Source organism: Kurthia populi (genome assembly GCF_042686175.1).
Lineage (GTDB): Bacteria > Bacillota > Bacilli > Bacillales_A > Planococcaceae > Kurthia > Kurthia populi.
Map to the genome: position 1 here is coordinate 1 of NZ_JBHUOR010000143.1, position 57,671 is coordinate 57,671.

58 protein-coding genes and 2 riboswitches (1 of these 60 running past the window's edge) are annotated in these 57,671 nt (G+C 40.9%); of the genes, 11 read left to right on the plus strand and 47 right to left on the minus strand.

Annotated elements, in window-relative coordinates; translation table 11 throughout:
* Nucleotides 1-138 precede the first annotated feature (138 nt).
* Nucleotides 139-915 carry an alpha/beta hydrolase gene (locus ACFSY7_RS19655; RefSeq protein WP_126990150.1) on the minus strand — a complete coding sequence of 259 codons (777 nt, stop codon included), beginning with the start codon at nucleotides 913-915 and terminating at the stop codon, nucleotides 139-141.
* A 421-nt stretch (nucleotides 916-1,336) separates the two neighbouring features.
* Between ACFSY7_RS19655 and ACFSY7_RS19660 the strand changes: the two genes are divergently transcribed.
* Nucleotides 1,337-1,534: a hypothetical protein gene (locus tag ACFSY7_RS19660; protein ID WP_380149333.1), complete on the plus strand. Its 198-nt coding sequence runs from the start codon at nucleotides 1,337-1,339 to the stop codon at nucleotides 1,532-1,534.
* 50 nt (nucleotides 1,535-1,584) lie between these two features.
* Here the strand turns inward: ACFSY7_RS19660 and trhA are convergent, their stop codons facing one another.
* Both trhA and ACFSY7_RS19670 read right to left on the minus strand, forming a co-directional pair.
* Nucleotides 1,585-2,232, minus strand: coding sequence for a PAQR family membrane homeostasis protein TrhA (gene trhA / locus ACFSY7_RS19665; protein ID WP_158620977.1), 648 nt, complete (start codon nucleotides 2,230-2,232; stop codon nucleotides 1,585-1,587).
* Between the two features lie 11 nt (nucleotides 2,233-2,243).
* The gene (locus ACFSY7_RS19670; protein WP_380149334.1) at nucleotides 2,244-2,801 is read right to left on the minus strand and encodes a hypothetical protein; all 558 of its coding nucleotides are present in this window, start codon (nucleotides 2,799-2,801) and stop codon (nucleotides 2,244-2,246) included.
* A 194-nt stretch (nucleotides 2,802-2,995) separates the two neighbouring features.
* On the opposite strand from ACFSY7_RS19670, the gene ACFSY7_RS19675 reads away from it, so the two are divergent.
* Nucleotides 2,996-3,787 carry an enoyl-CoA hydratase/isomerase family protein gene (locus ACFSY7_RS19675; protein WP_380149335.1) on the plus strand — a complete coding sequence of 264 codons (792 nt, stop codon included), beginning with the start codon at nucleotides 2,996-2,998 and terminating at the stop codon, nucleotides 3,785-3,787.
* 644 nt (nucleotides 3,788-4,431) lie between these two features.
* Here ACFSY7_RS19675 and ACFSY7_RS19680 read toward each other — a convergent pair.
* From ACFSY7_RS19680 to ACFSY7_RS19720, 9 genes are all read right to left on the minus strand, one after another.
* Nucleotides 4,432-4,668 carry a DUF896 domain-containing protein gene (locus ACFSY7_RS19680; protein ID WP_126990155.1) on the minus strand — a complete coding sequence of 79 codons (237 nt, stop codon included), beginning with the start codon at nucleotides 4,666-4,668 and terminating at the stop codon, nucleotides 4,432-4,434.
* A gap of 269 nt (nucleotides 4,669-4,937) precedes the next feature.
* A complete protein-coding gene (locus tag ACFSY7_RS19685) occupies nucleotides 4,938-5,420 on the minus strand; it encodes a GNAT family N-acetyltransferase (protein WP_380149336.1) in 483 nt (160 codons plus the stop codon).
* A 26-nt stretch (nucleotides 5,421-5,446) separates the two neighbouring features.
* Entirely contained in the window at nucleotides 5,447-6,262 is an 816-nt protein-coding gene (locus ACFSY7_RS19690) for a hypothetical protein (RefSeq protein WP_380149337.1), read from the minus strand.
* Complete coding sequence (locus ACFSY7_RS19695; protein ID WP_139992217.1) at nucleotides 6,259-7,089, minus strand: Cof-type HAD-IIB family hydrolase; 831 nt, start codon at nucleotides 7,087-7,089, stop codon at nucleotides 6,259-6,261. Before ACFSY7_RS19695 ends, ACFSY7_RS19690 begins: the two co-directional genes overlap by 4 nt.
* Before the next feature lie 91 nt (nucleotides 7,090-7,180).
* The gene (locus ACFSY7_RS19700) at nucleotides 7,181-8,191 is read right to left on the minus strand and encodes a YdcF family protein (RefSeq protein ID WP_380149338.1); all 1,011 of its coding nucleotides are present in this window, start codon (nucleotides 8,189-8,191) and stop codon (nucleotides 7,181-7,183) included.
* A 13-nt stretch (nucleotides 8,192-8,204) separates the two neighbouring features.
* Nucleotides 8,205-8,435: a hypothetical protein gene (locus ACFSY7_RS19705; protein ID WP_126990160.1), complete on the minus strand. Its 231-nt coding sequence runs from the start codon at nucleotides 8,433-8,435 to the stop codon at nucleotides 8,205-8,207.
* A gap of 40 nt (nucleotides 8,436-8,475) precedes the next feature.
* Entirely contained in the window at nucleotides 8,476-8,880 is a 405-nt protein-coding gene (locus ACFSY7_RS19710; RefSeq protein WP_380149340.1) for a hypothetical protein, read from the minus strand.
* Nucleotides 8,881-8,989: 109 nt separating this feature from the next.
* Nucleotides 8,990-10,045 (minus strand): LCP family protein, encoded by a 1,056-nt coding sequence (locus tag ACFSY7_RS19715; protein ID WP_126990162.1) that lies wholly within the window; start codon nucleotides 10,043-10,045, stop codon nucleotides 8,990-8,992.
* A 197-nt stretch (nucleotides 10,046-10,242) separates the two neighbouring features.
* Complete coding sequence (locus ACFSY7_RS19720) at nucleotides 10,243-12,141, minus strand: LTA synthase family protein (RefSeq protein ID WP_380149341.1); 1,899 nt, start codon at nucleotides 12,139-12,141, stop codon at nucleotides 10,243-10,245.
* A gap of 1,055 nt (nucleotides 12,142-13,196) precedes the next feature.
* Between ACFSY7_RS19720 and ACFSY7_RS19725 the strand changes: the two genes are divergently transcribed.
* The gene (locus tag ACFSY7_RS19725) at nucleotides 13,197-13,598 is read left to right on the plus strand and encodes a hypothetical protein (RefSeq protein WP_126990164.1); all 402 of its coding nucleotides are present in this window, start codon (nucleotides 13,197-13,199) and stop codon (nucleotides 13,596-13,598) included.
* 67 nt (nucleotides 13,599-13,665) lie between these two features.
* Here the strand turns inward: ACFSY7_RS19725 and ACFSY7_RS19730 are convergent, their stop codons facing one another.
* The 9 genes from ACFSY7_RS19730 to ACFSY7_RS19770 all read right to left on the minus strand — a co-directional run bounded on the left by ACFSY7_RS19730 (nucleotide 13,666) and on the right by ACFSY7_RS19770 (nucleotide 20,814).
* Nucleotides 13,666-14,190 (minus strand): tubby C-terminal domain-like protein, encoded by a 525-nt coding sequence (locus ACFSY7_RS19730; RefSeq protein ID WP_126990165.1) that lies wholly within the window; start codon nucleotides 14,188-14,190, stop codon nucleotides 13,666-13,668.
* A 72-nt stretch (nucleotides 14,191-14,262) separates the two neighbouring features.
* A complete protein-coding gene (locus tag ACFSY7_RS19735; RefSeq protein ID WP_139992231.1) occupies nucleotides 14,263-14,703 on the minus strand; it encodes a CoxG family protein in 441 nt (146 codons plus the stop codon).
* 65 nt (nucleotides 14,704-14,768) lie between these two features.
* A complete protein-coding gene (locus ACFSY7_RS19740) occupies nucleotides 14,769-16,019 on the minus strand; it encodes a glutamate-5-semialdehyde dehydrogenase (protein WP_380149342.1) in 1,251 nt (416 codons plus the stop codon).
* 1 nt (nucleotide 16,020) lies between these two features.
* Entirely contained in the window at nucleotides 16,021-17,121 is a 1,101-nt protein-coding gene (gene proB / locus ACFSY7_RS19745) for a glutamate 5-kinase (protein ID WP_126990168.1), read from the minus strand.
* Nucleotides 17,122-17,483: 362 nt separating this feature from the next.
* Nucleotides 17,484-17,702, minus strand: coding sequence for a hypothetical protein (locus ACFSY7_RS19750; RefSeq protein ID WP_380149343.1), 219 nt, complete (start codon nucleotides 17,700-17,702; stop codon nucleotides 17,484-17,486).
* 137 nt (nucleotides 17,703-17,839) lie between these two features.
* Nucleotides 17,840-18,658 (minus strand): hypothetical protein, encoded by an 819-nt coding sequence (locus ACFSY7_RS19755; RefSeq protein WP_380149344.1) that lies wholly within the window; start codon nucleotides 18,656-18,658, stop codon nucleotides 17,840-17,842.
* 84 nt (nucleotides 18,659-18,742) lie between these two features.
* Complete coding sequence (locus ACFSY7_RS19760; RefSeq protein WP_380149345.1) at nucleotides 18,743-19,561, minus strand: YitT family protein; 819 nt, start codon at nucleotides 19,559-19,561, stop codon at nucleotides 18,743-18,745.
* A gap of 99 nt (nucleotides 19,562-19,660) precedes the next feature.
* Nucleotides 19,661-20,641, minus strand: a complete 981-nt coding sequence (locus tag ACFSY7_RS19765) for an MFS transporter (RefSeq protein ID WP_380149346.1) — start codon at nucleotides 20,639-20,641, stop codon at nucleotides 19,661-19,663.
* Nucleotides 20,638-20,814 (minus strand): hypothetical protein, encoded by a 177-nt coding sequence (locus tag ACFSY7_RS19770; protein WP_380149348.1) that lies wholly within the window; start codon nucleotides 20,812-20,814, stop codon nucleotides 20,638-20,640. Before ACFSY7_RS19770 ends, ACFSY7_RS19765 begins: the two co-directional genes overlap by 4 nt.
* A 79-nt stretch (nucleotides 20,815-20,893) precedes the next feature.
* Between ACFSY7_RS19770 and yeiL the strand changes: the two genes are divergently transcribed.
* Complete coding sequence (gene yeiL, locus ACFSY7_RS19775) at nucleotides 20,894-21,577, plus strand: transcriptional regulator YeiL (RefSeq protein WP_380149349.1); 684 nt, start codon at nucleotides 20,894-20,896, stop codon at nucleotides 21,575-21,577.
* A gap of 192 nt (nucleotides 21,578-21,769) precedes the next feature.
* Entirely contained in the window at nucleotides 21,770-22,945 is a 1,176-nt protein-coding gene (locus tag ACFSY7_RS19780; RefSeq protein WP_126990174.1) for an aminotransferase-like domain-containing protein, read from the plus strand.
* A gap of 137 nt (nucleotides 22,946-23,082) precedes the next feature.
* On the opposite strand, the gene ACFSY7_RS19785 is transcribed toward ACFSY7_RS19780, so the two are convergent.
* The 3 genes from ACFSY7_RS19785 to ACFSY7_RS19795 are packed head-to-tail and all read right to left on the minus strand — an operon-like array spanning nucleotide 23,083 to nucleotide 26,423.
* Complete coding sequence (locus ACFSY7_RS19785; protein WP_380149350.1) at nucleotides 23,083-23,682, minus strand: NUDIX hydrolase; 600 nt, start codon at nucleotides 23,680-23,682, stop codon at nucleotides 23,083-23,085.
* A 3-nt stretch (nucleotides 23,683-23,685) separates the two neighbouring features.
* Nucleotides 23,686-25,821, minus strand: coding sequence for a type IA DNA topoisomerase (locus tag ACFSY7_RS19790; RefSeq protein ID WP_380149351.1), 2,136 nt, complete (start codon nucleotides 25,819-25,821; stop codon nucleotides 23,686-23,688).
* Entirely contained in the window at nucleotides 25,818-26,423 is a 606-nt protein-coding gene (locus ACFSY7_RS19795) for a Maf family protein (protein ID WP_380149352.1), read from the minus strand. Before ACFSY7_RS19795 ends, ACFSY7_RS19790 begins: the two co-directional genes overlap by 4 nt.
* A 75-nt stretch (nucleotides 26,424-26,498) precedes the next feature.
* Between ACFSY7_RS19795 and cdd the strand changes: the two genes are divergently transcribed.
* Nucleotides 26,499-26,936, plus strand: coding sequence for a cytidine deaminase (gene cdd / locus ACFSY7_RS19800; protein ID WP_380149418.1), 438 nt, complete (start codon nucleotides 26,499-26,501; stop codon nucleotides 26,934-26,936).
* A gap of 39 nt (nucleotides 26,937-26,975) precedes the next feature.
* Here cdd and ACFSY7_RS19805 read toward each other — a convergent pair whose 3' ends face one another.
* The 9 genes from ACFSY7_RS19805 to ACFSY7_RS19845 form a co-directional block, all read right to left on the minus strand.
* Nucleotides 26,976-27,152, minus strand: a complete 177-nt coding sequence (locus ACFSY7_RS19805) for a hypothetical protein (protein WP_186439509.1) — start codon at nucleotides 27,150-27,152, stop codon at nucleotides 26,976-26,978.
* Between the two features lies 1 nt (nucleotide 27,153).
* Entirely contained in the window at nucleotides 27,154-27,690 is a 537-nt protein-coding gene (locus tag ACFSY7_RS19810; protein ID WP_380149353.1) for a GNAT family N-acetyltransferase, read from the minus strand.
* Nucleotides 27,691-27,719: 29 nt separating this feature from the next.
* Nucleotides 27,720-29,171, minus strand: a complete 1,452-nt coding sequence (locus tag ACFSY7_RS19815; protein WP_380149354.1) for an MFS transporter — start codon at nucleotides 29,169-29,171, stop codon at nucleotides 27,720-27,722.
* 105 nt (nucleotides 29,172-29,276) lie between these two features.
* Nucleotides 29,277-29,756 carry an energy coupling factor transporter S component ThiW gene (gene thiW, locus ACFSY7_RS19820; RefSeq protein WP_126990180.1) on the minus strand — a complete coding sequence of 160 codons (480 nt, stop codon included), beginning with the start codon at nucleotides 29,754-29,756 and terminating at the stop codon, nucleotides 29,277-29,279.
* 58 nt (nucleotides 29,757-29,814) lie between these two features.
* Nucleotides 29,815-29,923: riboswitch (TPP riboswitch) on the minus strand.
* Between the two features lie 20 nt (nucleotides 29,924-29,943).
* Entirely contained in the window at nucleotides 29,944-31,653 is a 1,710-nt protein-coding gene (gene cydC / locus ACFSY7_RS19825; RefSeq protein ID WP_186439510.1) for a thiol reductant ABC exporter subunit CydC, read from the minus strand.
* Nucleotides 31,637-33,346 (minus strand): thiol reductant ABC exporter subunit CydD, encoded by a 1,710-nt coding sequence (cydD, locus tag ACFSY7_RS19830; RefSeq protein WP_380149419.1) that lies wholly within the window; start codon nucleotides 33,344-33,346, stop codon nucleotides 31,637-31,639. Before cydD ends, cydC begins: the two co-directional genes overlap by 17 nt.
* A gap of 15 nt (nucleotides 33,347-33,361) precedes the next feature.
* Nucleotides 33,362-34,366 carry a cytochrome d ubiquinol oxidase subunit II gene (gene cydB / locus ACFSY7_RS19835; RefSeq protein WP_029499025.1) on the minus strand — a complete coding sequence of 335 codons (1,005 nt, stop codon included), beginning with the start codon at nucleotides 34,364-34,366 and terminating at the stop codon, nucleotides 33,362-33,364.
* Entirely contained in the window at nucleotides 34,366-35,769 is a 1,404-nt protein-coding gene (locus tag ACFSY7_RS19840; protein ID WP_380149355.1) for a cytochrome ubiquinol oxidase subunit I, read from the minus strand. The genes cydB and ACFSY7_RS19840 overlap by 1 nt, the downstream gene beginning before the upstream one ends.
* 273 nt (nucleotides 35,770-36,042) lie before the next feature.
* Nucleotides 36,043-37,578, minus strand: coding sequence for an NAD(P)H-hydrate dehydratase (locus ACFSY7_RS19845; protein WP_380149356.1), 1,536 nt, complete (start codon nucleotides 37,576-37,578; stop codon nucleotides 36,043-36,045).
* Nucleotides 37,579-37,663: 85 nt separating this feature from the next.
* On the opposite strand from ACFSY7_RS19845, the gene ACFSY7_RS19850 reads away from it, so the two are divergent.
* The gene (locus tag ACFSY7_RS19850) at nucleotides 37,664-37,900 is read left to right on the plus strand and encodes a hypothetical protein (protein ID WP_380149357.1); all 237 of its coding nucleotides are present in this window, start codon (nucleotides 37,664-37,666) and stop codon (nucleotides 37,898-37,900) included.
* A 112-nt stretch (nucleotides 37,901-38,012) separates the two neighbouring features.
* On the plus strand, nucleotides 38,013-39,440 hold the full coding sequence (locus tag ACFSY7_RS19855; RefSeq protein ID WP_380149359.1) for an alanine/glycine:cation symporter family protein: 1,428 nt from the start codon (nucleotides 38,013-38,015) through the stop codon (nucleotides 39,438-39,440).
* 136 nt (nucleotides 39,441-39,576) lie between these two features.
* Here ACFSY7_RS19855 and ACFSY7_RS19860 read toward each other — a convergent pair whose 3' ends face one another.
* Together ACFSY7_RS19860 and ACFSY7_RS19865 are read right to left on the minus strand one after the other, a co-directional pair.
* Complete coding sequence (locus tag ACFSY7_RS19860) at nucleotides 39,577-40,452, minus strand: C39 family peptidase (protein WP_380149360.1); 876 nt, start codon at nucleotides 40,450-40,452, stop codon at nucleotides 39,577-39,579.
* A 74-nt stretch (nucleotides 40,453-40,526) separates the two neighbouring features.
* Complete coding sequence (locus ACFSY7_RS19865) at nucleotides 40,527-42,473, minus strand: GTP-binding protein (protein ID WP_380149361.1); 1,947 nt, start codon at nucleotides 42,471-42,473, stop codon at nucleotides 40,527-40,529.
* A 129-nt stretch (nucleotides 42,474-42,602) separates the two neighbouring features.
* Between ACFSY7_RS19865 and ACFSY7_RS19870 the strand changes: the two genes are divergently transcribed.
* A complete protein-coding gene (locus ACFSY7_RS19870; protein ID WP_380149362.1) occupies nucleotides 42,603-42,983 on the plus strand; it encodes a hypothetical protein in 381 nt (126 codons plus the stop codon).
* Between the two features lie 40 nt (nucleotides 42,984-43,023).
* Here ACFSY7_RS19870 and ACFSY7_RS19875 read toward each other — a convergent pair whose 3' ends face one another.
* The 4 genes from ACFSY7_RS19875 to ACFSY7_RS19890 all read right to left on the minus strand — a co-directional run bounded on the left by ACFSY7_RS19875 (nucleotide 43,024) and on the right by ACFSY7_RS19890 (nucleotide 48,357).
* A complete protein-coding gene (locus ACFSY7_RS19875) occupies nucleotides 43,024-43,872 on the minus strand; it encodes a patatin-like phospholipase family protein (protein ID WP_380149363.1) in 849 nt (282 codons plus the stop codon).
* A 168-nt stretch (nucleotides 43,873-44,040) separates the two neighbouring features.
* Nucleotides 44,041-44,988 (minus strand): homoserine O-acetyltransferase MetA, encoded by a 948-nt coding sequence (gene metA, locus ACFSY7_RS19880; protein WP_126990190.1) that lies wholly within the window; start codon nucleotides 44,986-44,988, stop codon nucleotides 44,041-44,043.
* 69 nt (nucleotides 44,989-45,057) lie between these two features.
* Nucleotides 45,058-45,163, minus strand: a riboswitch (SAM riboswitch).
* Nucleotides 45,164-45,229: 66 nt separating this feature from the next.
* Complete coding sequence (locus ACFSY7_RS19885) at nucleotides 45,230-46,849, minus strand: sigma-54 interaction domain-containing protein (RefSeq protein WP_380149364.1); 1,620 nt, start codon at nucleotides 46,847-46,849, stop codon at nucleotides 45,230-45,232.
* Between the two features lie 110 nt (nucleotides 46,850-46,959).
* Nucleotides 46,960-48,357 carry an amino acid permease gene (locus tag ACFSY7_RS19890; RefSeq protein WP_380149366.1) on the minus strand — a complete coding sequence of 466 codons (1,398 nt, stop codon included), beginning with the start codon at nucleotides 48,355-48,357 and terminating at the stop codon, nucleotides 46,960-46,962.
* Nucleotides 48,358-48,764: 407 nt separating this feature from the next.
* On the opposite strand from ACFSY7_RS19890, the gene ACFSY7_RS19895 reads away from it, so the two are divergent.
* Entirely contained in the window at nucleotides 48,765-49,925 is a 1,161-nt protein-coding gene (locus ACFSY7_RS19895) for an aminotransferase class I/II-fold pyridoxal phosphate-dependent enzyme (protein ID WP_139992271.1), read from the plus strand.
* Nucleotides 49,926-49,948: 23 nt separating this feature from the next.
* Nucleotides 49,949-50,161 carry a hypothetical protein gene (locus ACFSY7_RS19900; RefSeq protein ID WP_139992273.1) on the plus strand — a complete coding sequence of 71 codons (213 nt, stop codon included), beginning with the start codon at nucleotides 49,949-49,951 and terminating at the stop codon, nucleotides 50,159-50,161.
* Here ACFSY7_RS19900 and ACFSY7_RS19905 read toward each other — a convergent pair whose 3' ends face one another.
* From ACFSY7_RS19905 to ACFSY7_RS19940, 8 genes are all read right to left on the minus strand, one after another.
* Nucleotides 50,162-50,551 carry a hypothetical protein gene (locus ACFSY7_RS19905; RefSeq protein ID WP_126990193.1) on the minus strand — a complete coding sequence of 130 codons (390 nt, stop codon included), beginning with the start codon at nucleotides 50,549-50,551 and terminating at the stop codon, nucleotides 50,162-50,164. It lies immediately after the preceding gene.
* A gap of 208 nt (nucleotides 50,552-50,759) precedes the next feature.
* Nucleotides 50,760-51,887, minus strand: a complete 1,128-nt coding sequence (locus ACFSY7_RS19910; RefSeq protein ID WP_380149367.1) for an acetylornithine transaminase — start codon at nucleotides 51,885-51,887, stop codon at nucleotides 50,760-50,762.
* Nucleotides 51,884-52,663, minus strand: coding sequence for an acetylglutamate kinase (gene argB, locus ACFSY7_RS19915; RefSeq protein WP_380149368.1), 780 nt, complete (start codon nucleotides 52,661-52,663; stop codon nucleotides 51,884-51,886). The genes ACFSY7_RS19910 and argB overlap by 4 nt, the downstream gene beginning before the upstream one ends.
* On the minus strand, nucleotides 52,626-53,846 hold the full coding sequence (gene argJ / locus ACFSY7_RS19920) for a bifunctional glutamate N-acetyltransferase/amino-acid acetyltransferase ArgJ (RefSeq protein ID WP_380149369.1): 1,221 nt from the start codon (nucleotides 53,844-53,846) through the stop codon (nucleotides 52,626-52,628). Before argJ ends, argB begins: the two co-directional genes overlap by 38 nt.
* A gap of 15 nt (nucleotides 53,847-53,861) precedes the next feature.
* A complete protein-coding gene (gene argC / locus ACFSY7_RS19925; RefSeq protein WP_126990197.1) occupies nucleotides 53,862-54,890 on the minus strand; it encodes an N-acetyl-gamma-glutamyl-phosphate reductase in 1,029 nt (342 codons plus the stop codon).
* Between the two features lie 243 nt (nucleotides 54,891-55,133).
* Nucleotides 55,134-55,514: a sporulation protein gene (locus ACFSY7_RS19930; protein ID WP_126990198.1), complete on the minus strand. Its 381-nt coding sequence runs from the start codon at nucleotides 55,512-55,514 to the stop codon at nucleotides 55,134-55,136.
* A gap of 106 nt (nucleotides 55,515-55,620) precedes the next feature.
* The gene (locus tag ACFSY7_RS19935) at nucleotides 55,621-56,859 is read right to left on the minus strand and encodes an AI-2E family transporter (RefSeq protein WP_126990199.1); all 1,239 of its coding nucleotides are present in this window, start codon (nucleotides 56,857-56,859) and stop codon (nucleotides 55,621-55,623) included.
* A gap of 23 nt (nucleotides 56,860-56,882) precedes the next feature.
* On the minus strand, nucleotides 56,883-57,671 hold the 3' portion of the coding sequence (locus ACFSY7_RS19940) for an LCP family protein (RefSeq protein ID WP_380149371.1). It continues 210 nt past the right edge of the window; the window shows 789 of its 999 coding nt (coding positions 211-999); the start codon falls outside the window, past its right edge — the gene reads right to left on this strand; it ends in the stop codon at nucleotides 56,883-56,885.

Consider the following 57,671-nt stretch of genomic DNA (forward strand, 5'->3'; position numbering starts at 1 on the left):
TTGATCAACAATCGACCAAGAAAGTGCCTCAACTGGAATACCACACAGGATGCATTTGAATGTGAAGTGGTGCAGTTAATTTGACAATCTATCATATAAAAAAACACGCTCCAATTGGAACGTGTTTCATCGTTATTATTATAGTGCTGCTACTTGTTTTTGTGCTACAGGTACGCTCCAGTCCAATGTATCAAGGAATTCAACCGTATCTTGGAATACTTTTTCGCGCTCTTTTCCTAGTGTAATAATGTGACCTGAATTTTGGTACCAGATTAATTCTTTGTCATCTGTTTCAACGGTATCGTAAATAAATGGTGCACTTTGTTGGTATAAGTCATCATCTAATTTACCTTGTAATACAAGTGTTGGTGTATGAATATCTTCAATTTCATCACTTGTATGAGCAATCATTTTTTGTACTTCCGTTAAGGCATGACGATCCATCATTTCTAAATCATCTAATTCCATTTGAACTTGTGCTTCTGGTTTACCTTCTAAGCGTTTGTAAACTTCCGCATATTTATAAAGACGTTCAAATAGTCCTTCTTTTGAACGACGTTTGATAGGAGCACACATTGCGACAACACCCTTTACCGGGAATTCTGCTCCGACTTTCAATGTAAATACGCCACCAAGAGAAATTCCTGCTACAGCAATTTCATCATAGCCTAAGTCTTTAAGGTGCATGTAACCGCGTGTTACGTCTTCCCACCAATACTTAGCGCCATAGTTTAAAATTTCCTCTGGATCGACACCGTGACCACGATACATTGGTGCATGGCATGTATAGCCGCGTTTATTTAAAAATTGGCCAAGTTTTTTCACGTCTTTTGTACTTCCAGTAAAGCCATGTAATAATAGTACGGCGCGTTTGCCACCTTCTAATGTAAATGGTTGAGGTGCTAGTAGTTTCATGTAAAACGTCTCCTTTATATTAATCCATTTAATATGTCAATTGTTTATAGTTATAAATAAGTTTTTTTATGAATAAGTTGCACAAATTTTGTACACAACTTGAAGCTACATACACTCTAACACCTTTCTTCAATAATGTACACTATATAAACCTTAAATTACTTATGCGTTTTTGTAATGATTATGATACCTTCAAGCATAAGCAAAATCCCGTCATATCAAGGGTTCGTGAAGTTCTTCACAACCTTTCTCCGTTGTCTATATTTTCTGTAAATTCATCTATATCATTTTGAGATGAAACCCTTCTAATATGTTAATTCGGCGTTTTTTATCGCTAATTACGACGTATTTTCCTATTTACTACAAGACTTTTTGCGTTCTTATAGGAGGGAGTTTATGATTAGAGGAGGGGGCTTGTCGTATGCAAAAAGAAAAGAAACAACTATTATTCGCGATTGGTGGCATCGTTGCTACAGGTGCTATTACGACCATCGCTTTATCCAAGTCAGATAAATTATATGAAGCGCAATTTAAAAAACAAGCGGATGCAAACGTTCGTCATAATATCGATGAAATCCGCGCACGCTTAAACCAGCTTGAACAAGAATTTGATAATTAATCATTCATAGAAAAAGCCGAAATTGCAGGACGCAATTTCGGCTTTTTTCCTTATACATATAAATAAATGCACACATACATCGCAAAACTCCCAAATAATACGAGCACATGCCATACCGTATGACTAAATAGTAATTTTGTTTCCTTGAAGAAATATACACCACTCATGAAAAATGCCGCGCTCAGAAGAAGCCAAAACATCCCTGGCCAGCCGATATGATGGAAAATCGGAATAATCGCAAGCATCATCAACCATCCAAGTGCTACGTATAACTGGATAGAAATACGCTGAATCTTTTTATAATAAAATAATTTTAAGATAATCCCAGCTGTGCCTAACACACATACGATGCTAAAGATGACAATTCCTAGCGTTCCGCCAACTGCAATCAGCATCATCGGCGCATATGTTCCGATGATCAGCATATAGATGGCGGAGTGGTCAAGTTTACGATACAGTTCGCGCCATTTTGAATACGATGCATGAAAAATCGTTGATGTAGCAAATGATAGCATCATCGATAGCATAAAAATACTATAGCTAATCCATTCTATCTTTGTATTCGCTTGTTTTAATAAGAAATACGCCATCGGTAGCGTAATGATAAGTGCGACCGCGTGGGAATAAGCATTCCATAGTTTTTCAGCTACCTGCTGTTCACGGGTTTTCTTTTTGACTCGTTCTAAAAACGTCGTCACCACATCCTTTGTTATTGTTGAAACCGATTTTCTACTTTTAATTTTTTTGCACGTTGATTAATGTGCGCAGCAAACACCTCATATGCAGCGGTTTGCTGGTTTCGTGCATGACGATACAGTTGCGTCGCTAAAAGAGCATCTTCTTGCTGCTTTAATAACGCGCGCGTATAGCCCCACTCCTTATTTAAAAATGTATTACGTGCTTGTAAATATGTGATAAAATAACGCACTAGCTCCTGATTCGCTGGCTCTTCTATCGATGCATAATACGTCTCCATTTCCATAAGTTCTTTGCCTAACTGTTCATGAAATTCACGAATTGCCAAAACAAGTTCATTCGGTAGCTCATTTGTTTCCACTACCCGCGCCCTGCTTTCTTCATCTAGATAACGCGCATATAGCTCATTTTGCTTTGTAATGGAAAAATCCACATAGCTTCTCCATAACCTTCCTTCTAGTTGTTTAAACGATTCTTTTATATCATCTGTTTTTTTTAGTGGCAAAGATGATTGCATGGCAAAAAAAAGAACAACTGCAACGACAATCACTCCGATTACTATACCGACCATATGCCTCAACTCCACTACGATATCATACTCTTTAACACTCTTTCTTATTTTACCGTTGAATTCGCATTTCGACTACCTTTCGATGCATTAATTTTCGCAAATATGCCATTTATCAGTCAATTTATCGCTTTCAATACTATAACAGCTAAAACTGTTATACAATAGTATTATTATTCGTCTAGGGGGACTTACATATGAAAGTATCAACAACACGTTTAGAAAAAGAAGATGCCAAAATTATTTACCAAGAGACGGCTGGTTTAGCGATTATTACGATTCGTCGTCCACAAGCTAAAAATGCATTAACAGCAAATATGTGGCAGCAGCTTCGCAGTATTGCACTGCAAACGTTAGAAAATCCAAAAAATAAAGTATTAATTATTCGTGGCTATGGCGAAAGCTTTACTGCGGGTTCAGATATTAAAGAATTTAATGCGATTTCCCTTGAAAAAGCGGAAGCGGCATTTGTCGATATGGAACGTACGATTTCAACAATCGAGCGTTTACCAATCCCAACGATTGCCGTTATTAATGGCCCTGCCATGGGTGCTGGCTTAGAACTTGCACTTGCTTGCGACTTGCGCATTGGCTCTGATAAGGCGAAGCTTGGCATTCCTGTCGGTAAATTAGGCATTACATTAAATAATCAATTCGCACAGCGTCTCGTAAGTCTTGTTGGCCCAAGTATGGCAAAGGACCTTGTATATACAGGGCGTATGTTAAAAGCCGATGATGCTTACCGCGTTGGTATGCTGAACTATATTGCGAGTGATGATCAGTTGGATCGTTATGCGATTCGCATGGGGAAATTAGTGGCATCAATGTCACCAGCCTCACTACTTGCTGTTAAAACATCGGTACAAGAATGTATCGATTCTGTACCGAATTTATGGAATGGCTCGACACCATTTGTTGGTTCGGATTTTACCGAGGGCGTGCAAGCCTTCGTTGAAAAACGTCCTGCCCAGTTTAAACGTCGCATTTAATTACACCAAAAAGAAGAACACTTTCAAGGAGTATAAATCTTTGGAGGTGTTTTTTAGTGGGCAAAAACACGCGTATTTATACGAAACAAAATTAAAAGTCCTTAATTTGGAGTCGTAAAAAATAGCGTTGAAGGACATGATGATTAAAATTTACCAATAGATGCAGTGGTACGAAGACGGGGAAATATCATCTAAAGAGCGGTTAGATGAAGTGACAACGCATAAGTAGTAGCAGTTAAACAAAAAAGGCGTTATCATGAGCATGGCCAGTAAAGGTACGCTCGCTGATAACGCCAGTATAAAGTGTGAAACGTTCTATCGTAACTAGTTACAATAATAATACGCGCTTTTTGGCAAAGTGGAACGCCAGTTGACTACAAAAAAAGATGTGAAACAAGAATTTGACGGCGACTCCTAGGGGAATAGCATGAGCGGAAGACCCCGCAGTGAGCTTGCGAGCGAGGCGGCTTCCGCCATGCCCCAGGAAAGCGTCCGTCAAATTCTATTGAAGAATATTGGCCTTTTCTTTGTCTCACTTTTGAGGCTCAGTTCCGGGCGCAATGCCTTCTTTTCTTATGCTGTTCTTTTCAGCTAGATCAATTTTATTGTCTTAGCCGTTTATTTGTATCACACACTTGCGTGATTTAATCGTTATTGTTATCTAGACGCGCTTTTTTCGCATCAATTACTTGTTGTGGTGTTACATCGTCCCCGTTTGGGTCAATAACTTTTACATTCGTAATAATGCCATGCGCTTGTGCACGAAACTGTTCTAAATATTGTTTACGAAGGATGATTTGTTCAGCGCTTTCTGCGGCTGTTAACATGCCTTCTTTTTGTTTTTTTGCTAATTCATTAATACGTGGTAAGATTTGAATCATGTTGCCACCTCTTCCAATTAAACTAACATCTAACACACTTGAATTTTATCTGTAATTCAAGATACTTGATGTTGATATAAATATACCTCATAGGGGTTTAAAAGACAAGTATTTTGTTTCAACAAAAAAGAGGCTGGGACAAAACACGTCATGTTTCTTTTTTAGCGTTCGCAACGAAAAACCGAAACCACGCTACAGCGCGATTCCGGTTTTTCTTATGCTCATATGAACGGTTGTTTTTATACATATGTCAAAGCCTCTTTCACTTATTATGACAATGGCTTCACTAAATTAAACCACTGCTCACCACCATGTGTTGACGATGAAGCACCTTCATTCACATAGCCTTGTTTTTCATAATAACCAATTAAACGTGCTAAACATGTAAGCGATACACTTTCACGCGCTGCCTCACGCGCAACCGCTTCGATATGCGTCAGTAGCTGGGATCCATAACCTCTACTACGATACGCAGGGTCCACCGCAATACTTAACACACTTTGATGCCCACCTATTGGCTGATTGGCTTGTAATGTTTCAAATTGATCATCTGTTATGTAGCGCTTTGTCATGACATTGCCAACGACAAAGGCACGCACATCCCCCTGCTCCTCTACTACAAAAAAGGTATCGCTGATTTTTTCAATACGCTCCTTCATCGCTGCTTCTGTTGCAGCCTCCGCTTCAGAAAATCCCGCACGTTCGATGTCCATAATACGCGCTAAATCATCTATATTTGCTTTTCGAATCATTTGACGCTCCCCTTTCCTCTACAAATTCATTCCTCTACAAATTCAATGTCGACCACTTTCATCGCTAATGTTCCAAACTGTAAATCATATAGCTGACTAAAGCATTCAATTAATGTTTTTTGTGCTTCTTCAATCGCATTCGGTGTCGTCATTAGTTCCATTTGTGACGACATTTTCAAGACAACTTGTACTTCGAGCGCTGGTAGTGGTAATAATTTAAATTGCATCTTTTTCACCGTTAAGCGTTTCTTTTGCTCAATAACTTCCTTAAAGGCTTCCATCATATCCTTTGTTGAGATTTGTGTGAAGTCGTCGTGGAAATCTGGATGCACAATCGTTGTTTCCCCAATTTTTTCACGTTTCGGTGAAAAGATTTCTGCACCTCGACGCATTAAACGTTTAAAAAAGTTTTGTTCAATTTGTTGCATTGGTAATGGCATCGTATGCTGGCCTTCATTTTTACGCATAAAACGCGCCAGCTTGATTTCCGCTTCCGAATTAATATCTTCTATATAAATTCGCTGCTGAATCGTTAGGTGTAAGCGCTCAGCAATTTTTGATGTCATATTATCCGATGTGCCAATAATCATTAAAGATTCGATATGTTCCTCATCAATAGCCTCGCATAATTCATCGCGGTGGGCATCATCTGAAATAATCGCACGGCGTACAGCCTTTAGGGCACTTTTTTCAAATTTAGCCGACGTACCCGCACGTTTTTTGCCATTCATAATGAGCAGACCATCATCAATAATAGCATCAATACGATGACTATAAGCATACGCTAATGCGGCCGTACTTTTCCCCGTACCACTCGCACCGCTTAGTGAAATAATGTTCATGCCTGTCCTCCTAAAACGTAACGCTCAAGTGCATAAGCCACACCATTTTCAGCATTTGATTTTGTAATAAAGACCGCTAATTCCTTCACCTCAGACACCGCATTTCCCATTGCGACCGGCACGCCAGCATACGTTAGCATCGACACATCATTCAATTGATCCCCAACGGCCATGACAGCCTGCGCCGGAATATGTAATGATTGTGCTAAATGTTTTAAGGCATTGCCTTTATTCGCCGTTTTCGAATTCACTTCCATGTTTTGCAAAAACGAGCTTGTGACATTATAGCCTGCTGCAACACATGCATCCCAAGCTGCTTGACGCTCTGTACTTGATTTGAAAAATAAATTAAATTTATCAATCGGTTGCTGTAGCTTTTCCATAAAGGCATAAATATCCTCAACCGCTGTACGTGTTTCTAAAATAAATTCCGGAAACTCCGTCGCGCCATACGCCACAATATGATCGAGTACATGCTGATTCACAAACACTTTGCCATCATAATATACCTCAATCCGCATATCATATGGACGTAAAATCTCCATAATATGCATGGCGTCGTCGTAGCTTACTGTATCCTCGTATAGCTTAGTACCATCGCGAAGACACCATGCCGCAGAACCATTTCCGGTAATGACATACGGTACATCGCCTAGCTCCTCTAATTCCCATTTCAATTCTGCAAGTGTACGCCCTGTACAAATCGTAACCGCCGTTCCTTTTGCGATACAGGCTGAAATTTTTTCTTTTGTTTGTTGTGCAATTGTTAAATCAGGTAACAACGTTGTGCCATCCATATCAAGTGCGACTAATTGAACATCTTCCATGTAAATCCCTCTTTTCCTGTCTTTCATTCTATCAAAAAAATAACATCAAAAAACGACAATCACGTCTTTCTCTGATTGCCGTTTCTATTTACTAGGAATAGGCTCGATAAAGTACGGCCATACATAATGTCCAAAGTATAAAGAATACGATATGAATTTTCTTTGTCATGACAAGTAAGCCGATGTATTCACGCGTAAAGGCATTCGCTAAATAGTAGGTAGCTGTTTTAGAACCAACACCTTGCCCGGCTAATTTGAGCTTACGTGCGTATAAACTTGCGCGAAAAACATGGAAGTTATTCGTCACGAAAACAATACGATATGTGTCCTTTAAATCATCCATCATACGTTTTGAAAACAAGAAATTTTCATACGTTGTCGTGGATTTATTTTCAATAAGAACTTTCCCTTCGTCTAAATCCTCGTGATGCCCCAAAGCATAATCACGCATCGCTTCTGCTTCGGATACAAGCTCATCTGCCCCTTGTCCCCCCGACATAATAATCGTTGCCGAAGGATTTTTACGCCATTCTTCTACTGCTTGGTTAATACGACTTGCTAGTAGCGGCGGCACTTTTTTACCAATCAATCCTGAGCCCAATACAATAATAAAATCCGGCTTATATAAAATCGGACGATAATGATACAAAATGGCATACAACGTCGTACTCGTAAATAAATACAGCCCATATCCGACTAAGCCAGCGACATATAAAAAGACGATTTCATCGGTAGGCGTTAAATCACGAATAATAGAATTGTATAAAAACCAAATGACCATCCCGACAATAATAACGCCGATCGAGCTAAACAATAAATTGCGTGGGCGACGCTCTTCTTTTTCTAATAAAATTTTGCCATTGAAAAATGTTAAAAAGCTAATGACCAATAAAGATAGTGGAATAATTGCAAAGAGCAATACATAATAAAATTGCACGACAATCGGGGATTCACTTAAAATATCTGGCAGTACCCACACAAGGCCAATCAGTGAGCACCATCCAAAGACAATGCCAAACACATACACATTCACAAAACGGCGTGGTTCAAGCCAATAAACGATGATAAAAATTGCTAGTAAAATAGCTGTTGCCCACCACATTAATCATCCCCCCTTAATCAAATGCATGTTGTTGAATTTTTGCCGTCAATGTTTCAACGACAAACGCGCGGCATGACGGGGATAATTCACTGCGTCGCTCATGAATAATATCGCCGTATGGTATGTCGCCAACAACGCGTACCATGCCGTTAAAGCGTGCATTGCGCTCGCCATCAAAACCTGTAAATTCAATAAATAATGTCGTGCCATTCCATGCAAAATCAATAATCGTTACATCATGCATGTGGTTCCCTCCTAAAAAAGACAAAGTCCCAAGACTCTGCCTACTTTACTTGATGCTGTTTCTTTAGTTCTTCTTCAATTTCTTTTTCACGCGCTACTTGTTGCTTCGCACGCTTGTACTGCATCGATAATTGAAACAAGCTAAGCACGATAATCATAAAGAAAATCGGCTGACGCACATCTAGACCAATTGCTGAATGCCCACCTAGCAGCGGCATGATAACGATGGCTGCTAAAATAAGGACAATCACGCGCAGCTGCATCCAAAAGTTTTGCATAAGCGATACTTTCTTTGTTGGGTAAAATAATACGAGCAATAACACGATAACGACGATATAAAATGGTTTCGTCGGTAAGCTTTCCCAAATCGCCCACTCACTAAAGCTATCGCGTAATAAAATTGCCAGCACCAATATGTAAATAAAAAGCTCTTTTATGTACAACATAGTACACCTCCACTATAGAGCATATCAAAGACCGCTTTTGAATGCTACTTCTGACATTGCTCATTTAAAAAAGAGGATAGAAGCACAGGCTCTATCCTCGGAACGACCGTTATTTATTACTACTAGCGCTATCTTTTTTCGTTACATGATCAACTAAATAGCTATTCTCTAATGTAATTTCTTTATCTTCTGGTAATGCTAATTGCTTTTGTAATGTTTGACGAACACTTAAAACATTATCTTGGCGTAATTTATAATAATACACCCCTGTAGACATGTCATCATCACCTTCTAGAGATAAACTTTTAATGGACGGCGAGCCAGATTGCATATACACAAATAGAGACTTCATCGTATCAAAGGACATGTTTGTCGTCATATTATCGCCTAGCGCTGTAATTAAACTACTATATTTCGTTAATGATGATGTTGACATCGCTTTATCGGTAATCGCCTCTAAAATCATTTGCTGCCGCTTACCACGTTCAATATCACTATCTTGGTGACGCGTACGCGCAAGTGCTAAGGCTTCACGACCATCAACGACTTGTGTACCTTTTTTCAAGTTCACCGTACGTTTGTCATTTTCGTCTAGTTCATGTAAATCATACGGTACATCCACTTCAATACCATCTAGTGCATTAACGACATCAATAAAGGCATTAAAGTTTACTTCCACATAATAATCAACTGGCACATTTAATAGATTTTGCACGGTTTCAATCGTGCTATCAATGCCACCAAATGCATGGGCATGATTGATTTTTGTCGCATAATTAACGCTTGGGATAAAGGTATACGAATCACGTGGAATACTCACTAAATCAATTGTTTTATCCGCATTATTTAATGTTGCAAGCATTAAAGCATCTGAACGCGCATGATTCGAGCCTTGTGCACGCTCTGTGCTATCATCAATCCCAACAATTAAAATCGACAAATTATCCTCTAGCGGCTCTACTTCCTCTTCACGCAACGAAGATTTCACATCGCGGCCCGCATCGTATGACTCAGCGACAGCCTTTTCACCCTTTTCATATAAATAATAGGCATAGCCTCCTACTGTAAAGGCAGCGAAAATAAATATACCTACAAGTGTAAAAATAAGCCATCGTAGCACGCGGCGTTTTTTCTTCGGTTGTTTCTCAGGTTGTTTTTCTTCCATGCAGTCTTCTCCTTCTGGATGTAGTTAGTCCGTCCACCTATTCTAGCGTTATGACGCCGGCTATTCGATAAAAGTTTCCATTCGTCTACATATTGTATCTCTTATTTTATCGGAATTGGTATTTACTGTACAATAAATCTATGTGAATAGATGTGAAAACACAAAAAAACCGCGAAAATACGCGGTTTTTGAGTTCATTATTGTTTCACCGTACCTGTTTTTTCATCATAAAAGCGGAATAAATCTCCGTTAATGATTTTATCCGATAACGTTGTTTTGGCATTTGCGCGCTCAATAAGCTCATGATTTTCTGCCGTTTCCCCTAATGGCTCGCCTGTTTTACGGTCATAGAACAATTCCTGTGTATACACGACATCATTCGTGACGAAACGGCCATCACGGAACGCAATTAAATCATCATGCTTCTTCGCTAATAAATCCGTTCCGATTTGAATGTCGTTTGACGTATCTACACCTAATAAATGCAATACTGTTGGACGAATATCTACTTGCCCACCTACTTCATGCACTTTTTTATCAGCTTTTGCTTTAATGTCAGTATTTGGCACATGAATAATAAATGGTACTTCTTGTAGCATGACCGTATCATACGGTGTAATTTCTTCTTTATTTAAAAATTTCGCCATCGCTTTATTATGATTTTCAGAAATACCATAGTGGTCACCGTACATCACAACAACTGTATTGTCATACAGCCCGGCATTTTTCAGCTTTTTAAATAATACTTTCACCGCTTCATCTGTATAACGGACTGTTTGGAAATAACGGTCCACTGTTTTATCGCCTGAATCATAAGCATCAATATATTGATCCTTCTTATCCGATGTAAACGGGAAGTGATTTGTGAGCGTCAGCATACGTGTCGCAAATGGTTGTTTCATGTCTTTCATAATCTCTACTGACTGTTTCATAAATGGAATATCTTTCAAGCCCCAGTTGACCGAATTCTTTTCATTGACATCATATGACTCAATATCATAAAACGTGTCGATATTCATTGCCTGATACATTAAATCACGATTCCAAAACGATTTATTATTAGCATGCAGTACACTTGTCGCATAGCCATTATCGCCTAGCTTTTCAGACATTGAATTTAGTGAGTTGCTCGCATTCGTAAAGAATACTGCCCCCCCACCAATGCCATACAATGAATTTTCCATCACAAATTCACTATCGGATGTTTTACCTAGCCCTGTTTGATGATAGAAGTTATCAAAATACAAGGTGTCATCGCTTTTAATTAACTTATTCAAAAATGGTGTAATTGTTTGACCATTCATTTTTTCATTAATAACAAAATTTTGTGTAGACTCTAGTGAAATAAAGATGACGTTTTTTCCTTTGGCAATACCATAGAAATCCTTATCCGGCTTTACTTCATTTGATTTAGCATCGTTAACAATCGTCGTCAACTCGCCACCATCAGCAAATGCTTTTTGTGCGTGTGTTTTTGATTGCACGTAAATATCATATAAATGATAATTATATGTTCCAATGTTTTTCACTAATAATTCACGGTCAAAGCTACGTGTTAGTAACTGAGGTCGTTCTTTTTCAGCTAAGCCTAAATTTAAAAATAATAAGGCAAAGCTAAGCGCAAAATACGTGTTGCGACGGTTGCTTGCCATGCGGTTAAATTCTTTTGCTGCTGGTAAAAATAATACAGCTAAAATAATGAGCACTAAATCGACAAAATAAAAAACATCTGCCCACCCAACAAGTCCTGCAACCGAGCTACCTAAATCACCAAAATTATTCGTTTGGAACAACACAGGCAGCGTAATAAAATCATTGTAAAAACGATAAAATACGACATTACCGTATAAAACAATCGATAAAATAACTTTTACGGTAATGATATACGCATTTCGACCTTTTGCGCTTTTAAAAAATAGTGAAATACCATACACACAAAGAAGCGCGGCAAGTGGGTTAATGAATAAAATAAACGCCTGCATGCCATTTTCAATGTCTAAATCAAAGGCCGTACGATACGTATAATACGTTTGTAACCAAGTCGCAAGCACTGCAATGAGTAACAATGTATGCCGCGGCCATTTAGTATGTTTCATGTGTTTGAATTCCTGCTTTCTTCAATTTCAAAAGTTTTTCCCTTCTATCTTATCAGAAAAAACGATCACTCGCGCTTTTAACATCACATTTTTTTAACAAATCCTTTACAAGCTGTGTCAATTTAAAGACAGCTTGCACCTATACACTTTTGCGATGACGCATGTCTATTTGCCATTTTTCCGATGTCTCTTCCTTCTAATTAAGACGTCATTATTTTTATTAAGTTCGGTCATTGATTATTGTTTTTAACAAGCGATTAACACCGCCGAAAAATTTCGTAGCAGCATACTACGCATCGCACGAAACATCTGGACAAATGCTTTGTTTTAATTTTTTCGTTAGCAATGATTTTCACCTAGCCAAGCGCAACTAATTTAGATGAAATCACGCATTTCCCTAAGGAGCGGCTTTTGACTACGACTTACTTAAAAATATGTGTCAGATGCGCAAATGATTACGCTATTATTTATCAATAAGCAGGAAACGTAGTAAAAGCATGTCATTTATTAAAAAAACATAACCGTAAACAGGGGCTTAATATCACAAAAAAGGCTAAAAAAGAGCCTTTAGGGATGCTCTAAGGGGTGTTTTCAACACAATAATCCCCTAAAAAAAGACCTAGTGGCATAAAAAGCGTGTCATTTATTCACAGGCATGAAGTTGGCGATAATAACGGCTTTTCCGAACCTAAAACAAGCCATTTCAGGACAAAAATAGCCCGATTTTATCCTTTTCCAGCAAACTTTTGTTAAAAAACAACTTGTCAATGCGCAAAAAAATAGGCGCTAGCATACTATTTTTTTATCATCTCGATGATTTTAAGCAAATTCATAGCATATTACTAATTCATTAGCCCCGTGGCTGTCACTTATCGAAAAATATGTCGTATCCAAAACACGCTCCATGAGGTAATGAGCAATTTTTACTTAGCCAGGCTAAAAAATAGGCTTTGCTCATAACGATAATCGCTCATCATAATATATTGATTTAAATAGGTAAAAATTCCATTCTCTTTAACCGATATAAAATGCAGAATGATTAAAGGAGGAATTGGATGCATTTATTTAAAATGAAACATACAGACGGCATACATATTATTGATGACGTGAAAAAGCATAAAAATAATTTACAACTTCAAACGATTACAGGTGAGGAATTATTTATTATCGCGGTGACTGATGAAAATTATACGGTCTATGATGATCGCTTCGCTGGCGCATCAAAGCAATTAAATTCAATTGAAGCATTTGATATTAATGGTAGCTTTCGTAGCTTAGATTTTGATAATATGCGTGATTTATTCACAAAAGCATTTGATCATTTACTTGAACATATCGCGGCATTAATTACGAATGAAGAACTTATAAATTTAGATGTTTTAAAAGAAAAAATTGCTACGGAAGTTCCTGGCATTCACTTTAAAATCATCTCAAATGATAAACCCGTATTATTTTAAAAAATCCTTATAATAATAAAAAAACCGTTCAAGAGTCAAAATCTTGAACGGTTTTTACTTTGGTCAACTAGCCACCAATAAATAAGGTTGTTTGAGCAATCGCTATATAAAAGGCTGGATTTTGAATCGGTGCAATCGTTTCAATTTGCAACTCTATATCAAAATGATTCGTTTCTTCATTAAATATTGCTTGCCAGCGGGCATAGTCAGTATCCTGCCACTCAAAATTAGACCAGCCCTCATGCTCCTTATGCAAAATCATTGTCGTGTCGCCATTTGTAATTTGTAAATCTGGAATTAAATCACGCCAGCCAATATAGCCGATTTCAAAAGGTTTTTCGCCTTCGATTTCCGCACGATAAAAGACGCGACCTTTGCGTGAAATTTTACGGCACATTGCGCGGTCATAGTCTTGAATATGTGCCTCGTATTTTACGAAATATTTGTAATCCATCATGCGATCAAAAAAGCGGCTCACGCCATTGCCATACATTCGTTGAACCGTACCAACATTTTGTGTAGCCTCATTTTTCACAAAAATTTCAGGTGTTTCTACAATTGTATTCGGGTGTGTATAAAAGTATTGTTTCATTGCCTTCCTCCTACAATTTACTATACAAAAAAGGAGCCCTTTCCGACAATGGAAAAGGCTCTTTTTTATCAATTATGCTTTTGTAATTTTATTCACAACACGGTTTGCTAATTTTTCTGCAGCCATTGGCAATGCTAATTTAAAGATTGGGTTTAGTGCAACACCTGCAACACCGCCCGCTTTCACTTCAAGATGCATAACCATTTCTGTATCAGTTGGGCTTACTTCATTCGCTTGGAAATAACCAGCACCCGTAAATTTATCGCTTAGGCCTTCTAATGAAAAGCCAATTTTTGATGGCTCTTGCCATTCTGTAATCGTGATTTTTGCATCTACTTTTTTCGTAATACCCGCTACTGTACCACCGAATGTCCAAGTAGATTCTTTATCATTTAACATTTCGTGCTGACGATATCCTGGTACTAATTTTGCCCATTTTTCGATATCAGATACGAAAGACCATACTTTTTGTTGTTCTACTGCGATATTTGTTTTATACGTTGTTTCTGCCACGTCACATCACTACTTTCTGTCTATTGTTCTTTTATTATATCAAGAAAACGTTTGATTGGCGATGATCAGCCTCGAATCTGGCCGGTGCCTTCGATATACACTTTTGTGGACGTTAATGCTGGTAAGCCCATTGGTCCGCGTGCATGTAACTTTTGTGTACTAATACCGATTTCCGCACCGTAGCCAAATTCAAAGCCATCGGTAAAGCGCGTTGATGCATTATGATACACCGCTGCAGCATCGACGCCTTGCTGGAAACGGCGTGCACGTTCTGGATGTGGTGTAATAATGGCCTCTGAGTGCTTTGTGCCATACGCATTAATATGACGAATGGCTTCGTCAAGAGTTCCCACTACTTTAACAGAAAGTTCCTCATTTAAATATTCCGTGCTCCAGTCATCTTCTGTCGCAAGCTTAATATTTTCTGGATTTAACTCATATACCGCTTCATCACCATGCACGATAATGTTTTCGCCTAATAGCATATCGACAAGCTCTTGCCCATGTGCATCAAACCATGTACGCTCTACTAATAAGCTTTCCGCCGCATTACAAACAGATGGGCGCTGTAGCTTCGCATTTTTCACAATATTAAAGGTCATCGCAACATCGGCATCCTCGTCGATGAAAATATGACAGTTGCCCGCACCCGTTTCAAGGACCGGCACACTTGCCTCGCGGATGACCATATCAATAAAGGCTTTACCGCCGCGTGGAATCAGGACATCTAAGTATTCTGTTAAGTTAAATAAATCGCTCGCTGTCTCACGGCTCGTGTCCTCAATGAGTTGTACGGCATCGATTGGCAGCGTTGATTTTTCAAGTGCTTTATGAATGGTATTCATAATGGCAATATTTGAAAACTTTGCTGATGAAGAGCCTCGTAAAATAACGGCATTTCCTGTTTTAATCGCCAGTGTCGCGGCGTCAACTGTAACATTTGGACGTGCCTCATAAATCATCGCAATGACACCAAGTGGCACGCGACGCTTTTCAATATGCAGACCGTTTTCTTTATCTATCGTTTCCAATACTTCACCGACTGGGTCTGGTAAATCGATCAGTTGCATAATGGCATCATGCATGTCGCCAATGCGCTCCTCTGTTAATAAAATACGATCCATCACCGATTGTGATAAACCAACTTCTTGGCCTACCTCTAAATCTTTATTATTTTCATCAACGATATAGACAGCATCCTCAACGAGCTGCTGTGCAATTAAGCGTAATGCTTCGTTTTTTTCATCGGTTGTACGTTCATTCATTAAGTAACTTGCTTGCTTTGCTAATAACCCTTTGTCATGTACTTCTGACATTTTAATCCACCCTCTCTGTTTGTACGAAACGATCACGGTGAATGACGACATCGAGTGCGCCGTCGATTTCATCTGTGCGTTTACCCATCGCTTCTTTTAATGTTTGTGCGTCGTACAGTACTTCGCCGCGTCCAATTAATTGACGTTCGCGGTATACCTCAACGACTTCTCCCGCTTCAAATGCCCCTTGTACGATGTAAACACCTGCAGGTAATAAACTTTTCCCCTTATAAAGCAGTGCTTCTGCAGCACCCTCATCAATGTAAATACGACCTGCTGCATCGGAAAATAAAGAAATCCATTGTTTTTTACTTGGTACAACGATAGCATGTTCTTTTTCGATATACGTACCATCGCCGTGACCTGCTAACACATCGATTAATTTATTTTTCCCTTCACCTCGACCAATAAACACGCTAACTCCTAGGTCATACGCGGTTTTTGCGGCTTGTAGCTTCGACTGCATGCCACCTGTACCTACCTTCGAACCTTCCGATGTCGCAAAACCAAGCAGTTCATCGGTAATTTTCGTCAAATGCTTAAAATGGATAGCATCCGGATTTTTCTTTGGATTGTCTGAATACAAGCCGTTAATATCGGTTAAAATAATGAGCTGATCGGCATGAACTAAGCCACTTACAAGGGCAGATAGCATATCATTATCACCAAATGTTAATTCCTGTACCGATACGGTATCATTTTCATTAATAATTGGAATAATACCGCGTTCAAGTAGTTCCTCAAATGTTTCATAGGCATTTTGATAGCGGTCTTTCTTTGAAAAATCGGTACGTGTTAATAAAACTTGCGCCGGTGTGATGTTATAGTTGGCTAATACTTCTGTATACTTTTGTACGAGTAAGCCTTGCCCAACGGCAGCTGCTGCCTGCTTACCCTTTAATGTCACTGGGCGCGACGGATAGCCTAATTTTTTAAAGCCACACGCAACAGCTCCAGATGACACAAGAATCACCTCATGACCATTTTGCTTTAATTGTGCAATGGCTGCTAGATGGTCTTGCACTTTGGCGTCATCAATCTCTCCTTTTGCATTTGTTAAACTACTACTCCCAATTTTTACGACAATTCGTTTCTGTTCCATGCGATTCACTCCATTAAAATAGCCCATTTCATCCTATAGTTTAAGGACGAAATGGGCTTGTTCGCGGTACCACCTTAATTGAATATAGTACATGACTATATTCCGCTCTTCTCATAACGCTTGAGGCTGCGCCTATGTTTGCATAGGAGCTAGAAAGTAGGTTCGATGTAGTGCTGCGTCGCTCTCTTTCAGCCGATGGAGAGCGTTCTCTACCCGTGCATGCTACATGTACTAATCTTTCTTACGCTTATATTTGTTGTCTATCATGCACTACAAAGTCTGTTCTGTCAATATATTCTGTTAATTTGACACGAATTCGCAAAAAATCGAGCAATCCGCAAATAGTGTGATTGCTCGATTTTTTAATGAGGCTTAACTGTACGTGATGTCGCAAATGCCACAAGGGCCATGCCTAAAAATAATAGTGATTTTCCGACATAGCTGTAGTTCAATGCACCATATACGGCGCATACACCCCCAAGCACCATGAGTACAATGCTTGGTCCACTTACTACCGCAAAGGATTTCCGTTTCGCTCGAAAGCGCATCGTCAGTTTTAATGCGATAAATCCGACAAGCATGCCGATAAAAAATGGGCCATAAAATCATATCGAACACCTCCATTAGCGCTTCATATATGGTTTATTCCCTTTATTACCGGCGATTGAACGATACTTCTAGTTGATTTTAACGAATGAAAATTCACATACCTTACTACCTAGTCCTCGTACATCTCACCAAAATACATGCTTTCAAAGTCATTTAAATCATCATTATCCGTTGTTTCTTTCGTCTCTTCTAACTGTGCTTGCTGTGCAGCAATAAATGCATGTGGGTCGACATAAGGTGATGCCTGTTGCTGTGGTGGCATCACTGGTGGCTGAATCGCTTGTTCTGGTGCGAGCAGTGGCGTCTCTACTAGTGGTCGTTCCTCTTTTTGTGCGATGACAGGCTCTGTCGCTGCTGCTACTACAATTTTCGGCTTTACTGTCGTGCGCTTTGGTTCTTCAATCAGTGGCACATTGTCAGACTGCGCTAATTCGTCATCATTTAAACGTATGACGGATTCAAGCCAGCCATCAAAGCTTCCTGGATGGTCAATCATTTGACGGGCCTGCTCAAAAACCGCTTCTTGCACTGCCATGTCATGTAATGCCGCGAGTGATTTGTAGGCATTTAATTTATGTGCCATCATCGTATAGTAGGCACTATCTTCTCGTTGACCGGCTTGTTCATACAATGCTGCGAGTTGTAAATAGGCTTCGGCTGTCGGCTCCATTTGAAAAGACTCCAAATAACGCGTAATCGCCGCGTCCTTTTTTTGTTGCGCAAAAAGAGCTTGTGCCTCGATTTGACGTGCCTCGGCTGTCGGAATGACTGCAGCCATACGCTGCGCCTTTTGTGGCTCATCTAGTATGGTATAAATTTCCGCGAGCTTCATTGTCATCTGCTGTTTTGCCTCGCTTGATAAGCTGTCGAACGCTTGACTATAATCCTGTGCGATACTGTCGACTAAAAATTGTTTGAATTCATTCATCTAAAAAAACTCCTTACGCTTTAAGTATGTTTAGTATACCAAATATCTAAAAAAGGAACCGTGCAACTGCACGATTCCCTCGTATTAGCCTCGGTCAAAATTACCTGCCACTTCAACCGTTTGTGTAATGTTCATAAATGCTTGTGGATCGACTTGTTTGACAATTTCTTTCACTTCATTTAATTGATAACGTGTAATAACCGTCATTAAAATGTCGCGTTTTTCGCCCGTGTAGCCACCCTTACCTTCTGTCATCGTAATACCACGATACAATCCTGAAAGCAGTGCATCTTTTGTTTCTTCCCCTTTGGCGGTAATAATCGTCACCGTTAGCTTAATATGATTCGTGTGAATTAAGTCGATTACCTTACCTGTCGCATAAATGCTGACAAGTGTATTTAATGCCGCATCCCAACCAAATACAAAGCCAGATGCAATGACAACAACTGCATTTAAACCAGAAATAATCGTTCCAAGTGGGAAATTACTACGCTTGCTAAGAAGCATCGCAATAATATCAAAGCCACCTGATGACCCCGATGCCTTAAAGACAATCGCAATCCCAAGCCCCGCAATCACCCCGCCAAAAATACCCGCTAAAATGGAGTCCTCTGTAAAGCCAACGACTGGAATAACCGATAAACTTACTGAAATGGTCACAACTGATAAAATCGTATACGTAATAAATTTCTTACCTAATTTCCAGACGCCTAAAATCAATAATGGTAAATTTAATAAAAAGTTAAGTACTCCGGTATCAAATGGTGTAATAATCCCAAGCATCATCGCAATCCCGCTTAAACCACTACTTAAAATTTCATGTGGAATTAATAAAAAATTGTAAGCTAGTGCAATAATAATCGAGCCAATTAAAATCATGCTAATGTCGCGTACATGATGCATTTCTCTATCCCCTTTTACGTTCAAATGCTTTAATCAACGTAATTATAGTGCAAAATATCGCGAAATAACTGTTAAAAGTTTTTTCTGAAAATAGCTGTTCTATGCGTGTTTTTCTGTACTGGACAACTGTTTTCTACCAATGTAAAAAGCGATGAAAAATGCGGGAATTGTAAAGACAATCATGCCGAGGAAAGCCGCCTGCATCGACATTGTGTACAAGTACGTCGCAAAAAAGGTCATGAGCGCGGTCGCAAAACTTTGTGCAAATGTCGCATACAGTCCTTGTGCACTCGGTAAATAATTCGTTGGTACATTCGCGGTAATAAAGCGCATAAACGCATAATGTGCAAGCGCAAACGATAAACTATGGAACAGCTGACTAACGATAAACAGCTCGACGTTTGGGAAGAAATAAATGATGCACCAGCGCGCAGTTGAACCTGCCGCCGCAAGTGCAAACATCATGCCAGGCGTCCATTTTTTAAACAATCGATCGGCGTATGTGAACAGCATAATTTCAAATAACACCGACACATTAATAATCATACCGATGTAATACTTCGACACGCCAAGCTCCTGTAAATATAAATAGCCATAGTTGTAATAGGCAGCATGTGCACCTTGTAGTAAAATCGCCAGCAGTAAAATAAGCGGGAAATGGCGCACTTGAAATAATTTTTTAAAGGATGGGCGTTCTGCGGTCGCTGCGGGTGCTAATCGTACACTATCCGGCGCCTTCGTCCATGTCAGCGCAGTAAAAATTGCCAAAATGACAATCATGCCACCGAGGAATAATTGGTCCCCAAATGCACCTGATAGCATACTAATAATGAGTACCATACAAATAAAGCCGATGGAGCCAAATGAGCGCGCCTTCGCATAGCGTAGCTGACTATGCTGCGTGAGTGAGCCAGCCGTCGCATCAAGCGCAGGCATTAGCATTGGGAAAAAGAAATTAAATAAAGCGGTAATTATAAGCAGCGGCATATAGCCCTGTGCTGGGATATAGCTACAAGCAAGCAAAAAGGCCGCCGCACTGACCCACTGTAAGACACGTAAATCACTCGCGGTTTTTTTCATAGCGTAATCGTCGATAACCCGCGCATAAGTAAGCCGATGCTCATAATGACGCTTGCCTGCTCAATCGAGAGGTTTTTGCCATCAACTAAATAGCCCGTCCAATACGGTAAAAAGATGCCCCAGCCCATAAAAAATAAGAAAAAACGGACGGACATCCAGCGTTGTACGTTCATGTCATTCACTCCTTCTTCGCATCGTATCATGAAAACTTTTTAGTATAATAGGAGATATCTCATATTTTGGAGGCATTTGATGAAAAAAATAATGACTGAAACGAGACAACACTTCGTTAAAGAGGCCGCACTGCAAGCGATTTTCCCAAAGGGCATTGAACAATTTGCAGAGATTCATGACTTTGAAGCCGGTGAATTTATTAATGTCGAGGGCGATGAGCCAGCGTATTTGTATTATATTTTATCCGGTAAAGTGAAAGTTTATTTTACCCAATCCAACGGCAAAGTCGCGCTATTGCATTTCCTCGGCACGCATTCTTTTATCGGTGATATGGAGTTGCTTGAGGCACGGTATTATTCAAAGGGCATTCAAGCATCTCAAAAAACACGCTGCCTCGCATTCCCGACCGTGCATGTACGTGAGCTTTTATTAAATGATGTCACCTTTTTACGTCATTTAGCGTTGTATATGAGTAAAAAAATCATGCATAACTCCGCCAAAATGTCGCAAAGTTTAGCCTATCCGCTTGAAAATCGTTTGGCTGAATTTATTTTGATGTCTGAAAATAATGGCATTTATAAAGAAAAACATACCGAAGCCGCAGAATTTTTAGGCGTTTCGTATCGTCATTTATTGCATGTTTTAGCGCAGTTTGTAGAGCGCGGTCTTCTCCAAAAAGACGGAAGATGCTATATATTACGCGAGAAATCGATTCTAGAAGAAATGGCGACATCTATATTCGCTACGGCGATTCACGACTGATTCATTCGCAAAATATTTCCTATGCGCTTTTTTGCTATTTTGTGATAATATTTTCGGCATTCACCCATTTAATTCATTTAATTTTAAAAATTGTCTGAAAATAGATGTCTGTGATATATTGTGTTCACTATTTGTTTAGTGATACAATTTAGAAAATTATAAAAAATTATTTAAGTAAAGGAAGTTAGGCATATGGAATTTTCTCAACGAATCTTAGACACCCCTTCATCATTTATTCGTAATATTTTAAAAGTAACAGATTCACCAAATGTTATCTCTTTTGCGGGTGGACTACCAAATCCAATCTCATTCCCGGTTGAAAAACTACGTGAATCTGTCAACCGCGCCATCGATGAAGACGGTAGTAAGCTTTTCCAATACTCAACAACAACAGGCTATGCACCACTTCGTCAATACATTGCAGACAAGTACAATCATAACTTCGACTTAGGCATTACAGCGGATGATATTATTATTACAACCGGCTCACAGCAAGCACTGACATTACTTGGTCAAGTTTTAGTGAATGAGGGCGATGGCATTATTATCGAAGAGCCAGGCTATCTCGGTGCGATTCAAGCCTTTATGCTTGCGCAGCCAACTTTCTACCCTGTGACACTTGAGCAGGATGGTTTAAACCTTGATGAATTAAAAGAAGCGCTTGAAAAACCAAATGCAAAATTCATTTACACTGTACCAAATTTCCAAAACCCAACCGGTTTAACGTATACACAAGAAAAACGTGACGCGGTGTATGACATTTTAAAAGATTACCCAGATATCGTATTAATCGAGGATGATCCATACGGCGAGCTACGCTTTGAAGGCACAGCACTACCATATATTGGTGGTGGACGCCTTCCAAATAGCGTTATTTTAGGCTCATTCTCAAAAACAGTCGCACCGGGTATGCGTATCGGCTTTATCATTTCAAAAAACAAAGAATTAATGACACATGTCGAAACAGCGAAGCAAGCGGCTGATTTACACACTAATATTTTCTCGCAATATGTGCTGCATGATTATTTAACACATAATGAATATAAAGAGCATGTTGAGAAAATCATTGATTTATACGGTAAACAAGCAAACGCGATGCTTGACGCACTTGAAAAATACATGCCAGAAGGTGTGACATGGACAAAACCTGAGGGCGGGATGTTTATTTGGGCGACATTACCGGATAATAAATCTGCACTTGATATGTTTTCAAAAGCAATGGAAGCGGATATTGCCTTCGTACCGGGTGACCCCTTCTACACAGGCTCACAACATGTGCCAACCCTGCGCCTAAACTATACGGCCTCGACACCAGAAGTTATTGATGAGGGCATCAAACGTTTAGCAGAACTTTTCAAAAAATATTAACGAAAAAGAGGCTTTGACATACGTCTAAAAATAACCTCTCTTATGAGCATAAGAAAAACCGGAATCGTGCTGTAGCACGGTTCCGGTTTTTCGTTGTGAACGCTAAAAGGAAAATGACGTGTTTCGTCTAGTCTTTTTTATGGTGTTTTTATGAGTGCCTCAACAATCGCCTCATAATAACTTTGCGGATGTGGCACGAGCTGGGCACGTGTCGTTGTCTCGACTTCCCCGCTTTGAACATCACACAATGATATAGTTGGTGCATCTCCGTAAATCAATGCCGCAAAATCGGCTAGCCGACACGTTAAAAGAGCTGCTACCTCCTCTTGTTGCAACGTGAACGTTTGAGGTGTCGTCACCTTATAGACGTAACAACGCGCCCATTCGCGGTCTGAAATCGCTGGTGTTAGCACGATATTTTGTAATGTGCCAATGGACTGTAGCTCAGAAAACTTCACGTCAATCCCTAATTCCTCCGCCACTTCACGAATGCCATCTTCTGGCGTTTCCGTTGCGAGTAAATGCCCCGCTGCCGTAATATCGTAGCGCAGTGCATAATCCTTTTTATTGGCGCTTCGCAGCTGCAAATAAACGAAGCGCTCGCCTTCCCTCTCTTCAATCAACCAACAATGAAACGTTTCATGCCATAAACCAGACGCATGAATATGGTCGCGTGTGGCGATACCTACTCGCTGATCGTGCTCATTAAAAACTGCTAACTCCTCGATGATGCTCATCTCCTATTTGTCCGCAAAAGCGAATGTTACTTTATTATTTTCTAACATTAGTTTCGCGCTAAATGGATTGCCTTTTTTCGATTTAAAGCCTTTTAATTCAGCTGTTTCACCGTTCGTTACTAAATCGGTTAATTGCTTCGGTGAAATTTTCTTCTGTGCGATAATTTTAGATACCGTAAATTTGCAACCGCCCTTATAGTTCGTACAGCCGTAAAAGGATTTATGCTCAATAAGTTGCCCTTCCTTACATGCTGGACAGGTAACGATTGGCTTCGTCGATGACACCGGTGTCGCTGCTTCCTTCGCCTCCGATAAATCCGTTTGCGCGACCATAGCTGGTGTCGTGTCGATTAAATGACGTAAAAACTTCTCGACACTCGCAAAAAAGGCCTCCTGTGTCCCCGTTCCTTCGCCAATTTTCCGCAAATACGTTTCCCACTTAGCGGTCATCGTTGGACTCGCAAGGAGTGAGCCGGTAATGACCTGGCATAATACGCGACCCTTTGGCGTTAATGACACAATGTTTTTCGTCACTTGAATATACTCATGGCGTTTTATCGTTTCAATAATGCCCGCACGCGTCGCCTCGGTCCCAATGCCCTCTACCTCTTTTAAAATATCGCTCTCTGTCTCATCATCGACAAGCTTCCCGCATGTTTTCATCATTTGAATGAGCTGGCCCTCGGTAAATGGTTTCGGTGGCTTCGTTTCACCCTCATGGACATGAATAAGTGCGGCAACCTCCTCGTCCTGCTCGACAATCGGTAGCTTAGGCGGCTCCTTGTCATCCTTCTTCTGTGGCCATAGCTCCTGAAAGCCGCGGTCTTTTTCGACTTTACCGACCGAATAAAAGACAATATCCTGTACATTTGTTTCAATCGTCGTTTCCTCGTACATATAATCTCGGTGAAACATCGCCAGTGTCGTGCGCATAATTTCAACGTACAATCGTTTTTCAGGGTCACTTAATTTCGCGAGCTTCGCTACAGTCGGTACGGTTTTCGTCGGAATGATGGCATAGTGCTCCTCTACTTTTGAGGCATCGACATAGCGCTTCGACGGCGCAAGACTAGCGGGCTCAAAATTCGCCTTCATAATGTCCTGAAAGGCGGGTAATGCTTCTTTTAAATACGCAAACTCTGCTGGTGTAATGAACTGGCAATCCGAACGTGGATACGATACGAGCTTTTTCTCATACAATTTCTGTACTGTTTCAAGCACCATTTTCGGACTAAATTTCCATAGACGATTGGCCTTTTGCTGTAACGTTGACAGGGAATGCAGCTTTGGTGGTAAATTGCGCTTCATCTTTTTCGTCACTTTTTGAATCGTACCCGGTAATGGCGTATTCTCCGCAATACCTGCCTGCGTTAAAATCGCTAGTGCTTCTTCATACGTCTCCTTTTTCACCTTCGCCTTGCCACTATATTCCCCTTGTGCCGCATTGAATTTCCCCATTAGCTCATAAAATTTCTTCGGCTTAAAGTTTTCAATTTCACATTGGCGCTCATAAATCATAAAGACCGTTGGCGATTGCACGCGTCCAATCGACATGACCTCATTTAGCCCCTGCTGCTTTAACAGCACCGTATACAGACGACTCGCATTCATGCCAACAAGCCAGTCGCTAATTTGGCGTGTTTCGGCCTCTTTAAACATCCGTAAATCCTTCGCATTGTCTTGAAGCTGACGAAAGCCCGCACGAATTTCGTCGGCCTCTAGTGAATTAATCCATAAACGCTGAATCGGCTTATTGCGCACGCCGGCTTGACGCAAAATCGAATAAAAAATATTCGAGCCTTCGCGGTCCACGTCACAGGCATTAATTAAGACGTCTGCTCCCTTGAGTAATTTTTTCACTTCCTGGAATTGCTCCCACTTGCCTTTTGCTACTTTAAATTCATATTTTGAAGGAATCATCGGCAGCACATCTAGCTTCCAGCGCTTCCAAGCACTATCATACTCAGCCGGTGCCTTTAGCTCCACTAAATGGCCGATGCCCCATGTAATGACAGCCCCTGATGGAAAGACCTCATTTGGCGCAAGCTCAATAAAATGTTTTGTTTTTTTCGCGACAGGAAAGGCTTCTGCATACGCCTTTGCCTGCGATGGTTTTTCAGCTAATATGACAATGCTCATGCCTGCACCTCCTGTGTTTCGAGTTGTAGTAGGTTATGCTGTAGTAATTCGTCGGTTAAGCGACTAAGCGGAAGGCCTACAACCGTTAAGTAATCGCCGTCAATTTTTTCGACAAAAAAGACGCCATCCGTTTGAATGCCGTAGCCACCTGCCTTATCAAATGGATCTCCTGTTGCGACATATGCCTCAATAAAAGCATCCGAAACCATACGGAATGTCACTGATGTCGTTTCGACAAAACTATAGGTATTCTGTGCGGTGACAATCGCAACTGCCGTTAGGACCTCATGTGTTTTACCGCGTAGTTTTTGCAAATGCTGTACCGCTTCATTTGTCGTTTTTGGTTTATGTAAAAGCTGGTCATGATAGACAACAATCGTATCCGAGCCAATGACAACGGCATCTGGATGTTTAGCCGCGACGGCCTGTGCCTTTAATAACGCGACGTCTTGCACATATTGCGGTGCTGTCTGAAATGCCACGCTTGTCTCCTCAACATCGGCTGATTGCACGTCAAATGGTATATGGAGCTGTGCAAATAACTCACGACGGCGCGGTGACTGTGATGCTAAAATAAATGATGCTGTCGTTTGAAAATTCATAAAATCCCTCGCATTCTATCTAGTAATTTCATTTTAACATTCACTACTGCTTTACAAAAGGCAGAGCAATCAAGTATGTTTATCTATACACTACATAACAAAGGGGTACTTTTTATGAATAAAGAACAGTTAATGAACGAGGCGCGCGGCGTCTTAAAAAACTCGTATAGCCCATACTCCAAATTTCCAGTAGGAGCTGCGTTACTTTTAACAGATGGCTCGGTCATTACGGGCGTCAATGTTGAAAATGTGTCATTTGGTGCCACAAACTGTGCAGAGCGTACGGCGATTTTCACGGCGCTAACACAGGGGTATAAAAAAGGCGATTTTGTAGCGATTGCCGTTGCCGGTGATACGGACGATTTCTTACCACCATGTAGCATTTGCCGCCAAGTCATGGCTGAATTTTTCACACCGAATATGCCGGTTTATTTAACAAATCGCGCGGGGGATATTAAAGAGCTTGCGTTAAAAGAATTATTACCGTTTGCGTTTACGGAATTAGACATGTAAGCAAAAAGGAGCCGCAATACTGCGCCTCCTTTTTTCATGCTATTTTTTTCTCTTTGCATACCATTTTAAAAGTAAATACCAACCACCGACAAAAATAACGAGGCCGACAATCGTTGGACCAAATACGACACGCCCAACGACGAGATAGCTAACAATTAGCATGACAACGAGCCACGCTAATGCAAAAAATAATACAAATTGCCATGGAATCTTCATATTACGAACGTTCCCCTTCCAATAGTGCATACACCGCATGGTCGACAAAATGGTCATACAGCCATTCCGACTCACGCGCGATACCCTCCTGTGTAAAGCCAAGGCGCTCGGGAATGGCACGACTTGCACGATTTTCAACGGCTGCACGAATTTCAACACGATGAAGCTTTACGGCATCAAATAAATAGTCGACAAGTCTTGCGACACTGCGCGTCATAAGACCATGCCCTTGAAAGTCTTCCGCAAGCCAGTAGCCAATCGATGTCGAACGATTTTCACGATCGAGCGCATGTGTGCCAACCGTCCCTGCAAACTGTCCCTTATATAAAATCGCCATATTTAAAATGCCTGATACCGCAAATTGCTTTTCGGTGAAGGCGATAAATTGACGCGTATCTAAAATCGTTTTCGTGCCATCAACCCACGGAAGCCATTCGCGTAAGTAGCTACGGTGTTCATCTACTGCTGCAAACATCGCCTCTGCATGCGCATCACTTAATTGTTGTAACGTTGTGTGCGCATCTAATTGCCATTCCATTCTAAACGCCCCCTTTAACTATGCGCTTATTATAGCATGTCGCGGTCCCTCGTAACGCTTAAGAGACAACTTGCGATTAGTAAAACCCCTGCAATGACATAAAATTGACCGGTAAGTGACAATGGTAATAACGCCAGCCCCGATGAGCCAACGACCGTACCAAGCGAGAAGAACGCATAAAAATACCCGTACGCACGCCCTCTTGTTTGTTCGGTCGTTCCTTCAATAAGCATGCGATTCATTGCGGGGAATAATAGCGCAAAGCCAACACCATACAAGGCAAGTATCGCATAAAGGAACACTTGCGACGTTGTGATACTAATAAAAAACTGACTGATTCCAATAAAGGCAATCCCTAACACCATGAGCCATTTAGCAGACCATTTATCAAATACATAACGTGTTGGCAGTACAAATAATAAGACCGCCACAATGCCAAACATACTCATCAGCGTGCCACTTAACCGCGATTCATAGCCTAATAATTCGATACGAATTGGTAATAAATACGCCAGCGCCCCTTGTGACATCATCAGCAAAAAGGCCGCCATAAAGGCACGTATGGCGCGTGTATTCCAGCTAAACGTTTGTTGCGTCGTCTGCGATTTCTTTTTCACCGTTAGCTGGAAAAATATTAATGCCACAACGACAACGGCACCAATGATTGCGACCGTCATCAGCACAAATGGTACCGAGGTACGCGTTGCCACAATGCCGCTATAAGCTGGGCCTAAAATCGCCGCAATGCCGACAAAGGCACCCGTTAATGCCGACTGACTGCCCTGTGTTTGCTGGGCTGTTTGATTGGCGACAAGCGTAAAGGCGGCCGGTGTAATAAGTCCTGCCACAAAGCCATGACAGGCACGTAGTACGAGCAAGGTGGTCGGTGAATCAATAACCGTATATGCACATAATGATAGCACCGTAAGCATCAGTCCAATTATTGCAATACGCTTCGCTCCCACACGGTCAGTTAAAATACCCGACGCCATATTCCCAAACATATTCGTAAAGGAATACATCCCAACGACAAGTCCGGCTATCATCGTCGAAGCGCCTAATGACAGTGCAAAGGTACTCATGACGGGAAGCTGTGCGAATAAATCGAGAAACGTAAAGAAAATCGCACCATACAATAACCAAATTTGTTTAAATGGTTGCGGTCGATAACGTGCTTCAGCCCGCTTTATGTATCGATCGAATAAAAAGTTCCCAAATGGGATAAAGGCAACAAAGACCGCTACAATGGAATAAACAATGGGCCATTGCATACGTAACTGGGCCCACGCAATCGACGCGAGATACAACATAAAAATGGCGCCATGCAAACTGCCCATAATCGTTACCGCTAGTGGCAAATCCCACACATATTTTAGTGGCATCGCGACACCTAATAAAATTAATAGCGATAGGCCGTCTAAAATGCCCATCGTTCGTAAAAATTGCACAGCTTTTGAGTGCACAGTATTCCCTTCTTCCATTATTCATTACTAAAAAGTATACCGCATACTTGTCGCTATTGGCTTCTATTGTGCCTGTATTTGGCAATAAAAAAAGCCGACGTCGTTCATACGTCGGCTTTTACACTACTGAATCGCTAAATAGCGTGTTGGGACAGCTTTTAGTATCGCGAGCGCTAGCATGGCGCCTGTCACCGTCGACAATAAAAAGGACGGCATGAAAAATAACGCAGATACCGCGGGTGCATGCATAAAGAACATACTATAAGGTACCGCAACAAGGGATGCGATGATGCCTGTGCCAATTATTTCCCCACTGATTGCGGCTATGCGTCTTTTCGTTATCCTATAGAGCATACCTGCAAGCACTGCCCCTATAACACTTCCTGGAATGGCTAATAAAGTCCCCGTCCCCATCATCAGTCGAATAAGTGATGCCAATATAGCCTGTATAATTGCCGGAATCGGCCCTAGTGTTACCGTGCAAATAATGGTCATCATATGCTGAATGGGCGCCACTTTTGCCACACCAATCGGGATGCTCACAACACTTGAGCCGATAACACAAATCGCGATATACATCGCTAATAACGTCATTTTTTTCATATAAAAAGCCCCTCTCTTTCTGATGCGATTGCCAAAAGAAAAAGAGCCAGGCCCTTATTATCTTTGTAAGTTGCTTCCCTCCGCTAGTATGAACTAGATCAGGTTTCAAGGATTAAGCGGCTGTAGCGCTCTCTCAGTCAGTCACACTGACACTCCTAGCAATCGTCCCCGCTACTGTATCATAAAATTAGTCAAATGGATAGTCTAAGTCGTATAATTTTCGGTATCTTGCGTCATCTGCTAACAACTGTTCATGCGAACCTTTTACACGCACTCGACCATTTTCAAGCATATAAATGGTATCCATATGAGCCATTGCTGCTAAATGGTGTGTAATCCATACGACTGTTTTATTGCTAAGAACCTCAAATATCGTATGAATCAATTCCTGCTCAGTTACGGGGTCTAAACCAACAGTTGGCTCATCTAATAATACAATGGGCGTTTGCTGTAATAAAATACGAGCAAGCGCGATACGCTGACGTTCCCCACCAGAAAAGCGTGTGCCAAGTTCTTCGACACGCGTGTCATAGCCATGTGGTAATGTCTCAATCATCTCATGCAACTGAACTTTTTTCGCCGCTTCAATGACCTCCGCATCACTTGCCGAAACATTTCCAAGTCGAATATTATTCATAATCGTCGTATCAAATAAATACGGCTTTTGTTCTAAGACCGCGATAAGCTGTGATGTGTCATGACGTAGCGTATGCATATGCACGCCGTTAATCGTTACCGTACCAGCAGTCGGCTTATACGCCCCCAGTAATAACTTACCAAGCGTACTTTTACCGGTACCTGTTTTCCCTAAAATCGCGACTTTTTGACGTGGGTGCCATGTCATTGATACATCCCGGAGTACGGTCCTATTATCATATTGAAAAGCGACATTTGATATATCAACGGTATAAGGCCCAGTAGGTAATGTAGTGCATGGCTGTGCGTCTTCGCTTCGTCCCTCGACTTCCATAAGACGTGCAAATGACGTGTCATAACTTGGGAAATGGCTAATTGCATCGCTAATTGGCATAAACGCTTCAAGTAGCGGTAACGCAACAAGTACAAAGGCCGCAATCCACATTGGATGAAAAACAGCAGTTTGCGCCATGTCGCTTCCAAACATAACTAATAGAATCACTGACGCAGCAGCGACTACTTGAAAAACAATCGAACGTCGACGACTCGATGCTTCAATTTTTGCTTCTAGTCGGTCATAACGCGCAGCAATTTGTTGTTTCCCGGCAATCATTTGATCTGCACGACCGCTTAATTTCCAGTCTGTTGCACCCATTACAGCATCTGTTAAGTCATTATAAAGTTCCGCCCGCACTATTTTCATATCAAGCATATGTTGTCGATTGCGTTTTAATGCTACATATGGCAATACAAATACAAGGATGCCAAATAGCAAAGCTAACAACAAAGCATATGGAATGCTAAATACACCCAATGCGATAATCGCGATGCCATACAATATAAGTGCAAATAGCGCTGGGAAAATTGTTTTTAAATAAAAGTTTTGCAAATGCTCTAAGTCATCGGCCAGTAACCCTAATAAATCGCCGATTGCATAACGTTCTTTTAAAACGAGCGCCTGCGTCTCTAATCGTTGAAATAATCGCACGCGCATTTTTGATAACACGGCTAATACAAAGGAATGGCTTGCAAGCTGTTGTAAATAATTAAGTACGGGACGTGAAATCCCAAATGCACGTACTAAGACAATTGGCACGTAGACAAGCAAGATATTTTCAGGTCGTAATGACGACTTTGAAATTAAATATCCCGATGTAAACAAGAGTGCACATGCAGCAATGAGTGCACCCACGCCGAAAAGAATCGTCAATATAAGCAGGCCTTTATGCGCTTTTACATAAGGCTTAATCCAATCGTTCATGACATTTTCCTCCTTGTGCGGCAATAAGTGCAGCATAGTGACCTTGTTGTTTCATAAGTTGTTCATGGGTGCCAACTTCGACAATTTCACCATCATCAATGACAATAATCCGGTCCATATTGTGCATCCAATGCAAGCGATGCGTTGCAAAAAAGACAAGACGCTCGTCAAATAACGGTAATATGCGCTCCTTTAATTCCGCTTCCGTTTCGATATCTAGATGCGCGGTCGGTTCATCGAATAATAATATGCGGCGGTCTTCCAGAAAAGCACGTGCTAGCGCAATTCGTTGTTCTTGTCCTCCACTCAATATTCTTCCAGATTCCCCAATCCATTCATCTAAACCATGGGGCAATGCCTCAATTACTTCACGTAATCCCGCACGATCACAAGCCGCTATAATCGCCTCCTCACTCGCATGTGGTGTATAAAAGGCAATGTTATTGCGTAATGTATCGTGAAAAATATAAGGGTGTTGTGGAATATAATACAATTGGCGTTGCCAATCTGCATTGTATAACGATGGTAATACTTGACCATTAACCGTAATACGGCCGCCTGTCGTAGTTAAAAACCCTCCAAGTAATGATAATAACGTTGATTTCCCGGCACCTGACGCACCAATAATGCCAATTTTCTCATAGCCTTGTGCCGTTACATGCCACGCTTTTGGTATTACACGATCTTTAACACGGACGCCATCGAGCATTAATTGGCTTTTCTCATCCCACTGTGCTACCGGCGTATGGTCAAGCGATTGTCGGTGCTCCTCTAGTGCTTGTTGAATTGTCTTAAAAGCATTTTTCCCATCAAGTGTTGCATGATAATCACTACCAAACTCGCGAATTGGTGAAAAATAGTCCGGTGCCACAATGAGAACAGTTAATGCCGGTAATAACACGATTGTGCCATTAATTAAACCAAGCCCTAAAAACAATGCGACAATGGCAACGGATAAACTCGTAAAAAACTCGAGGGCAAATGTTGATAAAAAGGCCAAACGTAATGTGCTCATCGTTGCTTTGCGGTATTGTTCACTAACCCGCTCAATATTACGGTCATAACGTTTACTAAGTCCTAATACACGTAATGTCATAATGCCGCGTAAGGAATCTACGAAGTGGTTTGATAACTGTTCGTAGGACTCATACTGGCGATCAGCTTTTGCCTTTGCTGCAAGACCTACAAGTGCCAAGAAAAAAATGAGAATTGGTACGACGACAACCAATATGATTGCAGAACGCACATTTTCTGTCCAAACGAAGATGGCAATCATTAACGGAATCACCATCATATTAATAAGCTTCGGTAAAAAGAGCTTAATATACGTTTCCACATTACGAATCCCTTCAACGGCTAATGTCACCGTTTGTCCGGTTGCAGTACGCTGCGATCCTACATCAAAAATATGATGTAGTAAATCATTGCGTAAATGATGCCCCATTTTTTTCGCATAGGCCGTAATAAAGCGTTCACGTAAGGCAACAATGACTTGTTTGCCAATAAAACACACCGCAAATAACAATAAAAGAAGCCACTGTTCAGACAGCGGCTCGTTGTGGAAAACATGCGTAATCGCTGTCGCTAAATAAATGGCTTGTAGGATGGTCATCGTGCCCTGCAACAGGGCTAGTACCCCTAAGCATACAAATACCCCTTTAATGCGTGGTAATGTAAATAGCGCTCGATCGATCATGTTCTCCATCTCCTATTTCTTTGTTGGGTGAATCCGTTTACGGAAAATATAGTAACTCCAAATTTGATACCCTAAAACGAATGGTAATAAGACGACTGAAATTTTTGTCATAACAGATAAGGTGTAATCGCCTGATGACGCATTATCAATCGTTAAATTAAATGCGGGGTCAATCGAGCTAATCATGACGCGTGGGAACAACCCAACGAATAACATGATGACAACCGAGGCAAAAGCAAGACCAGTCATCGTAAAAGCAATGCTTTCCTTTTTCTTTGTCGCAAATGCCCAGGCAAGTAATGTACATGCTACTGTAATCGCTAAAAATACTGGTGTAGCAACCGGTCGTACTGTAAAGAAGTCCGTGCTCGTGTACGTTAAGACAGCGAAGACAACCTCGCCTGCTAATAACACGATAAAGAGCTTGCTTAACATTTGGCGTGCGCGCTCACGTACAACGCCTTCTGTACGAATCCCGATAAACGTTAATCCGTGAACGAGCGATAAGAGCATAACCGCTACACCACCAACGACAGAATAAACGTTCACGTAATCTGTAAATGTGCCGAATAAATGCATATCTTTATCGATTGGCATTCCTTGCACAAGACTCGTAAATAACATCCCTAGTAAAAACGGTGCGAGTGCACTACTACCAAAAATAAGCCAGTGCCAATAGTTAATATATTTATCGGTATGTGTGTGGTGACTATATTCAATCGCCACACCACGTGCGATTAAGACAAGTAAGAAAATAACGAACAATGTGTAGTAACCTGAAAACATCGTTGCATACCAGCTAGGGAACGCCGCAAATAACGCCCCACCTGCTGTAATGAGCCAAACTTCATTGGCATCCCAGAACGGTCCAATTGTTGACATTAATTGATTGCGTTCATTTTTATTTTTGGCAATTAGGCGCGTTGACATGCCGACGCCAAAGTCAAAACCTTCTAAGAAGAAAAATCCAGTAAATAATACGGCGATTAAGATAAACCAAAATACAGTTAAATCCATTATTTAAACGCCTCCTTATCCATTAAATCAACATTTTCTTGCTTTGGTGCTGTATCGATAATTGACGGTCCTTGTTTTGCGACGCGTGCAACCATGTAAATCATAATAATCGCTAAAATAACATAGGCGGTACTAAATGAAATCGTTGAGAATAATAATTGTCCCATTGAAACGTTTGGTGACACCGATTGCGCCGTTGTATAGTAGCCAAACACCGTCCAAGGTTGGCGACCAATTTCCGTCATAATCCAACCTGCTGTATTCGCAATAAATGGTGCTGCCATCGCAAACATCATTGTTCGCAGGAACCATGTTGGTGTTGCCAAAATACCTTTTCGACGATTACCGAACCATAAACCAAGTATTGATAATACGAGCATGACACCACCGAAGCCTGCCATAATACGGAAACTCCAAAATACAGGCCATACAGGTGGAATGTAGTCTACACCTTCACCATATTTTTCTTCGTATTTCGCTTGCAGTGTTTTCATCCCTTCCACAGAGCCACTGAATTCACCATATGCTAAATAACTTAACGCAAATGGTAAGTCGATATTCCACGTATTTTTTTCCTCTTGTTGGTCACCGATGGCTAAAATTGTCCATGCTGCCGGGTCCTCTGAGTCATCCCAAAGCGCTTCAGAAGCGGCCATTTTCATTGGTTGTGAGTCCATTAAATGTTTTGCTTGTGCGTGTCCAGAAAATGCAATCGCAAGTGACGCGATCGCCGCAACAATCATTGAGACGTTAAATGATGTTTTGAAAAACTCGACGTCTTTTTTCTTTAACAAGTTATAGGCACTAATCCCACCGATAACGAATGCGCCAGTTGCTAATGCGCCAAATACAGTATGCGGGAATTCCACTTGAAGCTGTGGATTTGTTAACAGCGCCATAAAGTCTGTTAATACCGCTTTGCCATCTTGAATTTCAAAGCCTACAGGTTCTTGCATAAATGAGTTGGCTGCTAAAATCCAAAGCGCCGATAGTAATGTCCCAATACTAACGAGCCATGCAGAAACGGTTATGACCCAATCGGGTAATTTGCCGCGTCCAAACATCCAAATACCGATAAATGTAGATTCCATAAAGAATGCTAAAAGTGCTTCTACTGCTAATGGTGCGCCGAATACGTCACCCATAAAGCGCGAATATTCAGACCAGTTCATGCCGAATTGGAATTCTTGTAAAATCCCTGTTACAACGCCTATCGCAAAGGATAGTAAAAAAATCTTACCCCAGAATTTTGCCATGCGTAAGTATTCTGCTTTTTTCTTAAATAAATACATCGTTTCGAAGATCGCGACGATAAAAATAGTCCCAATCGAAAGCGGAACGAAGAAGAAGTGAAAAATCGTTGTCAGTGCATATTGCACACGAGCCAACTCTAAAACATCCATTGTGCATCCTCCTTTTTTTGAAGCTTGTCATTTATTTTTACAGTTACAGTATACTGCACAATTTTAAGAAAAATAACCTATAATTCAAAAAAAGTTTCACGATTACGTGTTCAAATTGTGAAACTTTTTAAAGGTTCTACATTTCTTTTTTTACCTTTTTCATAGGTATTTATTATTAAAAAATTAGTTATCACTGGTTTTATTAACTTTAAAGGTAAAAAATAATGCCTGACGTCAAAAATTTGTCACACTGCTGTTTCAACTTAGACAAATTCACTTCACAAAACACGCAATTAGCTGTCCTAAATGTGTCACAACCATTTCAGGTGTTACGCTGTAATGACTATGCTGTGCGGCAAGTTTTTCCGCGGTCTCTGCCTGTAAATATGCCGCGGTATACAACGCTTGCTCCGCCGGCACGCGCTGTGTCACGAATGATAAAATCAAGCCGGTTAAAACGTCGCCACTCCCTCCTTTTCCAAGAGCACTGCTGCCAATTGGGATGAGCCACTGTGCTCCGTCTGGCGTCGCTACAATCGAACGATGCCCTTTTAATAACACATATACCCCGAATTTCTGTGCTAAATCGCGCGCATACGAAAATCGATGTTGTTCAATCTCTGCAATGGTCGTATCGCATAACATGGCCATTTCTCCTGGGTGCGGCGTCAAGATAACACATTTGCCCGTCGCACGAACATGTTGTAACAACGGTTTCATCATATAGAGACCGTCCGCATCAACGATAATCGTCTCCGGTCCTTCAAGCGCCAACAGCCATGCTGCAACTTCTTGAAGCTGCGCTGCACGCCCTAACCCTGGTCCAAACGCTACCGCGCGTATTTTTGTAAAATCATGTAGCGCAACGCCTTCTTTTGTCATATACCCATCTTCTGACGCCGCGCTCTTTAATAATACTTCCGGCGCTTGTAACATCATGCTTGGCATTAATCCTTCGGGTACAATAAGCGAAATAAGCCCAATGCCACTATGAAACACCGCCTTGGCACTATAGAGCGGTGCGCCAACATAATGCTGCGAGCCACCAATCACTGCACCATGACCAAATGTCCCCTTATGACCATCTAACGGGCGTGCCGGTAACGCCGCTTTGACGAGCGCGGGCGTAACAATTGTTGGTGCCGTCATGTGAAGTGTGTCCACAAGGGTTTCGGGCACTGAAATATCGACCACTATAAGCTCGCCTATATAATGCGAAGCTTGTTGTAAATAGCAACCAATTTTCGGTTGTGCTAGCGTCAGCGTATAATCCGCTTCAATCGCCGCATCGACAACTTCCCCACTATTAGCATGTAAACCTGATGGTAAATCAATCGCCACAACCATTTTTTCGAGCGCATTTATTAGCGGAATTAACCATGTCATATGCCCACGCAATGCCCCGCTCGCACCCGTACCTAGTAAACAATCGATTAGCACGGCACAAGAGGCCAACCAAGCTGTTGTTTGCACTTCTTCTATTAGTAATGTCACCGGAATACCACGGCGTTTTAAAATATGATACTGTGTTTTGGCATCGCCACGTAATTGCTGTTCCTCGACAGCTAGTCCAATCCGGACATCATAGCCTAAATCAATGAGACGCCTAGCGATGACAAAACCGTCGCCGCCGTTATTACCGGTACCGCACACGATCGCAATGCGCTCATGCGTAAGTAACTCATGCTCGCGCAGGGCCATCACGACGGCATTGCCGGCAATTTCCATTAATGTGCCGCCATCGATACCAATCGTCTCAATCGTATAGCGCTCAAGCGCCTGCATTTGTGCTGTTGTTAATGCATACATGAAAAATCCCCCTTTAAAATTGACAATCATCTTCGTTCTAGTATATAACAAGTACCAATAGCTATAACAAAAGGAGGGAAATTCAGTGAAAAATAGTATGAAAGACTTTGCGCCACCCCGTACAAAAGAATCGGTGGCCAATGAACTAACAAAAATACAACAACGATTGCATGAACAAAAAAAAGCGACGGCGGCGAGTTATACTGCTGCGCTACAACATGACCCTGAATTATTACGAGAGCTCGAACAACAGCGCGCAATGGGCTTACAAGCAACGGATACAACCGCTGTTGCACAAGCATTACAGCACTTAAAAAAATAATGATACGCGCGGCATAGTTTATATTGAAAAATTATTGCACTATTATAAATAAACAATCAACGTTTGTTTATAACGATTAGGGGTATACTGTCCTATTGAAAGGACTGATTACATGGATATGTTAGACAAGTTTATTCTCATGCTGAACGACTATCTTTATTCCTATGCCATTATCGCTATTATTTTAGTCGTCGGCATTTTCTTCACCATTCGTGGACGCGGGATGCAGTTCACATTATTCCCTGAAATGTTCCGCGTGTTAACGGACAAAGCTACAATTGATGGTAAAGGCAAAAAAGGGGTTTCTTCCTTCCAAGCCTTTACGATTTCCGCCGCATCACGTATTGGTACTGGTAATATTGCCGGTGTCGCAACCGCGATTGCATTAGGTGGACCGGGGGCTGTGTTTTGGATGTGGGTAATGGCATTAATTGCCGCTGCTTCTTCATTCGTCGAAAGTACACTCGCACAGCTTTATAAAATTCGCGATGGCAATGACTTCCGTGGGGGCCCTGCGTACTATATGGAACGTGGCCTCAACAAGCGCTGGATGGGAATTGTCTTTGCGATTGCCATTACGCTTTGCTATGGCTTTGTATTTAATGCCGTTCAAACGAATACTATCGCCGCTTCAATGGGCAACAGTTTTGGCTTTGACAAAGTCTGGGTTGGGATTGTCGTTGTTATTTTAACAGCGATGATTATTTTCGGTGGCGTACAACGCATCGTTCAAGTCACACAATGGCTTGTACCAGTGATGGCGATTGCTTATATCGGCATTGCGATTGTTATTATTATTTTAAACTTCACATCACTTCCTAGCGTTTTTGCGTTAATCTTTGAGAAAGCCTTTACCTTTGAAGCCGGTGCTGGTGGTGCCGTCGGTGCAGCCATTATGCAAGGCTTTAAACGCGGGTTATTCTCAAATGAAGCAGGTCTTGGTTCTGCGCCAAATGCCGCGGCAACAGCCAATGTTTCTCACCCCGTTAAACAAGGACTTATTCAAACATTAGGCGTTTTCGTAGATACGATGCTCGTTTGTACCGCGACTGCCGCAATCGTTCTATTAAGTGGTGTTTACCAAAATGTTGATGGACAAAATTCACGTGTTGACATTACACAGGAATCGCTTGTTGTACAACTTGGCGACTGGGCCGGTATTTTCTTAACGGTGGCAATCTTTATGTTTGCCTTTAGTTCTGTTATCGGCAACTATTACTACGGTGAAACGAACTTAGATTTCATTAAAAAATCCAAAAAAATGATGCTATTTTATCGTCTTCTTGTATTAGGATTTGTAATGTTCGGTGCCATGGCAAAAGTATCACTCGTATGGAACTTAGCTGATTTCTTTATGGCCATCATGGCATTAATTAACTTAGTAGCGATTTTCATGCTTAATAAAACGGCATTCCGCTTACTAAAAGATTATCGTGCACAACGTAAAAAAGGCAAAGACCCGGTATTTTATGCGGATACAATGCCGGACCTTAAAAATATTGAATGCTGGGACCGCAAAGATCACCCAGAGAACAAGTAAGCATAAAAAGAAGCTGGAACAAAACACGTCATGTTCCTTTTTCAGTGTTCACAACAAAAAACCGGAACCGCGCTGTGGCGCGATTCCGGTTTTTCTTATGCTCCTAGGAGCGGTTGTTTTTACGCATATGTCCTATTTATCTTACGACAACGGCCTGTTTTTTTGCATTATATGCTTTTTCAAGTGCATAGCCATTGATCCAGTACGTTCCTTGCTCTGAAGATGGATCAGCTACTTTGTATTCACCAATTGTTGAATCATAGCCTGTTAGTAAAACGATGTGTAAATTATCTACCGCTTCTTCTGAGCCCGGTGTTCCAAAGTCCCATTCGCCGATAACAGGTGCAGCAAAATCTTTTGTAACATATAGTATAACGGGGTTACCAAGTGCTAATTCATGTTGAATCTCTTGCATATCACTACCTGAAATATCTTCTACTGTTTGTGCATAGCGTTCTTTTGCATATGCTGCGAGTGGTGCTGGGTAAATTGTTTGATAATAGCCTGCTGGTGACGCTTCATAAGGTGAGCCAACAAAGCCTTCATTTGGGTTGCGTTCTGCTGTTGGCATATTCGCTAATAGTGTTTTGAAATCGTCTTCTGTGTATTGTTTGTATTGTAGTGCCATTAATAATGCCGCACCCTCACAGCCAAATGGTGCGTTAACAGGTGCGTATTGATTGATCACTGGTACATCAAGCTCAATATGTTTGGCATCGGCTATTTGCGGTAAAACCGATTCGTCTAAAATGAAGCCGTGACCGAATGGCGTTTCAACTTCAAACCAAACGTTTTTATCGATATGTTTTTTTGCGATAACTGTTACGACTGTCGCAATCGGTAAAATATGTGTAACAGATGCATTTGTATCCATTAATGCATATAATTTTGTGTCATCTGTAAACGTCACAAATGGCTCTGGTGAAGCATTTTTCTTTGCTTGATTAACTGCAAGCGCTGTAGCACCCGCAGCAATTCCTAGTACTAATCCTACTTTGACTGATTTTTTCATTTTTTTCTTCCTTTCGCAATTCAGACGTTACTTGTATTATACAAATAGCCTAATTCAATTGTCACGCACAAGCCTTATAATTCTGTATTCGCATGCATCAACGCTTCTGCCTCTTGCCACGGCACGACATAGCCTTTTCCGTGACTGCAAAAAATAGAGTTTGATGTATAATTTGGGTCTGCTTGTTTATCATAGCCAATCCGTTCAATGACCTCTTCGGTATTATGACAGCGATCATAGCCATCAAATACGAGACGGATGCTCCCTTTACCATTTGTATAGGCTGCAAACTGTGTCGGATACGTTAAAAAGCTCGCCACTGGTACTCGCGCATGAATCGTTACATATTCTCCTTCTGTAAACGGCGCGTCAAAAGTGCCACTTGCCATCTGTAAATCGCTCATCATACGGCCCATATGGTCGATATGTGCACGCATGACAACGGCATAATATGGCTCTAACAACACATTTTCTACTTGTTCTAGGCCTTGTCGCAATGCACGATGAGTCGCCTCGCGGAAATCGCCGCTCTCTGTATGCTTTATATGTGCCTTCCCTGTCACAAGTGTCACGATTATATCTGTTACAGCAGAGCCTGTCAGTAAACCATGATGCGCACGTTCAAGCACATGCTTTTGAATCAGGTTTTGCTGACCGACGAGTAAATCATCTGCATGGCATTCATTGATAAAGGTGATGCCCTGTCCGCGTGGCGCTGGCTCCATGCGTAAATGCACTTCTGCATAATGCTTCAACGGCTCAAAATGACCATAGCCCTTTGTCGATGTAAAAATCGTTTCTTTATAAATAATCGTTGGTGCCTCAAACTGCACCATTAATTGAAAGCGTTCTGCTAGCACTTGTTGCAATACTTCAAGCTGAATGACGCCCATAATATGCAGATGAATTTCCTGCAACGCTTCTTGCCACACAATTTCAAGCGATGGGTCTTCCGCCTCGAGCAAGCGGAAATAGCGTAGCATTTCCTTCGGCGAAACACCGTCTTCAAACACCACACGAGATTGTAAAGTCGGTACTAAGCTCGGTGCCTTATACGATACCGCGTCGCCAAATGTCGTACCAATAACGGCGTTCTTCAAGCCATAAATCCCGACGCTTTGTCCGGCGATGGCTTCTTGAAGTTGCTCAAATTTCTCCCCATTATATAAGCGAATTTGCCCTACCTTCATCATTTCACCATCGATTTCGAGTGCTTTACGTGCTTTTAAACGACCCGCATCGATTTTCAAATAGGCAATACGCTGACCCTTTTCGTCATGGCGGACTTTATAGACACGCGCTGCAAACGGTGCAGCCGCGTCATAATTTGTAGCCGTTAAGCGGTCAAAATGCTGTAAAAACGTTGAAATACCCTCATCTTGTAATGCTGAGCCGTAATGGACCGGGAATACTCGCTCGTCACGAATCATCTGGCAAAGTGCCGCTTCAAACACATCGCGCGTATAGCCGGTCTCAAAATAACGCTCCATTAACGTATCATCAAGTGCCGCAACAGCCTCTGCTAATGGCTCATCCATCTCTTTTGTCAAATGATTCGTTAATACGACCGTATTCGGCGTCAGCAATGCGTGAATACTTGCAATAGCCTTGTCTAAATTAGCGCCTTCTCTATCCATTTTATTAATAAAGAAAAACGTCGGAATATGGTGTTTTCGAAGTAATTGCCACACCGTTTCCGTATGTCCCTCAACACCATCTACGGCATCAACGAGCACTACTGCATAATCGAGCACTTGAATGGCGCGCTCCATTTCTGGTGAGAAGTCGACGTGTCCGGGTGTATCAATCATCGTATATGTATTGTTGTTATACGTAAAAATCCCTTGCTCCGCAAAGACGGTAATGCCTCGTTCACGTTCAATTGGGTGCAAATCTAAAAAAGCATTTTGATGATCGACACGACCACGTGCCTGAATACCTTGACCATAATATAAAATTTGTTCCGAAAAAGTTGTTTTTCCGGTATCTACATGCGCAAATATCCCGAACGTTTTATACATGTTATCGTCCTCATTTCCTTGAAACTGCTTTTATTATAGCACTTCTCTTCTCGAAGCATAAACCGTCTAGAAAAAGGGTAATCTAAAGATATACTTCCATATGACGAATACTAAGGAGGCGGTTTATAGATGATGGTAGGGGATACGTTTTCAGCGAAGCGAACATTTACACGCGGTGACGTATTTGCATTTAGTAATATTACCGGCGATTTCGGTTCATTGCATACGATGCCGGATAGTCGTGGGCGTGTCCGGGTACACAGTTTATTAATTGCCAGCATTGCTACTAAAATTGGCGGCGACCTTAATTTCTTTTCAGAAACACTTGACCATACATTTATGAAGGCAGTTTATACGGGCGATGAAGTGACTTGTAAAATTACGATAACGAGCGTTACCTCTCTTGATAATTCGTTCCATGTCGAGATGGCGCTTATTTTTAAAAATGCCGAAAATGAAACCGTCGCCACAGGCAATGGTAGTGGCTTTATCCCGAAAAATATATCCTAATAAAAAAGCTTCTCGCGCCAGTACGCAAGAAGCTTTTCTATTAGTTTAAACTTAAAAATTCCTTTAAATCATTCATACGTAGTGTCGCCTCATGTACCCCAAGACGATAATTCGCTCGCATTTTCACAACATCCTTCTCCATGCCCTCAATGCCATATGGCGGGCGGAAAATAAATGCTTTGCCTTCACGTTCAAGCTGCTCACATTTTGCAACCGTTTCATTGTAGCGATCCACACGTTCTAGCATGACATCGACTAGCTTCGGATATTTTTTACGCATTAGCTGCATTGCTGCTTTTGTTTGGCGGTCCATCGTTTTGTAATAACCTTTTGGACGCGTTAAGACGATAACATGCTTCTCATATCCCTCATCAATGGCATGTTGCACTGGAATCGGGTCTGCTAATCCACCGTCATAATACGGCACGCCATTTAATTTAATTTCCGGAAACATGACCGGAATCGCACAAGTAGCACGCAACAACTGACTATCAGTATCCATCGTCTGTACGTCCATAAATTCTACTTCACCAGTATTAGCATTTGTCACGCCCGCAAGCGCTGTGCCTTCGTAGCTACGGAATGTTTGCCAATCAAATAATTCAAGCTGATTTGGCAACACATTCCAACCAAAGTCTAACCCAAATAATGAGCGTTCTGTTAAGAAGTTTCGCATACCTACATAACGCTTATCATGTCGATACTCCGTAAAGACGCGCATCGTACGCTCAGGCTGCTTTGAAATATAGGAGCATAAATTAATTGCCCCCGCTGAAATCCCAATAATATAGGGCATCATAATCTCTTCGCGTAATAAGGCATCCAGTACACCGCTTGTATAAATGGTGCGGAATGTACCCCCTTCTAAAATCAAACTCGTTTCGTTCACTGTCGCCACTTCCCTTATTTTTCTGCCTATTTATCGTACACTAAATGTGAAAAACTGTCATATTGTTTTCGTATAAATATGCTTTTCATTTTTGTCCATCAAAAAACACTTCCAAAGCTTGCTCCTTGAAAGTGTCTTTTTCTGTTCTCTTTTTAGTTTTTCATCTATTTATAAACAGGAAGACGTTAGCGAATGATTTTCTCCTTTGTCTACCCAATCATATGGCGTTTCTTGGTATACATAGTAATTTAACCAGTTTGAAAATAATAAATGCGTATGTGAACGCCATGTATTACGCGGTTTTTTCGTTGGGTCATCTTCAGGGAAATAATGTTTTGGTAGTTCTGGATTTAAGCCCCGTGCGACATCGCGCTCATACTCTAATGCTAGCGTATCCGCATCATATTCTAAATGCCCGGTCACGAGCACATGACGTTCATCTTTTGAAATCATTAAAAAAGCACCTGCTTCATCTGATTCGGATAATAATTCAATGTCTGGATGATTTTTTACCGCTTCCGTTGATATCGATGTATTACGCGAGTGCGGTGCTGGGTAAATGTCGTCAAAGCCACGAATTAGTTTCACAGTGCTATCATATACTTCATGGTCAAAAATACCAGAGCACTTCGTTTCAAGTGGGTATTTTCCAATGCCATAATAATGATACAGTGCTGCTTGTGCGCCCCAACAAATATGCATCGTTGACGTCACATGCTCCTGTGCCCAGTCCAAAATTTCTTTATGCTCCTCCCAGAAATCGACCTCATCAAACTCAAATAATTCAATGGGTGCACCGGTGATGATCATGCCATCATACCGATCTTTTTTGATTTCATGAAATGTTGAATAAAATGTTTCTAAATGTGATTTTGACACATTTTTTGACTCATGTGTTGCGGTATTTAAGAACGTGACATTCACTTGTAGTGGTGTATTTCCTAATAAACGTAACAGCTGTAATTCTGTTTTTTCTTTTTCAGGCATTAAGTTGAAAATTAAAATATTTAATGGACGAATATTTTGGCTCTTTGAGCGCTCCTCCTCCATAACGAAAATCTTCTCTTCTTTTAATCGTTCTGTTGCCGGTAAATATTGTGGAATGTTAATTGGCATGTTCCTGAACCCCCTCAAATTCGTAAAAAAAGCCCTTCTTAATAAAAATAAGAAGGGCAATTTATCCGTTTCTTATCTTCCAAGTACAAAACTTGTAGGAGTTAGCACCTTTCTACTAGTGTAGAGGTTGCTGAAGCGTCGTCGGGCCTTTTCCCTCGGCTTCTCTTGATAAGACTATGCAGTTTCAGTTATCATAGCAAAATTCCAAATACTTTGCAAACTTTTCTGAAAAAATAGAATATTATTCATAGGATACTTGTTTTTCGAGCTGGTATTTTTGAATCTTACGCACAAGTGTCGACTGATTACAGCCTAATGCCTTCGCTGTTTGACGAATGCTAGGGTATTGTCCGAGCGCCTCTTTAATCACTTTTCGCTCAAAGGCATCCACTTGATTTTTTAGTGTCTGATTCTGATCATAAATAGGCGTTTGTGTAAACGTATCATCGACTAACGGCACTGGATTATGCTGTTGATACTCCGGCTTTTGAAATTCTCGCTGAATGTATTGCAGGGTAATGGTCGACTGCTGCGTTAATAAACTAACGCGTTCAATAAAATTTTTCAGCTGACGAATATTTCCCGGCCAATAATACTGCGTAAGACGGTCGACTGCTGCTTCCTCAATCGTACGCTCAATGCTATATTTCTCCATTACTAAATGTAAAAATCGGTATGCAAGCGGTGCAATATCCTCCTTACGTTCACGCAGTGGTGGAATACGTAGCGGAATAATATTTAAACGATAAAATAAATCCTCGCGAAATTCACCGCGCTGCACCATATCATATAAATTACGATTCGTTGCGGTAATGATCCGCACATCCACTGGAATCGGTTTAATCCCTCCTACACGGGTGATTTCTGATTCTTGTAATACGCGTAGTAGCTTTACTTGTAGCGATAATGGCATCTCGCCAATTTCATCGAGGAAAAGTGTACCTCCAGAGGCAAGTTCAAAAAGACCAGGTTTCCCTGTTTTATTCGCCCCAGTAAACGCACCACCCATATAGCCAAAAAGCTCCGACTCTAATAAATTTTCTGGAATAGCACCGCAATTGACCGTAATCATCGGTTTTTGTGCACGGTGACTTCGCTGATGAATTAATTTCGTTAATTCTTCCTTACCTGCACCTGATTCCCCCGAAATAAGTACCGTCGAATCGACGTTGGCAATGCGTGTGGCTTTTTCAATCACTTGGCGCATCGCTTTAGAAACAGCAATCAAGCTCGTTGAAGATTGTTGCTTTAATGCTTCAAGTTGTTCCTTATACTGTGCACTCTGTGACTCTAAGCGTTCAATCGTGCGCTCCATGTCACGTAGTTCAGTCATTTCACGTGAATTGGCGACAACATATTCCACATTGCCCGCCTCATCAAAAATCGGTAGCGCCGTTACTAATACGACATGTCCATTGGCGAATGTTTGCACGATGTCTTCCCGCTTTTTCGATTTTAGCACTTTCATGGTCACCGACTCATTCATAATGCCGCGTTCAACAAATTCCATCACTGGTAAATAGCGTGCATCGACCTCAAACATCTTGCGATCGGCTTCATTTTGAAAAACGATAATGCCATCTGAATTACAGATTGTCAATCCATCACTAACCGAGTTCAACACATGTTCGATAAATTGCCACGATGTCGTCATCTCTTTATCGTGAATAATAAATAAATACGATGCTTCAAGTTCAATAATATGTACAAAGCAATGTTCTAAATCCAAATAGGTTTGTTGTTCTATACGGAATTGTTCAATAATCTCTGCATATTGCTGCGGTGGCTGCTCACTATTACTAGAAATCCACTGAAACTGGTGATCGGTCAAAATATACGTAATCAATTGTTTTAATTCCATCGACAATCCCCTCCGAAGCCTAGCTTAACATGAACATTGTGGAAAAAAAAGCACTTGTCCGCATGAAAAAACAGGAATCCCCCAGTAGGAATTCCTGCTATTTCCATAAGCTATTCTACATCTGCATTTCGTGTAGCACTTGCAGTCGTAAGCGTTGTTTTCTTCAGGCGCTCACGTAGGAAGAAGCTACCAACGACGAAAATAACGAGTATCGTACTCATATAAAACTGGGCCTGCAAAGATGAAATGAACATCTGACAAAGATACACACCCGCAAGCATCGCAATCGTGACATACGTTAAATACGGGAATAGCCACATTTTAATCGCGAGTGGCTCTCTTTTGGTTTTTTCATACTGTTTACGGAAACGAATATGTGCGACAGCAATAAAAATATACACGATAATCATTAAGGCACCAACTGCATTACCTAAGAAGTAGAAAATAACATCTGGCGAAATAAAGTAAAGAATGGCACAAAAGTATGCGACAACCGTACTGCCAATGATTGCAAATGTTGGTGCACTGCTTTTCTTCGATAGCTTCATAAAAATCGCTGGTGCATCACCTTTTTCAGCCATACCAAGTAGCATACGTGAACTTGTGAAAATCGCAGAGTTCATTACGGAAATAAGTGATGTAAAAATAACAATTTGCATTAGCTGTGCAGCCATCGGAAGACCGGCCATTTCTAAAATGTTGGCGTATGGCGCTGCTAGTAGTTCCGTGTTATTCCACGGAATAATACAAATCATAATTAATACCGAACCAACGAAGAACAATGCTAGACGATAAATAACATTATTAATAGCACGGACGATATTACGCTTTGGATCCTCTGATTCACCCGCTGCAATGGCGGCTACCTCTGCCCCGCAAATAGAGAAAATAACGAATACAATCCCTGTAAAGATTGGTAGCACACCATTTGGCGCAAAACCACCTGCCTCTTGTATAAATGCAAAGCCATTATGTTCAAACGTCGGTAACACACCAAAAATCATTAAGGCGCCGACTACTAAGAACACGATGATAGCCCCTACTTTAATAAATGCTAACCAGTATTCAAATTCACCAAATGTTTTAACGGAGTATAAATTAATGGCTGTTAGTAGTAGCGTAATCCCTACACTACCGACCCATACTGGAATCGACGGTACCCATGAATGCAGCATGCCACCAATAACGGCCGCTTCTAAACCTACAATGAACACCCAACTCGCCCAGTACAACCAACCAACTGTATAACCTGCCCAGCGGCCAATATAACGACTTGAATACGCTGCAAACGAGCCATTCTCTGGTTTTGTTGAAGCCATTTCACCAAGCATTCGCATAATGAAGACAATGATTAGACAGGCCAATATGTACGAAACGATTGTAGCTGGTCCTGTTGACATAATGTTTTTCCCTGTGCCGACGAATAGTCCTGTTCCGATAATCCCACCAATTGAAATCATCGTGATGTGACGTGTTTTTAATGTTTTGCCTAATTCTACTTGCGCCATATTCCAACACCTCCATATTTTTCCCTCAACCTTTACTATGCAATTTTCGTGCCAACTTTTAAAATCACCGAAAGCGCTGTTAGAGCTTCACTTTTAAAGCAATCCTACATTTCATTACAAGCATAAAATGCAATTTTTGTTGCAAAAACGCATCATTTTTCGCGAAAACTACCTATGTTTCAATGAGATAATTATCATCCATTGTCGTTATGTATTAAATATGCTGTTTTATACTTTATTTTTATTTTCCCCTTCTAAAAAAATGACTATTTACCATATCATTACTTGAATACGTAAAAACTAACTAGCGCATTGTTTTTTATCTATTTAGATAATTGTGACATCTTTTAATTTCTTTATGCTAAACTTGTTCTATACTATACTGACAGCAAAGGATGTGCCCACCCATGAAAATTGAACGTTCCGCACTGATGACAAAATTTCCGAAAGCGATTTTTGGTGACTTAAAAAAAGCTTCAAAAGAAGCGGCTACTACCGGTCATCAAATCATTGATTTAAGTCTTGGTAGCCCTGACCTACCACCAGACGAAAAAATTCGCCAGGCATTAGCACATCATGCGCTCGCTGAGACTTCGTATGGCTATACACTAGGTGGCATTCAGGATTTCAATGAGGCCGTTGCACGCTATTATAAACGCCGCGTGGAAGTCACGCTTGATGCATCTACACAGGTCTTACAGACGATGGGCTCTCAAGAAGGTCTTGTACATTTACCGCTCGCTTTTTGTAACCCCGGTGACATTGTCTTAACGACAGATCCTGGTTATGTGGCGTATGAAGCTGGGATTCATTTAGCACAGGCTGAGCCCTATTATATGCCGTTACGTGCTGACAATGCTTTTTTACCCGATTTACAGGCAATTCCTGAGGATGTTGCACAGCGCGCGAAATTACTGATTTTAAACTTACCTGGGAACCCGGTACCTGCGATGCCTTCTATCCGCTTTTTTGATGACGTCATTGCCTTTGCAAAAAAATACAATATTATCGTGCTACACGATGCGGCCTATTCTGAATTTTACTTTGATGAAACGGCGCCAGTGTCTTTTCTACAAGCAGCTGGTGCCATCGACGTTGGGATTGAGATTAATTCGCTATCAAAAAGTTTCAGTTTAGCGGGCGCACGTATTGCTTATATCGTCGGCAACGCAGAGATTATTGCGATTTTACAGCAATTAAAATCCAATTTAGACTATGGTACATTTGAACCGATTCAGCGCGCAGCTATCGTCGCACTCGATAACGCAGAAGAAATCACAGCGCGTCTACGCCAAACATTTGCAGCGCGACACCATGTTTTGTCACAAGGGCTTGCGGCACTAGGCTGGGATGTTGTACCATCAAAGGGTGGGATGTTCGTCTATGCGAAATATCCACAGCAAACGCTAAATGATATTGAATTTGCCTATGAAGCCATTGCCAAAATAGGTGTCGTTGTCGTTCCTGGATCTATTTTTGGCATGTCAGGTACAAATTATGTCCGTATTGCACTGGTGCAGCCTGAGAATGTAATTCGCGAAGCATTGAGACGTTTTGCTACATTATAGATTAGTCAAAGAAGGTGTCTATCGTGAAACAACATGAACCTACAGAGGAAGAACTTCAAAAAATCAATGAAGAAATCGAGCGTGAATTTTTAGAAAAAGGTGAGGAAGCCTTTTCAGACGAAAAAAAAGAAGAGGATGCAAAAGTCCCCTTTTTCTTCGTTGTGATGCTTATTATTTTATTCGGTATTTTATTGCTAAAAATCGCCCTCGTTGCAATCGGATTTTTCAATTCCTAATTAACGCAATGTTTCATAATGCTCCACAAGTTCAATTTCATGTGGTTGCACATATTTACGATAATGATTCAGTCCAACAGATTCAAAATGATATAAATGCGCGGCTAGGCTATCGTCGGTTTCAAGGCGATAGCTTTTTTTAATTTCATCATAATAAACTGCGTACAATTCTCCGTTGTAACGTGCATGTGTATCGATTGTATAAAGGCGATCAATATCATCAAGTGCTACTTCTTTTATAAAAAAGTCCGTTGAAATAAATTGTTTCACACGATAAAATCCGTCCAGTAAACTTTCGGCCTCATGTGATTTCAACACGACCATGCCATTATGCTGTGTCGTAACTTCATATTCTGCACCATTATAGGTTGCAAATTTTCCTTTTTTCACATTCACCACTTCCTTTTACCGATTTTTCCCCGGATTTTATCAAAACGAAACAAAAAAAGATGCTTATCTCATAGATAAGCATCTTTTTTCGTGTAAGACAACTAATTCAATAGGTCCCTGTTCCTATTTGGTCAATTGAAATCACTATTATTATAAGAGGTTAATGCTAATGAATTGTGGTTCTCGAAGCACATTAATTCATATGAAACTATCCTAAAATTTCTTTTAAAATCGCAACCGCTGCATCGATTTCTTCATTCGACACCGTTAGCGGTGGTAATAGACGCACTGTCGTTTCGCCAGCACCGACTAATAATAGCCCTTTTTCTTCGGCCGCTTGAATCACCTCTGCTACCGGTAGTGGTGATTCGATGCCCAGTAGTAAGCCCATGCCACGTACTTGTAAATTTGGTAGTGCTTTTGCAAGTTGTTGCTTTGCATAGATTGATTTCGTTTCGACATCTGCTAAGAATGCTTGGTCAAATACAGTATCAATAACTGTTTGCGCGATATGTGTCGCCATTGGATTACCACCGAATGTCGTGCCATGTGTCCCCGGACCAAAGCTATCAAACAATGCTTCTGTTGCAAGCATTGCACCGATTGGGAAGCCGCCACCAAGGCCTTTTGCTAATGACACGATGTCTGGTTTTAATGCCGTTTGCTCCCATGCATAGCGCGTACCTGTACGGGCTATGCCTGTTTGTACCTCATCGACGATTAATAAAATGCCTTTGTCATCACAAATGGCTTGAATCGCTTCTGCAAATTCCGCTGTGACTGGGTTGACGCCACCTTCGCCTTGCACGACTTCTAACATAATTGCCGCTGTTTCTTCATCTACAGCTGCTTGTAATGCTGCTACATCATTAAATGGTAAATACTCGAATTTTTCGACAATCGGACCGAAGCCAGCATGCACTTTTTCTTGTCCTGTCGCACTCATTGCCGCAAATGTACGACCATGGAATGAGTGTAGGAATGTAATCATTTTATGCTTACCTGTATGTTTACGTGCTAATTTAATTGCCGCTTCATTCGCTTCTGTACCTGAGTTACAGAAGAAACCATGCGCTAAATGTGTATCTGCTACAAGGCTTGCTGCTAGCTTTTCTTGCTCTGGATTATCAAATAAATTCGATACATGCCATAGCTTGTCACTTTGTTCTTTCATCGCCTCTACTAAAATGGGATTGGAGTGACCAAGTGATAGTACAGCAATCCCCGAAACGAAATCTAAATATTCCTTGCCAGCTTCATCCCAAACTTTTGTACCTTGTCCTTTTACTAAATGAACGGGACGACGTTTATAATTGTTAAAAAGTGCTTGTGTCATACGAGTACCTTCTTTCCTAAAATAGATGTACCTTCTAATGAATCATTCACGATATTCACTTGTGGAATGCCTGATTCAAGACATTCTACAGCAGCGCGTACTTTCGGAATCATTCCGCCATAAATATCGCCGGATAAAATCCATAAATCAATTTGTTCCGGTGTTAATTCTTCTACCGTTTCTTCATGGAATTTAACGCCTGGTGTATCCGTAACAAGTAATAATTCATCCGCTCCCCATTCAAGCGCAATCTCACTCGCTACGGTATCCCCATTAATATTTAATGCCGTACCATCAATTGTCGCACCGATACATGCTACTACTGGGATATAATCGATTTTTTGTAATTGCTCAAGTAAATCAATATTAATCGACTCAATATGACCAACATAGCCATATGTGTCTTGGTCTAAATACGTACATTCAATTAGTGTGCCATCCTCACCGTTTAAGCCCACTGCAGGAATACCTGCACGATTTAAGCGCCCGGTTAAATAAGGATTAACCGTCCCAATAAGTGTCCCTGTAACGATCGAAATCGCATCCTCATTCGTCACACGAATCCCATTATGCGTGTACGTATTAATTTTACGTTCTTTGAGTGCTTGGTTAATTGCTGGACCACCACCATGTACGATAACGATTTCAGCACCCGCAGCTTTTAATTTTTTAATTTCCTCAAAAAAGGTGTCCGTTAAGCTCGCGAGCATACTCCCACCAAGCTTAATGACCAACTTCTTATGAGCGGTAGGTTGCGTTGATTTGTACGTAGTCATACGTTAAGTCACATCCCCACGCTTTGCCTTGGCCTTCGCCAACATGAAGGTCCACAACAATTTTTATTTCTGGTTGCTTTAAATACTCAAGTAAATAGGCTTCTGAGAAATCTAACGGCTCACCGCCATCTACTACGGCTTCGTCCCCGATTTTAATAAAAACATTCGTTGGATCAATGGCACAACCTGAATAACCAACCGCTGCTAAAATACGACCCCAGTTTGCATCATTACCAAATACTGCTGTTTTAACAAGTGGTGAACCGACAACTGTTTTGGCAATCTTAATCGCTTCTTCATTTGTCGCTGCGCCAATAACCGTTGTTTCGATTAACTTCGTTGCGCCTTCGCCATCTTTTGCAATCATTTTTGCAAGGTCTTGGCTGACAAGACGGAACGCTTCCTTAAATGCATCCCAGTCTGCATGTTCCGGTGTTAATGATTCATTACCCGCTAAACCGTTTGCTAAAGCGAGAACAGTATCATTTGTTGATGTATCACCATCTACTGTAATTGCATTAAATGTCACATTTGTCGCAGCTGCTAATAATGTTTGTAATGTATCCGAATCAATTTTCGCATCTGTCGTAATGACACCAAGCATTGTCGCCATATTCGGCTCAATCATGCCCGAACCTTTTGCCGTACCAGCAATGGTTACTTCTTTGTTATCAATCATAACGGTATACGCTGTATTTTTCATTACGGTATCCGTTGTAAGTAATGCTTCGGCAAAATGGACCCCATGTTCGACAGAATCTCCTAATTCGATTTCTTGAATACCTTTAATGATTGGCTCCATTAGTAAGTGCTGTCCGATAACTCCTGTTGAACAAACGCCAACTGTATTCGCTGGAATCATGAATTTATCTGCAACTAATTGTTGCATTTGTTTCGCATCCGCTAAGCCCTGCTTTCCTGTGCATGCATTAGCATTGCCTGAATTTAACACGACCGCTTGTAATGTGCGTGAGTCATAAATTGTTTCCTTCGTCACAACCACAGGTGCTGCTTTAATCGCATTTGTAGTAAATACACCTGCAACACTCGCTGGTACTTCACTAAATAATAACGCTAAATCTTTCTTTTTATGTTTTACGCCACAATGCATCCCTGCAGCTGTAAAGCCTTTCGGTGACACGATATGTTTTGCAACGACTTGTTTCACGTCAACTGTTGTCATATGGAACACTCCCCCTTAAATGAATATTGGTACTTGCGTTAATCCCTCTGTTTCGTCATAGCCAAATAATAGATTCATATTTTGAATCGCTTGCCCGGCTGCCCCTTTTACTAAGTTATCAATTACCGAAACGATGGTGACCCGATTTGTTCGTGCATCGACATTAACATGAATATCACAGAAATTCGTGCCACGTACTTGATTGGTACTGACGCGCGTAGCATCTTGTAAAACACGTACAAATGGTTTCTGTGCATAATATTTGTCATATGCTGCATATAAATCGGTTTCTGTCACACCGTCTTTTAATGGTGCATAGCTTGTCGCGATAATGCCGCGAATCATTGGCACTAAATGTGTCGAAAATGTAATTGGATAACTTTCTCCTGCATACATCGCAATCGCCTGCTCAATTTCTGGGATATGCTGATGTTTATTTACTTTATAAATCGATGTCGCTTCTGTATTTTCTGTAAAATGTGTGCCTTGGGAAGGTTTATTACCAGACCCTGAAATACCACTTTTTGCATCAATAATCAGTTGTGAGCCATCGATTAAGTTTTCTTTTAATAATGGAAGTAATGATAATAATACCGCTGTTGGATAGCATCCTGGATTGGCGATAACTTTTGCGCCAGTTGTATCTTGCCATTCTGCTAAGCCATACATCGCCTTATCGACAAATGCTTGTGGTGCGGGCTTTTTGTGATACCATGTTTCGTAATCTGCAATGTCTTTCAAACGAAGATCACCAGACAAATCAATAAATGTTGTGTGCGCATTCGCCACATCCGGCAATAGCTGACCAGAGACGCCGGATGGAGTGCTCGTGAAGACAACATCTAGTTTTGCAATCGCCTCTTTTGTAATGGCTTCTAGTGGAAAATCGTATAAGCCTTTCAAATGAGGGTATTTAGCTGAGAATAATGCGCCTTCATCTGATGATGTAAAGAGCGTAATCGACTCTACTTTTGAATGATTATGCAATAAGCGAATCAACTCCAAACCACCATATCCCGTTGCTCCAATAATTCCGACTTTCATCCAATCACCTCTCGTTTTTGATGTAAAAAGTATACAAATGAATAAATATAATGTCAACTGCATTATTATTTATTTTTAGAAAATTCAATACATAATAACTTAGAAAATCGCGCCAGAATAGCTTTTTTACGACGCAAAAAAAATTTTTTATAGCGCAAAAAAATTTTTCGCATAATAAAAAACAGCTTATTTTTTGTATAAAAATAAGCTGTTTTTGTATATTTAGTTTATTATATGCATTTTTTATTGATTATTATACACAAAATTATCTTCTGCACGCATAATCTCTTCGCCAAATAATTGCAATGAAGTACGCAAGATAAGCTCACTTGTCGTTGGTTCCTCCATCCAGCGGTCATCTGGTACGATTTCAAACACGATCATTTCAGCTTGTTTCGATTTGACATTCCCAACCATTTGAATATCATGTTTTAATAACGTTTTTTCATCTCCCGTTATACGGTCTTTGCGAACAACCTCTAATTGAATAAAATCAATTTTTGCTTCATCCTCGCAGCCTTCGATATAAACCGTACCACTTAGATTTTCACCAAATGCGACCTCTGCCTGGTCAACGATGGTCGTAATCTCCATCTCGTCTTTCACAATTTTCGTCGTATACATTGCTATTTCACTCCTGTGTTTTGTCTGTAGCTAGACGTTCTGTTCCCTTATTTTACCGCAAACAAACAAAAAGTGTTAGGGCTATTACTCACCCTAACACCTTTTTTCAATAATTGTCGCGTAATTTTTCCATTTCTTCATCTAATTCATAATGCTTTGATGGATCTGGTTGATATTTATTGTAACGGCGTTTGTACAAGTAAATAATATGCGATACGAATACTTTAAGAACCGCATATCCTGGAATCCCTAGTACAACCCCTGCTACACCAAATAATTTACCACTCACGAGTAAAACAAAAATAATCGTAATCGGATGAATGTGTAACGATTTCCCCATGACCTGAGGTGAAATAAATTTCCCTTCAAGCAATTGCACGACTGTCCATACAATCCCTAACTTAATTAGCATAAATGGTGACGTAACAATCGCAATAATAATCGCTGGTGTAATGGCAATCATTGGTCCTAAATATGGTACAACACTTGTGACCATCGCCAAGATTCCGAGAACAACCGCATAATCCATGCCGATAATTAAAAAGCCGATTGTCATTAAAATCCCAATGCACATGGCTACGATAATCTGGCCTTGAATATAGCCAGAAATTTGTGTATCTGCACGTTTTAGTAATAATGCTGTTTCAGGACGAACTGTTTTCGGTAAAATTTTCACAAAGAATTTTGGTAGTTTTTCACCATCTTTTAATAGATAGAATAAAATGAATGGTGTCGTGACAATCGCTACAACAAGGCTTGTCAATGTTGAAACAAAACCGCCGACCCCTGTCGCAAGTGTCGAGCCAATATCACTTGACCACTCGGTAATTTTTTGTGTAAATTCATTCATTGTTTTATCAACGACACTTGTCACATCTAATCCAAAGCGGTCCATCGTTGACGTTACAAATGAACTCTTCATAAAGTTTTGGATATTCTCAAAGAGCTGCATAATATATGCCGGAAATTCTCGTACTAAATCTAAAAATTGTTCTTTTACAAATGGGAATACGAGTGTAATTGCAATTGTAATAAGTCCAATAACAGCTAGATAGATAATGAAAATCCCAACGACTTTAGGCGTTCCCCATTTAATCATTAACCGTAAAATTGGTCGTAGTAAATAGAATAAAATACCAGATAAAATAATTGGTACAATAACTGTTTGGAACAGAATCGCTAATGGCTTAAAAACAAATTCAATTTGATCATATACCGCAATAACAATTCCTGCTAAGAGTACTACAAGCATGCCATATAATAAGTTTCGTCCACCTAGAAATTGAATGAAACGCGTTGCGAAGAAATCTTTTCGTTGTGGTTCATGTGGGTCTTTTTGTTCCATCTAACTCCCCCCTGTGACATTATTTATTGTGTTGGTGTGCTCGTTGTACCGCTTTCCGCTTCTTTCTTTAACGTTTCTGAGCTTTCACCATTGAAGAAGCGTGACATATACTCTTTATTCGCATCCACATTAATATCTAGCACAGAGCCTGCTTGCGGATAACGTCCATATTGATACGTCCCTTTTAGTGGAATCGTCATACGGTCGATGTTCACACCGCCGCCTTTTACGGCATTAAACATTAACCCTACTTGTTGGCTTGTCGTTAAATCCGTTTGAATATAGCCTTCAAGCGCACCAATTAGTTTTGGATAGTTTTTTACATTTGAAGCAGATAATACTTCGTCTTTCAATGCCTCAATCGCTTGTTGCTGGCGTTCTACACGACCAAAATCACCCTCTGCATCATAACGGAAACGTGCAAAGCCCAGTAATTCTTTCCCGTTCAAGCGCTGTGTGCCTTTTTTAAGGCTTACGCCAATATTTTTCGACATGTCATGCGGTACATTTACTTCTACCCCATTTGGTGCTGCAACATCCACTAATTGCTCAAAATTTTTAAAATCAATAATTGCATAGTGATTAACTGTTACGCCAAACATATTATTTAATGTTTGCTGCAGTAAAGAAACGCCACCTAAATAATACGCCGTATTTAATTTATAGCCTGTTTCGTATCCTGGGAAATGACTATAAATGTCGCGCATAAACGATACCATGCGTACATCATTTGTTTCCTGGTCCCAAGAAATGAGCATCATCGTGTCGGAACGTGATTGTTCTTCACCACGCGTATCGATCCCAATTAATAA

Excerpts from the sequence above, each read along its gene's own strand:
- ACFSY7_RS19655 (WP_126990150.1), bottom strand. The coding sequence starts at position 915 with ATGAAACTACTAGCACCTCAACCATTTACATTAGAAGGTGGCAAACGC.
- ACFSY7_RS19660 (WP_380149333.1), top strand. The coding sequence starts at position 1,337 with ATGCAAAAAGAAAAGAAACAACTATTATTCGCGATTGGTGGCATCGTT.
- ACFSY7_RS19670 (WP_380149334.1), bottom strand. The coding sequence starts at position 2,801 with ATGGTCGGTATAGTAATCGGAGTGATTGTCGTTGCAGTTGTTCTTTTT.
- ACFSY7_RS19675 (WP_380149335.1), top strand. The coding sequence starts at position 2,996 with ATGAAAGTATCAACAACACGTTTAGAAAAAGAAGATGCCAAAATTATT.
- ACFSY7_RS19680 (WP_126990155.1), bottom strand. The coding sequence starts at position 4,668 with ATGATTCAAATCTTACCACGTATTAATGAATTAGCAAAAAAACAAAAA.
- ACFSY7_RS19685 (WP_380149336.1), bottom strand. The coding sequence starts at position 5,420 with ATGATTCGAAAAGCAAATATAGATGATTTAGCGCGTATTATGGACATC.
- ACFSY7_RS19690 (WP_380149337.1), bottom strand. The coding sequence starts at position 6,262 with ATGAACATTATTTCACTAAGCGGTGCGAGTGGTACGGGGAAAAGTACG.
- ACFSY7_RS19695 (WP_139992217.1), bottom strand. The coding sequence starts at position 7,089 with ATGGAAGATGTTCAATTAGTCGCACTTGATATGGATGGCACAACGTTG.
- ACFSY7_RS19700 (WP_380149338.1), bottom strand. The coding sequence starts at position 8,191 with ATGTGGTGGGCAACAGCTATTTTACTAGCAATTTTTATCATCGTTTAT.
- ACFSY7_RS19705 (WP_126990160.1), bottom strand. The coding sequence starts at position 8,435 with ATGCATGATGTAACGATTATTGATTTTGCATGGAATGGCACGACATTA.
- ACFSY7_RS19710 (WP_380149340.1), bottom strand. The coding sequence starts at position 8,880 with ATGTTGTACATAAAAGAGCTTTTTATTTACATATTGGTGCTGGCAATT.
- ACFSY7_RS19715 (WP_126990162.1), bottom strand. The coding sequence starts at position 10,045 with ATGGAAGAAAAACAACCTGAGAAACAACCGAAGAAAAAACGCCGCGTG.
- ACFSY7_RS19720 (WP_380149341.1), bottom strand. The coding sequence starts at position 12,141 with ATGAAACATACTAAATGGCCGCGGCATACATTGTTACTCATTGCAGTG.
- ACFSY7_RS19725 (WP_126990164.1), top strand. The coding sequence starts at position 13,197 with ATGCATTTATTTAAAATGAAACATACAGACGGCATACATATTATTGAT.
- ACFSY7_RS19730 (WP_126990165.1), bottom strand. The coding sequence starts at position 14,190 with ATGAAACAATACTTTTATACACACCCGAATACAATTGTAGAAACACCT.
- ACFSY7_RS19740 (WP_380149342.1), bottom strand. The coding sequence starts at position 16,019 with ATGTCAGAAGTACATGACAAAGGGTTATTAGCAAAGCAAGCAAGTTAC.
- proB (WP_126990168.1), bottom strand. The coding sequence starts at position 17,121 with ATGGAACAGAAACGAATTGTCGTAAAAATTGGGAGTAGTAGTTTAACA.
- ACFSY7_RS19750 (WP_380149343.1), bottom strand. The coding sequence starts at position 17,702 with ATGCTTGTCGGATTTATCGCATTAAAACTGACGATGCGCTTTCGAGCG.
- ACFSY7_RS19755 (WP_380149344.1), bottom strand. The coding sequence starts at position 18,658 with ATGAATGAATTCAAACAATTTTTAGTCGACAGTATCGCACAGGATTAT.
- ACFSY7_RS19760 (WP_380149345.1), bottom strand. The coding sequence starts at position 19,561 with ATGCATCATGTACGCGACATTAGCATGATTTTAATTGGCTCGATTATT.
- ACFSY7_RS19765 (WP_380149346.1), bottom strand. The coding sequence starts at position 20,641 with ATGAAAAAAACCGCGAGTGATTTACGTGTCTTACAGTGGGTCAGTGCG.
- ACFSY7_RS19770 (WP_380149348.1), bottom strand. The coding sequence starts at position 20,814 with ATGAACGTACAACGCTGGATGTCCGTCCGTTTTTTCTTATTTTTTATG.
- yeiL (WP_380149349.1), top strand. The coding sequence starts at position 20,894 with ATGAAAAAAATAATGACTGAAACGAGACAACACTTCGTTAAAGAGGCC.
- ACFSY7_RS19780 (WP_126990174.1), top strand. The coding sequence starts at position 21,770 with ATGGAATTTTCTCAACGAATCTTAGACACCCCTTCATCATTTATTCGT.
- ACFSY7_RS19785 (WP_380149350.1), bottom strand. The coding sequence starts at position 23,682 with ATGAGCATCATCGAGGAGTTAGCAGTTTTTAATGAGCACGATCAGCGA.
- ACFSY7_RS19790 (WP_380149351.1), bottom strand. The coding sequence starts at position 25,821 with ATGAGCATTGTCATATTAGCTGAAAAACCATCGCAGGCAAAGGCGTAT.
- ACFSY7_RS19795 (WP_380149352.1), bottom strand. The coding sequence starts at position 26,423 with ATGAATTTTCAAACGACAGCATCATTTATTTTAGCATCACAGTCACCG.
- cdd (WP_380149418.1), top strand. The coding sequence starts at position 26,499 with ATGTTTATCTATACACTACATAACAAAGGGGTACTTTTTATGAATAAA.
- ACFSY7_RS19805 (WP_186439509.1), bottom strand. The coding sequence starts at position 27,152 with ATGAAGATTCCATGGCAATTTGTATTATTTTTTGCATTAGCGTGGCTC.
- ACFSY7_RS19810 (WP_380149353.1), bottom strand. The coding sequence starts at position 27,690 with ATGGAATGGCAATTAGATGCGCACACAACGTTACAACAATTAAGTGAT.
- ACFSY7_RS19815 (WP_380149354.1), bottom strand. The coding sequence starts at position 29,171 with ATGGAAGAAGGGAATACTGTGCACTCAAAAGCTGTGCAATTTTTACGA.
- thiW (WP_126990180.1), bottom strand. The coding sequence starts at position 29,756 with ATGAAAAAAATGACGTTATTAGCGATGTATATCGCGATTTGTGTTATC.
- cydC (WP_186439510.1), bottom strand. The coding sequence starts at position 31,653 with ATGAACGATTGGATTAAGCCTTATGTAAAAGCGCATAAAGGCCTGCTT.
- cydB (WP_029499025.1), bottom strand. The coding sequence starts at position 34,366 with ATGGATTTAACTGTATTTTGGTTTATCTTAATCGCCGTATTATTTACT.
- ACFSY7_RS19840 (WP_380149355.1), bottom strand. The coding sequence starts at position 35,769 with ATGGATGTTTTAGAGTTGGCTCGTGTGCAATATGCACTGACAACGATT.
- ACFSY7_RS19845 (WP_380149356.1), bottom strand. The coding sequence starts at position 37,578 with ATGTATGCATTAACAACAGCACAAATGCAGGCGCTTGAGCGCTATACG.
- ACFSY7_RS19855 (WP_380149359.1), top strand. The coding sequence starts at position 38,013 with ATGGATATGTTAGACAAGTTTATTCTCATGCTGAACGACTATCTTTAT.
- ACFSY7_RS19860 (WP_380149360.1), bottom strand. The coding sequence starts at position 40,452 with ATGAAAAAATCAGTCAAAGTAGGATTAGTACTAGGAATTGCTGCGGGT.
- ACFSY7_RS19865 (WP_380149361.1), bottom strand. The coding sequence starts at position 42,473 with ATGTATAAAACGTTCGGGATATTTGCGCATGTAGATACCGGAAAAACA.
- ACFSY7_RS19870 (WP_380149362.1), top strand. The coding sequence starts at position 42,603 with ATGATGGTAGGGGATACGTTTTCAGCGAAGCGAACATTTACACGCGGT.
- metA (WP_126990190.1), bottom strand. The coding sequence starts at position 44,988 with ATGCCAATTAACATTCCACAATATTTACCGGCAACAGAACGATTAAAA.
- ACFSY7_RS19885 (WP_380149364.1), bottom strand. The coding sequence starts at position 46,849 with ATGGAATTAAAACAATTGATTACGTATATTTTGACCGATCACCAGTTT.
- ACFSY7_RS19890 (WP_380149366.1), bottom strand. The coding sequence starts at position 48,357 with ATGGCGCAAGTAGAATTAGGCAAAACATTAAAAACACGTCACATCACG.
- ACFSY7_RS19895 (WP_139992271.1), top strand. The coding sequence starts at position 48,765 with ATGAAAATTGAACGTTCCGCACTGATGACAAAATTTCCGAAAGCGATT.
- ACFSY7_RS19910 (WP_380149367.1), bottom strand. The coding sequence starts at position 51,887 with ATGACACAAGCACTTTTTAACAATTATAAACGTCGTCCCGTTCATTTA.
- argB (WP_380149368.1), bottom strand. The coding sequence starts at position 52,663 with ATGACTACGTACAAATCAACGCAACCTACCGCTCATAAGAAGTTGGTC.
- argJ (WP_380149369.1), bottom strand. The coding sequence starts at position 53,846 with ATGACAACAGTTGACGTGAAACAAGTCGTTGCAAAACATATCGTGTCA.
- argC (WP_126990197.1), bottom strand. The coding sequence starts at position 54,890 with ATGAAAGTCGGAATTATTGGAGCAACGGGATATGGTGGTTTGGAGTTG.
- ACFSY7_RS19930 (WP_126990198.1), bottom strand. The coding sequence starts at position 55,514 with ATGTATACGACGAAAATTGTGAAAGACGAGATGGAGATTACGACCATC.
- ACFSY7_RS19935 (WP_126990199.1), bottom strand. The coding sequence starts at position 56,859 with ATGGAACAAAAAGACCCACATGAACCACAACGAAAAGATTTCTTCGCA.